Source organism: Roseateles sp. Mitsp63 (assembly GCF_059491535.1).
Window position 1 is genome coordinate 228,262 of the sequence record NZ_CP168509.1, and the last position, 55,815, is coordinate 284,076.

52 protein-coding genes and 1 tRNA gene (2 of these 53 cut by a window edge) are annotated in these 55,815 nt (G+C 71.1%); 21 read left to right on the plus strand and 32 right to left on the minus strand.

What is annotated here, in order from left to right; genetic code table 11:
* Positions 1-84, minus strand: partial view of a LysE family transporter gene (locus ACEN96_RS00950; protein WP_495586186.1) — the beginning only. The gene continues 546 nt to the left of window position 1, outside the view; 84 of the gene's 630 nt are visible here — the first part of the coding sequence; it begins with the start codon at positions 82-84; its stop codon lies beyond the left edge, outside the window.
* 132 nt (positions 85-216) lie between these two features.
* Here ACEN96_RS00950 and ACEN96_RS00955 point away from each other — a divergent pair, with 132 nt between their 5' ends.
* The 8 genes from ACEN96_RS00955 (at position 217) to ACEN96_RS00990 (ending at position 7,078) form a co-directional block, all read left to right on the plus strand.
* Positions 217-1,680 carry a sodium:solute symporter gene (locus ACEN96_RS00955; protein ID WP_495586187.1) on the plus strand — a complete coding sequence of 488 codons (1,464 nt, stop codon included), beginning with the start codon at positions 217-219 and terminating at the stop codon, positions 1,678-1,680.
* 154 nt (positions 1,681-1,834) lie between these two features.
* Positions 1,835-3,193 (plus strand): DNA repair protein RadA, encoded by a 1,359-nt coding sequence (gene radA, locus ACEN96_RS00960; protein ID WP_495586188.1) that lies wholly within the window; start codon positions 1,835-1,837, stop codon positions 3,191-3,193.
* Between the two features lie 103 nt (positions 3,194-3,296).
* Positions 3,297-3,704, plus strand: coding sequence for a hypothetical protein (locus ACEN96_RS00965; protein WP_495586189.1), 408 nt, complete (start codon positions 3,297-3,299; stop codon positions 3,702-3,704).
* Between the two features lie 61 nt (positions 3,705-3,765).
* A complete protein-coding gene (locus ACEN96_RS00970; RefSeq protein WP_495586190.1) occupies positions 3,766-4,689 on the plus strand; it encodes a branched-chain amino acid transaminase in 924 nt (307 codons plus the stop codon).
* 95 nt (positions 4,690-4,784) lie between these two features.
* Positions 4,785-5,003: a zinc-finger domain-containing protein gene (locus tag ACEN96_RS00975; protein ID WP_495586191.1), complete on the plus strand. Its 219-nt coding sequence runs from the start codon at positions 4,785-4,787 to the stop codon at positions 5,001-5,003.
* A 37-nt stretch (positions 5,004-5,040) separates the two neighbouring features.
* Positions 5,041-5,502 (plus strand): YybH family protein, encoded by a 462-nt coding sequence (locus tag ACEN96_RS00980; protein WP_343635559.1) that lies wholly within the window; start codon positions 5,041-5,043, stop codon positions 5,500-5,502.
* A gap of 11 nt (positions 5,503-5,513) precedes the next feature.
* Entirely contained in the window at positions 5,514-6,500 is a 987-nt protein-coding gene (locus ACEN96_RS00985) for a YheT family hydrolase (RefSeq protein WP_495586192.1), read from the plus strand.
* A 29-nt stretch (positions 6,501-6,529) separates the two neighbouring features.
* A complete protein-coding gene (locus ACEN96_RS00990) occupies positions 6,530-7,078 on the plus strand; it encodes a DUF2946 family protein (RefSeq protein WP_495586193.1) in 549 nt (182 codons plus the stop codon).
* A 79-nt stretch (positions 7,079-7,157) separates the two neighbouring features.
* On the opposite strand, the gene ACEN96_RS00995 is transcribed toward ACEN96_RS00990, so the two are convergent.
* Positions 7,158-7,745: a c-type cytochrome gene (locus ACEN96_RS00995; protein ID WP_495586194.1), complete on the minus strand. Its 588-nt coding sequence runs from the start codon at positions 7,743-7,745 to the stop codon at positions 7,158-7,160.
* Between the two features lie 239 nt (positions 7,746-7,984).
* On the opposite strand from ACEN96_RS00995, the gene ACEN96_RS01000 reads away from it, so the two are divergent.
* Positions 7,985-8,059 (plus strand) — tRNA-Arg (locus ACEN96_RS01000).
* An 82-nt stretch (positions 8,060-8,141) separates the two neighbouring features.
* On the opposite strand, the gene ACEN96_RS01005 is transcribed toward ACEN96_RS01000, so the two are convergent.
* The 10 genes from ACEN96_RS01005 to ACEN96_RS01050 all read right to left on the minus strand — a co-directional run bounded on the left by ACEN96_RS01005 (position 8,142) and on the right by ACEN96_RS01050 (position 21,052).
* Positions 8,142-8,660, minus strand: a complete 519-nt coding sequence (locus ACEN96_RS01005; protein WP_495586195.1) for an SgcJ/EcaC family oxidoreductase — start codon at positions 8,658-8,660, stop codon at positions 8,142-8,144.
* 168 nt (positions 8,661-8,828) lie between these two features.
* Positions 8,829-9,518, minus strand: a complete 690-nt coding sequence (locus ACEN96_RS01010; protein WP_495586196.1) for a response regulator transcription factor — start codon at positions 9,516-9,518, stop codon at positions 8,829-8,831.
* Between the two features lie 42 nt (positions 9,519-9,560).
* A complete protein-coding gene (locus ACEN96_RS01015) occupies positions 9,561-11,162 on the minus strand; it encodes a sensor histidine kinase (RefSeq protein ID WP_495586197.1) in 1,602 nt (533 codons plus the stop codon).
* A 109-nt stretch (positions 11,163-11,271) separates the two neighbouring features.
* Positions 11,272-12,825, minus strand: coding sequence for a methyl-accepting chemotaxis protein (locus ACEN96_RS01020; protein ID WP_495586198.1), 1,554 nt, complete (start codon positions 12,823-12,825; stop codon positions 11,272-11,274).
* 125 nt (positions 12,826-12,950) lie between these two features.
* Positions 12,951-14,513, minus strand: a complete 1,563-nt coding sequence (locus ACEN96_RS01025; protein WP_495586199.1) for a YXWGXW repeat-containing protein — start codon at positions 14,511-14,513, stop codon at positions 12,951-12,953.
* Between the two features lie 170 nt (positions 14,514-14,683).
* Positions 14,684-16,663, minus strand: coding sequence for a hypothetical protein (locus tag ACEN96_RS01030; RefSeq protein ID WP_495586200.1), 1,980 nt, complete (start codon positions 16,661-16,663; stop codon positions 14,684-14,686).
* 51 nt (positions 16,664-16,714) lie between these two features.
* The gene (locus ACEN96_RS01035) at positions 16,715-17,398 is read right to left on the minus strand and encodes an ABC transporter ATP-binding protein (protein WP_495586201.1); all 684 of its coding nucleotides are present in this window, start codon (positions 17,396-17,398) and stop codon (positions 16,715-16,717) included.
* The gene (gene modB / locus ACEN96_RS01040; RefSeq protein ID WP_495586202.1) at positions 17,395-18,063 is read right to left on the minus strand and encodes a molybdate ABC transporter permease subunit; all 669 of its coding nucleotides are present in this window, start codon (positions 18,061-18,063) and stop codon (positions 17,395-17,397) included. The genes ACEN96_RS01035 and modB overlap by 4 nt, the downstream gene beginning before the upstream one ends.
* Before the next feature lie 22 nt (positions 18,064-18,085).
* Entirely contained in the window at positions 18,086-18,838 is a 753-nt protein-coding gene (modA, locus tag ACEN96_RS01045; protein ID WP_495586203.1) for a molybdate ABC transporter substrate-binding protein, read from the minus strand.
* A gap of 75 nt (positions 18,839-18,913) precedes the next feature.
* Positions 18,914-21,052, minus strand: coding sequence for a diguanylate cyclase domain-containing protein (locus ACEN96_RS01050; protein WP_495586204.1), 2,139 nt, complete (start codon positions 21,050-21,052; stop codon positions 18,914-18,916).
* 236 nt (positions 21,053-21,288) lie between these two features.
* Here ACEN96_RS01050 and ACEN96_RS01055 point away from each other — a divergent pair, with 236 nt between their 5' ends.
* The 4 genes from ACEN96_RS01055 to ACEN96_RS01070 all read left to right on the plus strand — a co-directional run bounded on the left by ACEN96_RS01055 (position 21,289) and on the right by ACEN96_RS01070 (position 25,360).
* Positions 21,289-22,716: a circularly permuted type 2 ATP-grasp protein gene (locus tag ACEN96_RS01055; protein ID WP_495586205.1), complete on the plus strand. Its 1,428-nt coding sequence runs from the start codon at positions 21,289-21,291 to the stop codon at positions 22,714-22,716.
* Between the two features lie 3 nt (positions 22,717-22,719).
* The gene (locus ACEN96_RS01060; protein ID WP_495586206.1) at positions 22,720-23,688 is read left to right on the plus strand and encodes an alpha-E domain-containing protein; all 969 of its coding nucleotides are present in this window, start codon (positions 22,720-22,722) and stop codon (positions 23,686-23,688) included.
* 43 nt (positions 23,689-23,731) lie between these two features.
* Positions 23,732-24,574, plus strand: a complete 843-nt coding sequence (locus ACEN96_RS01065; protein ID WP_495586207.1) for a transglutaminase family protein — start codon at positions 23,732-23,734, stop codon at positions 24,572-24,574.
* 69 nt (positions 24,575-24,643) lie between these two features.
* Complete coding sequence (locus ACEN96_RS01070) at positions 24,644-25,360, plus strand: proteasome-type protease (RefSeq protein ID WP_495586208.1); 717 nt, start codon at positions 24,644-24,646, stop codon at positions 25,358-25,360.
* A gap of 16 nt (positions 25,361-25,376) precedes the next feature.
* Here the strand turns inward: ACEN96_RS01070 and ACEN96_RS01075 are convergent, their stop codons facing one another.
* The 9 genes from ACEN96_RS01075 to ACEN96_RS01115 form a co-directional block, all read right to left on the minus strand.
* Positions 25,377-25,856, minus strand: coding sequence for a YybH family protein (locus ACEN96_RS01075; RefSeq protein WP_495586209.1), 480 nt, complete (start codon positions 25,854-25,856; stop codon positions 25,377-25,379).
* A 55-nt stretch (positions 25,857-25,911) separates the two neighbouring features.
* On the minus strand, positions 25,912-26,697 hold the full coding sequence (locus ACEN96_RS01080; protein ID WP_495586210.1) for an amino acid ABC transporter ATP-binding protein: 786 nt from the start codon (positions 26,695-26,697) through the stop codon (positions 25,912-25,914).
* Positions 26,681-27,334, minus strand: a complete 654-nt coding sequence (locus ACEN96_RS01085; protein ID WP_495586211.1) for an amino acid ABC transporter permease — start codon at positions 27,332-27,334, stop codon at positions 26,681-26,683. The genes ACEN96_RS01080 and ACEN96_RS01085 overlap by 17 nt, the downstream gene beginning before the upstream one ends.
* Entirely contained in the window at positions 27,327-27,998 is a 672-nt protein-coding gene (locus ACEN96_RS01090) for an amino acid ABC transporter permease (RefSeq protein ID WP_495586212.1), read from the minus strand. Before ACEN96_RS01090 ends, ACEN96_RS01085 begins: the two co-directional genes overlap by 8 nt.
* A 7-nt stretch (positions 27,999-28,005) precedes the next feature.
* A complete protein-coding gene (locus tag ACEN96_RS01095) occupies positions 28,006-28,818 on the minus strand; it encodes a transporter substrate-binding domain-containing protein (RefSeq protein WP_495586213.1) in 813 nt (270 codons plus the stop codon).
* Positions 28,815-29,603 carry a GntR family transcriptional regulator gene (locus tag ACEN96_RS01100; RefSeq protein ID WP_495586214.1) on the minus strand — a complete coding sequence of 263 codons (789 nt, stop codon included), beginning with the start codon at positions 29,601-29,603 and terminating at the stop codon, positions 28,815-28,817. The genes ACEN96_RS01095 and ACEN96_RS01100 overlap by 4 nt, the downstream gene beginning before the upstream one ends.
* Before the next feature lie 163 nt (positions 29,604-29,766).
* On the minus strand, positions 29,767-30,519 hold the full coding sequence (locus tag ACEN96_RS01105) for a hypothetical protein (RefSeq protein WP_495586215.1): 753 nt from the start codon (positions 30,517-30,519) through the stop codon (positions 29,767-29,769).
* Between the two features lie 102 nt (positions 30,520-30,621).
* A complete protein-coding gene (nadC, locus tag ACEN96_RS01110) occupies positions 30,622-31,482 on the minus strand; it encodes a carboxylating nicotinate-nucleotide diphosphorylase (protein WP_495586216.1) in 861 nt (286 codons plus the stop codon).
* Positions 31,483-31,498: 16 nt separating this feature from the next.
* Positions 31,499-32,197 carry a fumarylacetoacetate hydrolase family protein gene (locus tag ACEN96_RS01115; RefSeq protein ID WP_495586217.1) on the minus strand — a complete coding sequence of 233 codons (699 nt, stop codon included), beginning with the start codon at positions 32,195-32,197 and terminating at the stop codon, positions 31,499-31,501.
* Between the two features lie 99 nt (positions 32,198-32,296).
* Between ACEN96_RS01115 and ACEN96_RS01120 the strand changes: the two genes are divergently transcribed.
* The 3 genes from ACEN96_RS01120 (at position 32,297) to ACEN96_RS01130 (ending at position 35,961) form a co-directional block, all read left to right on the plus strand.
* Positions 32,297-33,508 (plus strand): septal ring lytic transglycosylase RlpA family protein, encoded by a 1,212-nt coding sequence (locus ACEN96_RS01120; RefSeq protein WP_495586218.1) that lies wholly within the window; start codon positions 32,297-32,299, stop codon positions 33,506-33,508.
* 106 nt (positions 33,509-33,614) lie between these two features.
* Positions 33,615-34,769: a GGDEF domain-containing protein gene (locus tag ACEN96_RS01125; protein WP_495586219.1), complete on the plus strand. Its 1,155-nt coding sequence runs from the start codon at positions 33,615-33,617 to the stop codon at positions 34,767-34,769.
* A 13-nt stretch (positions 34,770-34,782) separates the two neighbouring features.
* Complete coding sequence (locus ACEN96_RS01130; protein WP_495586220.1) at positions 34,783-35,961, plus strand: GGDEF domain-containing protein; 1,179 nt, start codon at positions 34,783-34,785, stop codon at positions 35,959-35,961.
* A 1-nt stretch (position 35,962) separates the two neighbouring features.
* Here the strand turns inward: ACEN96_RS01130 and ACEN96_RS01135 are convergent, their stop codons facing one another.
* The 6 genes from ACEN96_RS01135 to ACEN96_RS01160 all read right to left on the minus strand — a co-directional run bounded on the left by ACEN96_RS01135 (position 35,963) and on the right by ACEN96_RS01160 (position 44,253).
* Entirely contained in the window at positions 35,963-36,316 is a 354-nt protein-coding gene (locus ACEN96_RS01135; RefSeq protein ID WP_495586221.1) for a DUF3325 domain-containing protein, read from the minus strand.
* Positions 36,313-37,953 (minus strand): PepSY-associated TM helix domain-containing protein, encoded by a 1,641-nt coding sequence (locus tag ACEN96_RS01140; RefSeq protein ID WP_495586222.1) that lies wholly within the window; start codon positions 37,951-37,953, stop codon positions 36,313-36,315. Before ACEN96_RS01140 ends, ACEN96_RS01135 begins: the two co-directional genes overlap by 4 nt.
* Positions 37,954-37,991: 38 nt before the next feature.
* Complete coding sequence (locus ACEN96_RS01145) at positions 37,992-38,330, minus strand: DUF3649 domain-containing protein (protein ID WP_495586223.1); 339 nt, start codon at positions 38,328-38,330, stop codon at positions 37,992-37,994.
* A gap of 2 nt (positions 38,331-38,332) precedes the next feature.
* Positions 38,333-40,456, minus strand: a complete 2,124-nt coding sequence (locus ACEN96_RS01150) for a TonB-dependent siderophore receptor (protein ID WP_495586224.1) — start codon at positions 40,454-40,456, stop codon at positions 38,333-38,335.
* A 268-nt stretch (positions 40,457-40,724) separates the two neighbouring features.
* Positions 40,725-42,371 (minus strand): diguanylate cyclase domain-containing protein, encoded by a 1,647-nt coding sequence (locus ACEN96_RS01155; RefSeq protein ID WP_495586225.1) that lies wholly within the window; start codon positions 42,369-42,371, stop codon positions 40,725-40,727.
* Between the two features lie 355 nt (positions 42,372-42,726).
* Entirely contained in the window at positions 42,727-44,253 is a 1,527-nt protein-coding gene (locus ACEN96_RS01160; protein ID WP_495586226.1) for a CoA-acylating methylmalonate-semialdehyde dehydrogenase, read from the minus strand.
* Between the two features lie 101 nt (positions 44,254-44,354).
* Between ACEN96_RS01160 and ACEN96_RS01165 the strand changes: the two genes are divergently transcribed.
* Complete coding sequence (locus ACEN96_RS01165) at positions 44,355-45,338, plus strand: LysR family transcriptional regulator (RefSeq protein ID WP_495586227.1); 984 nt, start codon at positions 44,355-44,357, stop codon at positions 45,336-45,338.
* Positions 45,339-45,341: 3 nt separating this feature from the next.
* Here the strand turns inward: ACEN96_RS01165 and ACEN96_RS01170 are convergent, their stop codons facing one another.
* Entirely contained in the window at positions 45,342-46,505 is a 1,164-nt protein-coding gene (locus ACEN96_RS01170; protein ID WP_495586228.1) for an MFS transporter, read from the minus strand.
* Complete coding sequence (locus tag ACEN96_RS01175; RefSeq protein WP_495586229.1) at positions 46,502-47,281, minus strand: DeoR/GlpR family DNA-binding transcription regulator; 780 nt, start codon at positions 47,279-47,281, stop codon at positions 46,502-46,504. The genes ACEN96_RS01170 and ACEN96_RS01175 overlap by 4 nt, the downstream gene beginning before the upstream one ends.
* 265 nt (positions 47,282-47,546) lie before the next feature.
* Here ACEN96_RS01175 and ACEN96_RS01180 point away from each other — a divergent pair, with 265 nt between their 5' ends.
* The 3 genes from ACEN96_RS01180 (at position 47,547) to ACEN96_RS01190 (ending at position 50,957) form a co-directional block, all read left to right on the plus strand.
* A complete protein-coding gene (locus tag ACEN96_RS01180; RefSeq protein ID WP_495586230.1) occupies positions 47,547-49,949 on the plus strand; it encodes a S8 family peptidase in 2,403 nt (800 codons plus the stop codon).
* Positions 49,946-50,368 (plus strand): hypothetical protein, encoded by a 423-nt coding sequence (locus tag ACEN96_RS01185; protein ID WP_495586231.1) that lies wholly within the window; start codon positions 49,946-49,948, stop codon positions 50,366-50,368. The genes ACEN96_RS01180 and ACEN96_RS01185 overlap by 4 nt, the downstream gene beginning before the upstream one ends.
* Positions 50,369-50,447: 79 nt before the next feature.
* Entirely contained in the window at positions 50,448-50,957 is a 510-nt protein-coding gene (locus tag ACEN96_RS01190) for a DinB family protein (RefSeq protein WP_495586232.1), read from the plus strand.
* Between the two features lie 10 nt (positions 50,958-50,967).
* On the opposite strand, the gene ACEN96_RS01195 is transcribed toward ACEN96_RS01190, so the two are convergent.
* The gene (locus tag ACEN96_RS01195) at positions 50,968-51,426 is read right to left on the minus strand and encodes a GNAT family N-acetyltransferase (protein ID WP_495588529.1); all 459 of its coding nucleotides are present in this window, start codon (positions 51,424-51,426) and stop codon (positions 50,968-50,970) included.
* A gap of 400 nt (positions 51,427-51,826) precedes the next feature.
* On the opposite strand from ACEN96_RS01195, the gene ACEN96_RS01200 reads away from it, so the two are divergent.
* Positions 51,827-52,600: a YecA/YgfB family protein gene (locus tag ACEN96_RS01200; protein WP_495586233.1), complete on the plus strand. Its 774-nt coding sequence runs from the start codon at positions 51,827-51,829 to the stop codon at positions 52,598-52,600.
* Positions 52,601-52,614: 14 nt separating this feature from the next.
* On the opposite strand, the gene ACEN96_RS01205 is transcribed toward ACEN96_RS01200, so the two are convergent.
* Positions 52,615-55,134: an alpha/beta hydrolase family protein gene (locus ACEN96_RS01205; RefSeq protein WP_495586234.1), complete on the minus strand. Its 2,520-nt coding sequence runs from the start codon at positions 55,132-55,134 to the stop codon at positions 52,615-52,617.
* Positions 55,135-55,236: 102 nt separating this feature from the next.
* Positions 55,237-55,815, minus strand: the 3' portion of a protein-coding gene (locus ACEN96_RS01210; protein ID WP_495586235.1) for an Hsp70 family protein. Its footprint extends 744 nt past the window's final position; only the last 579 of its 1,323 coding nucleotides appear in the window; its start codon lies beyond the right edge, outside the window — the gene reads right to left on this strand; the stop codon is at positions 55,237-55,239.

The window sequence follows — 55,815 nt, forward strand, 5'->3', positions numbered from 1 at the left end:
CATCGCCGCGATGGCGCCCGCGCCCGGGGACAGGCTGATGGCCCAGGAGGCCGCGAAGAACCCCAGCCAGACTGACAACTCCATGATCGACTCCTTGAAGGAGCCGGGTTTGTAGCACGCCGCCCCGGCGCCGTCGAAGGTCAGGGTTAACGCGGTTATGTCCTGCGCCGCATTCGGAATGCGGCCGCCCCGGCGGCGCTTCAATAATCGCGCGCCATGTCCGCCACCGTCCTGCTCGCCGTCGTCGCCGCCTATTTCTCGCTGCTGCTCGCGGTGGCCTGGCGGACCTCGCGCCGCGCCGACAACGACAGCTTCTTCATCGGCAACCGCAACAGCCACTGGGGCCTGGTGGCCTTCGGGATGATCGGCACCTCGCTCTCCGGAGTGACCTTCATCAGCGTGCCGGGCTCGGTCGGCGCCGGCGCGTTCAGCTACTTCCAGATCATGCTGGGCCAGTTCGCCGGCTACGCGGTCGTCGCCTTCGTGCTGCTGCCGCTGTACTACCGGCTCCAGCTCAGCTCGATCTACCGCTACCTCGGCTCGCGCCTGGGCCTGGCCGCGCACCGCACCGGCGCGGGCTTCTTCATCCTGTCGCGCACCCTCGGCGCCACGGCCCGCCTCTACCTGGTCGTGCGCATCCTGCAGGACCTGGTGCTGGCGCAGTTCGGCATGCCCTTCTGGCTCAGCGCCTGCCTCGTGCTGACGATGATCCTGCTCTACACCCTGGAGGGGGGCGTCAAGACCATCGTCTGGACCGACACCCTGCAGACCACCGGCATGCTCGGCGGCCTGCTGATCTGCGTGGCCTTCCTGCTCCACGCGCTGGGCCTGGACCTGGCCGGCGGCTGGCAGGCGATGCGCGCGGCCGGCCTGGCCGAGGTCTTCGTCACCGACCCGATGAGCGCGTCCCACTGGGCCAAGCAGCTGCTCGCCGGCGCCGCGATCGCCGTCGCGATGACCGGCCTGGACCAGGAGATGATGCAGAAGAACATCTCGGTCCGGCGCCTGGCCGACGCCCAGAAGAACATGATGGTGATGGCCGCCATCATGACCGCCGTCGTGCTGCTGTTCCTGTTCCTGGGCGGCCTGCTGACGATGTATGCCCGCCAGCACGGCATCGCCGCGCAGGGCGACCGGCTCTTCCCCGCCGTCGTGATGGATCACCTCCCCGCCTGGGTGCAGCTGATCTTCGTCGTGGCGCTGATCTCGGCGCTCTTCCCCAGCGCCGACGGCGCCATCACCGCGCTGACCTCCAGTACCTGCATAGACCTGATCGGCCTGCAGGAGCGCCGCTGGGACGAGGCGCGCCAGCGCCGCGTCCGCAAGGCGGTCCACCTGGGCTACGCCGCGCTCTTCCTGCTGCTGACGCTGGGCTTCCGCTGGCTCGACGACCCGAGCATGGTCAACCTCATCCTCAAGCTCGCCGGCTACACCTATGGCCCGCTGCTGGGGCTGTTCGCCTTCGGCATCCTGACCTCGCGCGCGCTGCGCCCCGGCGTGCTGCCCGGGGTCGCGCTGGCCGCGCCCGCGCTGTGCTGGATCGCCGACACCCATCAGGCCGCCCTCTTCGGCGGGTACCGGATAGGCCTGGAACTGCTGCTGGTGAACGCCGCGCTCACCTTCGCCGGCTTGTGGGCAGGGTCCCGGCCCGCGGCTTACCCCCAGGCGCGGGCCGCTTGATCACAGGCTGACCCCAGCCTGTCCACAGCCCGTCCCCAGGCCGGGGGACCGGTTTCCCACTGACGGGCCACAGCTCCCTCACAGCTGGCGCACAGCGAATTCACAGGCTTCTCAACAGGCTTGTCCACAGCGCGGGCGGCGACAATCCCGCCCCATGGCTGCTCCCAAATCCCATTACGTCTGCTCCGAATGCGGCGCCACCAGCGCCAAGTGGCTGGGCCGCTGCCCCTCCTGCGGCGCCTGGAACACGCTCGTCGAGACCGCCGCCGAGCCCACCGGCGGCAAGAACCGCTACCAGGCGCTGGCCCGCAGCCAGCCCGTGGCGACGCTGTCCGAGATCGAGGCCCGCGACTTCGACCGCACGCCCACCTCGCTCGAGGAACTGGACCGCGTGCTGGGCGGCGGCATCGTCACCGGCGGCGTGGTGCTGATCGGCGGCGATCCGGGCATCGGCAAGTCGACGCTGCTGCTGCAGGCGATCGAGGCGCTGTCCAGGCAGATGAAGGTGCTCTACGTCACCGGCGAGGAGTCCGGCGCCCAGGTCGCCATGCGCGCGCGCCGGCTGGGCCTGGACGGCTCGCAGGTGCGCGTGCTCGCCGAGATCGGCCTGGAGAAGATCCTCGCCACCCTGGAGACCGAGCGGCCCGACTTCTGCGTCATCGACTCGATCCAGACGCTGTACTCCGAGCAGCTGTCCTCGGCGCCCGGCTCGGTCGCGCAGGTGCGCGAATGCGCCGCGCAGCTGACCCGCACCGCCAAGGCCAGCGGCTGCGCGATGGTGCTGGTCGGCCACGTGACCAAGGAAGGCGCGCTGGCCGGCCCGCGCGTGCTGGAGCACATCGTCGACACGGTCCTGTACTTCGAGGGCGACACCCACAGCAGCTACCGCCTGGTGCGCGCGATCAAGAACCGCTTCGGCGCGGTCAACGAGATCGGCGTCTTCGCGATGACCGAGAAGGGCCTGAAGGGCGTCACCAACCCGAGCGCGATCTTCCTGTCCACGCACGGCGAGCCGGTGCCCGGCTCCTGCGTGCTGGTGACGCTGGAGGGCACGCGCCCGCTGCTGGTGGAGCTGCAGGCGCTGGTCGACGGCGGCGGGCCCAGCCCGCGCCGGCTCTCGGTCGGCCTGGAGCGCGACCGCCTGGCGATGCTGCTGGCCGTGCTGCACCGCCATGCCGGCGTCGCGACGATGGACCAGGACGTGTTCGTCAACGCCGTCGGCGGCGTGCGCATCAGCGAGCCGGCCGCCGACCTGGCGGTGCTGCTGGCGATCCAGAGCTCGCTGCGCGGCAAGCCGCTGCCCAAGGGCTTCATCGCTTTCGGCGAGGTCGGCCTGGCCGGTGAGGTGCGGCCCGCGCCGCGCGGCCAGGAGCGGCTCAAGGAGGCGGCCAAGCTGGGCTTCTCCGTGGCGGTGGTGCCGCAGGCCAACGCGCCGAAGAAGCCCATCGAGGGCCTGAAGGTCCATTCGGTGGCGCGCATCGAGGACGCCATCGAGATCCTGCGCGGGATGTGAGGACAATCGCTCCCTCGGGCAGCGCCAATCCCGCCGCGCCGGGCCGCCCCGCCATCCCATCCCCCTTCATTCCCTCTTCATTCCCCCTTCGGAGTTCCCCCGCATGAACCGCCTCGCCGGCATCGTCCTCGCCCTCGCCGCCATCGCCGCCGGGACCTTCTTCTTCGGCTGGAAGGGCGCGATCCTGGGCCTGTCCTGCGTCGTCTTCTTCCTGCTGCTGCAGTTCTCGCAGCTGATGCGCGTGATGCGCACCGCGCAGAACGCGCCGCTGGGCCATGTCGCCAGCGCGGTGATGCTGCAGTCCAAGCTGCAGCCGGGCATGAAGCTGATCGACCTGATCCGCATGTGCCGCTCGCTGGGCGTCAAGGTCGGCACCGACACCTACCGCTGGACCGATGCCGGCGGCGACGCGGTCGACGTCGTCATGGCGCGCGGCGTGGTCGCGGGGTGGACGCTGATCCGCGCCCAGGCGGCGCAGGCGCCCGCCCCCGCCGACACCCCGGCCGCATAAAATCCACGACTTTGCAGCACGGGGCGCCTCCGCGACCCGCCAAGGCCTCAAAGGAAGACCCATGTCTCTGGACGATCGCGACGGCAAGATCTGGATGGACGGCGAGCTGGTGGACTGGCGCGACGCCAAGATCCACGTCCTGACCCACACGCTGCACTACGGCTGCGGCGCCTTCGAGGGCGTGCGCGCCTACCAGACGCCCGCCGGCACGGCCATCTTCCGGCTGCGCGAGCACACCGAGCGCCTGTTCAACAGCGCCAAGATCCTGCGCATGAAGCTGCCGTTCTCGATCGAGCAGGTCGAGGAGGCGCAGAAGGCCGTCGTGCGCGAGAACCAGCTCGCCAGCTGCTACCTGCGTCCGCTGACCTGGATCGGCAGCGAGAAGCTGGGCGTCAGCCCCAAGGGCAACAAGGTCCACCTGATGGTCGCCGCCTGGGCCTGGGGCGCCTACCTCGGCGAGGAAGGCCTCAAGCGCGGCATCCGCGTCAAGACCTCGAGCTACACGCGCCACCACGTCAACATCACGATGACGCAGGCCAAGACGGTGTCCAACTACACCAACTCGATCCTGGCCAACATGGAGGCCACCGAGGACGGCTACGACGAGGCGCTGCTGCTGGACGCGTCGGGCTTCGTCTCCGAGGGCGCGGGCGAGAACCTCTTCATCATCAAGAACGGCGTCGTGTACACGCCGGACCTGTCGGCGGGCGCGCTCAACGGCATCACCCGCAACACCATCTTCGCGATCTGCCAGGACCTGGGCCTGAAGCTGGTCGAGAAGCGCATCACCCGCGACGAGGTCTACATCGCCGACGAGGCCTTCTTCACCGGCACCGCCGCCGAGGTCACGCCGATCCGCGAACTCGACCGCCTGGAGATCGGCATCGGCAGCCGCGGGCCGATCACCGAGAAGATCCAGTCGGCCTTCTTCGACATCGTGGGCGGCCGCAATCCCAAGTACGCCCACTGGCTGACGCCGGTCTGAGCGGCCCACGCCCGGCCGCCTTCCCAGCCGCCTTCCCAGCCGCCTTTCCGCCCGCCTTTCCGCCAGCTTTCCCGCAAGCCTTCAAGAACAAGATCATGAGCGCCAACACCCCCACGCCCAAGGCCACCGTCGAAGTCACCGCCCAGGACCTGCAAGGTCCCGGCGTCGTGTTCTGCCCCAACCCCAAGATGCCGCTGTGGAGCACCCACCCGCGCGTCTACATCGACCTGAGCCACGCCGGCGAGGGCGCCTGCCCCTACTGCGGCACGCTGTACAGGCTCAAGGCCGGCGAGGTCCTGCCCTCCGGCCACTGAGCGCCGGCGCCGCGGCCCGCTGAACAAGGAACGACCCATGGTGCGCAAGCCTCAGACCGCCCTGTTGCTGGCCTCTCCGGAGGACACCGAAGCGCAGTTCTACGAGGCCCTGCAGGCCGGCGACCTGGAACGGCTGATGGCCGTCTGGGGCGACGAGGACGAGGTCTGCTGCGTGCACCCGGGCGGACCGCGCGTGGTCGGCGCGGCGGCGATACGGGCGAGTTTCGAGGAGATCTTCGCCCGCGGTTCGGTGCCGGTGCATCCGGAGTGCCAGCGCAAGCTGGTCGCCGGCGAGACCGCGATCCACCAGGTGCTGGAACGCGTCGAGTTCACCGACGAGGACGGCACGCAGAGCGCCTGGGTAGTCGCGACCAATGTCTACCTGAAGACGGCGCTGGGCTGGCGCCTGGTGGCCCACCACGCGAGCCCGGGCACGTCGCAGGACGTGAAGCAGGAACTGTCGATCGTGTCCGTGGGCGCGCCGACCACCCTGCACTGAGAGGTCCGTTCATGCAGTACCAGGCGCCTCCCTGGTTGCCCGGAGGCCATGCCCAGACGATCTGGCCCGCGCTGTTCGCGCGGCGCTTCGAGGGCCCGCCCCCGCGGTTCCGCCGCGAGCGCTGGCAGACGCCGGATGGCGACTTCGTCGACGTCGAGCATCTGGTCGATCCCGCCACCGCCGCGCCGGGCGAGGCCGCCGAGCGGCCGCTGCTGGTGCTGTTCCACGGCCTGGAGGGCTCGGCCCAGAGCCAGTACGTGCAGGCCTTCGCCGCGGTCGCGCGGCAACGCGGCTGGGCCTTCGCGATGCCCTACTTCCGGGGCTGCTCGGGCGAGCTCAACCTGGCGCCGCGCGCGTACCACTCGGGCGACTACGTGGAGATCGGCTGGATGCTCGAGCAGCTGCGCGCCTCGCATCGCGGGCCCATCGTGGCGGCGGGGGTCTCGCTGGGCGGCAACGCGCTGCTGCGCTGGGCCCAGGAGGCCGGCGAGGAGGCCGGGAAGACGGTGAAGGCGGTCTGCTCGATCTGCTCGCCGGTGGACCTCACCGCCGCCGGCCATGCGATCGGCAAGGGCTTCAACGGGCTGGTCTACACGCGCATGTTCCTGCGCACGATGATCCCCAAGGCAATGAGCAAGCTGGCGCAGCATCCGGGCCTGTTCGACGGCGAACGGATGCGCCGGGTGCGCAATCTTTATGAGTTCGACAACCTCTTCACCGGTCCGCTGCATGGCTTCCGGGACGTCGACGACTACTGGCTGCGGGCCTCGGCCAAGCCGCACCTGGCGCGGATCCGCGTGCCGGCGCTGGTGCTGAACGCGCGCAACGACCCGTTCGTGCCGGCACGCAGCCTGCCGGAGCAGGGCCATGTCGGCGCGCACGTCACGCTGTGGCAGCCGCGCGAGGGCGGGCATGTCGGCTTCCCGTCGGGCCGGCCGCCGGCCCACGTGCGCACCATGCCGCAGCGCGTGACCGACTGGCTGGCGAAGCGGCTCTGAACCGCGCGGACACGAGAACGGGAGACGCGATGGATGCGATCGTCGAGGCGGCGCTGAAGAAGTGGCCCAACGTGCCGCACTGCTACGGCTGGCTGGCGCTGGACGCGCGCGGCGACTGGTACATGCGCGACGAGCGCATCCAGGCCGCCGGCCCGTTTCCGGCCGTCAAGGGCAGCCGCATCGTGCACGACAAGCTGATCGGCTTCATCGACCGCAACTACGGCGCCGACGGCCAGGGCGCCTGGTTCTTCCAGAACGGGCCCCAGCGGGTCTACGTGCAGCTCGAGGCGGCGCCCTGGATCTGGCGCCTGCAGCCGGACGGCCGCGTGCTGAGCCACACCGGCCGCGAGGCGCGCGTCGACGGCGCGGTGCTGGACGAAGGGGACCGGCTGTTCCTCGAGACCGACCTGGGACTGGGCCTGGTGCACACGCAGGACATGGGGCCGGCGGCGGACGCGATCGAGGCCGGACGCTGGACGATGTCGAATGCGACGCACGCCGAGCTGATCGCCCGCCATGGCGTGGTGCTGACGCCACTCGATCCGAAGGGGGATCACGGCGGCGCCGGCAAGCCCTGACCCCGCGCCGGCGCTCGACACCGAGCGCCCATGAAAAAGCCGACCCTTGGGTCGGCTTTCGTCATTCGGAGCGTCCCGTTTACTGGGAGGCGGCCGAGGCGCCGGCTTCGGCGCCGGAGGCCGCGGCGGCGGGCGCCTTCGGCTCGTCGAACTTGGCGCCGCCCTGGTTGGCCATGTACACGACGGCGCGGGAGATCTCGAAATCGGAGAAATCGCCGCCGCCCTGCGGCCCCATGTTGCCCTTGCCCTTCAGCGCCGAATGCACCAGCGCATCGAAGCCGCTCTTCACGCGCGGACCCCAGGCGTCGTGGTCGCCGATCTTGGGCGCCCCGGCCGCGCCGGTGGCGTGGCAGGCCGAGCATTGGGCCTGGAAGACCTGCTCGCCGGTCTTCATCGACGCGGGGTTGGACAGGTCCTTGAGCTCGATGGCGCCGACGCGCTGGATGCGGGCGGCGACGGCCTCCTCGTCCAGGCCGGTGGAGCCGGCGGCGGGCTTGATCTCGCTGGAGACGTAGTTCGCGAGCATCACGATGATCACGATCGGGATCACGAACGCGAAGAAGACCGCGGCGATCAGTTGCTTGGGGGTCTTGATCGGGCCCTCGTGGGCGTCATGACCGTCGGCGTGCGTGTCCTGGGCGTTGGCGTGGTCCTGGGTTCCGCTCATGAATTCCTCGTGGATCGAATCGACTACGGCAGAAGCGAGTCCGTGTCTCCAAGGCCGCCGCGTGGCGCCGGGCCCTCCGGAAACCGGACCGGGGAACAGCAAATCGGCGCAGTATAGCCAGCCCCCTGCCGCCCCACCCTGGGGCTTTCGTCAAGGTCGAGACCTGTCCCCGCCGCGGCTGGCCGCGAGGTGTTTTCGCAAGCCGCGTCAGAACGAGGCTAGAATGCGCGCTTCCCATGGCGACCGTGGTGAAGTGGATATCATTGGGCCCTCCGAAGGCCTAGTCGCAAGTTCGATTCTTGCCGGTCGCACCAAGAACACCGAGAAGCCGGTTGTCACACGCGTGGCAACCGGCTTCTGTCTTTACGGCCTCAGCGGGCCGTCACTGGCGGGACATCACTTCGATTCCGGCATCGCCGACGAATGGTGATGGGCGATCAGCCACTGGCCGTTGTTCCACTCGTACACGTAGGTGTAGCGCGCCTTGACCGCGCTGCCGTCGCCGAAGCGGAAGGTGTAGGTGCCGACGTCCTGCGCGATGTTGCAGCCCAGCTTGATCGTGCGCTTGTCGATGGTGCCCTGCGGGCTGTTCTTCAGGAACTTGACGAAGTAATCGCGGATCTCGGCCGGCGAGGTGCGCGGCTCGTTGGTCACCGTGGGCAGCAGCACCGCGTCGGCCGCGTAGTTGGCGACGACCTTGTCCGGATCCTTGGTCGCGAGCGACGCGTTCCAGCGGTCGAAGAGCGCGGCGATCTGCGCCTTGTCCGTGGCGGCGCACTGCGCGGAGCCCGCGGCGACGCGGTCCTGCGCGAAGGCCGGCGCGGCGGCGGCAAGGGCGATCGCGGCCAGCGCGCCGCCGAGGGCGCGGCGGCCGATGGCGGTGGAGAGTTGGCCGGAGCGGGCGGAGACAGTCATGGTCGGGTTCCAGTTCAATCGTTGACGGAGACGCCGGGAGGCGCCGCACCGCGGGGCCGTTCCCGGGGTGCGTCATCGATTCTGGAAATCGCGGATGAACCGGCGCGTCGAACGCGATGAACCGGCGATGAGCGTCGGATGAACCGCGGATGAACAGCGCCGCCGGCCTCAGACCGGACCGTCGTCGAGCCGGTAGCCCAGGCCGCGCACCGTCTTGAGCAGGGGCAGGCCGTGCCCCTCGTCGATCTTGGCGCGCAGCCGGCGCACGTAGACGTCGACGATGTTGGTGAGCGGATCGACGTTCACGCCCCAGACGTTGGACAGGATGCGCTCGCGGCTGAAGAGCCGGCCGGGCGCGCTCATCAGCAGCTCCAGGAAGGCGAGTTCCTTGGCGGTCAGCGCGAGCGGCCGGCCGGCACGGCTGGCCTGCATCCGTTCGCGGTCCAGCACCAGGTCGGCGACCTGCAGCGTGGCGGCCTCGACGCGCTGCTCGCGGCCGCGCCGCTGCAGCGCGACGATGCGGGCCAGCAGCTCCTCGAAGTCGAAGGGCTTGGTCAGGTAGTCATCGGCGCCCAGGCGCAGGCCGCGGACCTTGTCGCCGGTGCTGTCCATCGCGGTCAGCATCAGGATGGGCACGTGATGGCCCTCGGCGCGCACCGTCTGGCAGAGGTCCAGCCCGCTGAGGCCGGGCAGCATCAGGTCGAGGATGACCAGCCCGTGATCACCGGACCTGACGCGCGCGAGGCCGTCCGGGCCGGTCGCGGCGACCTCCACCGTGAAGCCCTCGGCGGCCAGGCCGCGCGAGAGGAAGTCGGCGATGCGGGGATCGTCCTCGATGACGAGCAGGTGTCGGTTCATTGGATGGGGGCTCGAAAGGACGCGAAGATCGGGGGCGGGGAACTAGGCCGGCTGGGAGAACGGCAGCAGCAGGCGAACGGTGGTGCCGGCATCGACGCGGCTCTCGATCTCGATGTGGCCGCCATGCGCGTCCAGGATCGCCTTGGCGATCGACAGGCCGATGCCGGTGCCGTCGGCGCGGTGCCGGCGGGCCCGCTCGCCGCGGACGAAGCGCTCGAAGATCTGGCTGATCTCCTCGGGCGCGATGCCGATGCCTTCGTCGCGCACGCTCAGCGCGATGTCGTCGCCGCGCAGCGCCCAGGCCACGCGCACGGTGCCGTGGGGCCGGGAATAGCGGATCGCGTTGTCGATGACGATGAGCAGCGCCTGACGCAGGCGGATCGGATCCGCGTGGACCTCGAGGCCGCCGGGGACGGCGTCCGCCTCGATGCGCTGCCGGTGCGTGGCGGCCAAGGTCTGGGCCTGCGCGATCGCATCGTCCATCAGCGCGGCGAGCGCGATGCGCTGCGGCGCGATGTCGAGCTCGTCGGCCTCGGCGCGCGCGACCAGCATCAGGTCGTCGACCAGGCCGGTGAGCTGCTTGACCGCCGAGACGATGCGGCCCAGCGCGAGGCGGTAGTCCTGCGCCGGCAGCGCGGCGGCGCGCAGCGCGATGTCGGCCTCGCCGCGGATCACGGTGGCCGGCGTGCGCAGCTCGTGGCCGAGGTCCGCGAAGAGCTGGCGGCGGCGCTGGTCCAGGCGCTGCAGCCGCTGATGCGCGTCCTCGAGTTCATGGGTGCGCGCGCGCACCTGGTCCTCGAGGTGGCGGCGCACCGCCTCGGCGGCCTCGCGATGCAGCTGGAGCTCATGCGCCATCGCGTTGAAATGCGCGGCGACGCGGCCGAACTCGTCGCTGGAGCGGACCGGGATGCGGTGCTCGAGCCGTCCGGCCTGCAGCGCCTGCGTGCCTTCGAGCAGCGCGTCGAGCGGCCGCTTGAGCCGCCGGCTCAGGTGCAGGTACAGGCCGGTGGCCAGCACGAAGGTCAGGCCCACCATCACCACCGCTCTCAGACGCAGGCTGCGGATGCCGTCCTCGGTGGCCGCGCGGGCGATCGGCACGGCGCGGCGCTGGCCCTCGATGGCGCCGTTGAGCAGGTCGCGCAGGTCGCGGCCATGGGCCATGTCGAAGACCTGGTTGAGCTCGCGCCAGACGGCGTCGAAGCCGGTGCCGTCCGCATGGGGCTCGAGCTGGCGCAGCTGGCTGCGCAGCTGCGCGATGTGGGCGCCGAGCAGGTCGCTGATGTCGACCAGGCGCGCGACCCCGTCGGGGATGGCGCCGCCATCGCGCGCGGAGATCTCCTGCCAGGACTCGAGGTGGCGCCGCGACATCTGCGCCAGCCGCCGGGCGCTGGCGTCCATGGCGTCGAGCAGGCGCTCGCGCGTGGCGTCCTGGGCGCCGGCGCCCATGACCTGCTGGGCGGCCCAGTTGCGCAGCCGCTGCTTGTTGGCGGACAGGTCGAGCAGCTCGGAGAGCAGGTCGCTGGTGAGGCGGCTGTGGGCGGCATAGCTGTCCACGCGGATGGCGCCCCAATGGACGAAGGCCGCCTGCGCGCAGACCAGCGCCAGCATGGCGGCCAGGGCCAGCGTCAGGCGGAGTCGGTACATGCGGCGCGATTCTAGAAAACCCGGCCGCGGAACCGGCGCTGTTCATCTGCGGTTCATGTCGGCGGGCGTCTCCCGCATCGCCCGCGCGATCCGTGGCCGGCAATGGAATTCACGCCAGCCTGAACACCGCGATCGCCGCCGACAGCCGCTGCGACTGGTCCTTGAGGCTCTCCGCCGCCGAGGCCGCCTCCTCGACCAGCGCGGCGTTCTGCTGCGTCATCTGGTCCAGGTGGCCCACCGCCGCGTTGACCTGGTTGATGCCGTCGCTCTGCTCCTGCGACGCGGCGCGGATCTCCGCGATGATGTCCGTCACCCGCTGCACGCTGGTCACGATGTCCGTCATCGTCGTGCCCGCATCGCTCACCAGCCGCGAACCCGACTCCACCCGGTCCACGCTCGTGGCGATCAGCCCCTTGATCTCCTTGGCCGCCGCCGCGCTGCGCTGCGCCAGCGAGCGCACCTCGCCCGCCACCACCGCGAAGCCGCGTCCCTGCTCGCCCGCCCGCGCGGCCTCGACCGCCGCGTTCAGCGCCAGGATGTTGGTCTGGAAGGCGATCCCGTCGATCACCCCGATGATGTCCGCGATGCGCCGCGAGCTGTCGCTGATCTCGCCCATCGTCGTCACCACCTGGCTCATCACCGTGCCGCCGCGCTGCGCGGTCTCGGCCGCCGAGCTCGCCAGCTGGTTCGCCGTCAGCGCCGCGTCCGCCGTCTGGCGCACCGTCCCCGTGAGCTGCGTCAGCGAGGCCGCGGCCTGCTGCAGGTTGGACGCCGTCTGCTCGGTCCGGGCCGACAGGTCCATGTTGCCGCTGGCGATCTCCGCGCTGGCCGTGCCGATGCTGTCGGTGGAACCCCGCACCTCGCCGATGAGCTGCAGCAGCGCGCCCTGCATCGTGTCCAGCGAGCGCAGCAACTGCCCCGTCTCGTCATTGCCGCCGCCCTGGACGCGCGCCGTCAGGTCGAAGCGCGCGATCGCGTCGGCGACCTTCGCGGCCTGGCCCAGCGGCCCGGTGATCGAGCGCGTCAGCCACAGCGCCAGCGCGCCGCCCGCCACCAGCGCCACCAGACCGAAGACCACCAGCGCGACGCGCGCGCGCTGGTTGGTCTCCGCGAGCGACTTCATCACGGCGTCCAGCTGGTCGCGCTGCTGCTGCACGACCTGGCGGATGCTTTCCTTGTACTCCTGCGCCGCGCCCTGGAAGCGCTCGTCGAAAATCTGCCTGGCGCGCGCCGCGTCACCCTGCTTCTTCGCTTCGGCGATGCTGTCGCGCAGCGTCAGGTAGTTCTTGCGCAGCACCGCGATCCGGTCGAACTGGGCGCGCTCCTCGGGCGTCGTCAGCAGCTTGTCGAGCTTGTCCTGCAGCTCGGTGGAGATCTTGGTCGACTCGGCCGCGGCCGGCGCGAAGAAGGTCGCGAGCGCCGGGTCGGCGCTGACGGCGATGGCGGTCGTGCGGGTGACGCCGTTGAACACATTGCGGAACCAGTCGGAGGCGACGCGCTCGGTGACGATCGCGTCGTCGTACATCGCGGCCGTGCGCGACGCCACGCGGCTCAGGCCCCAATACCCCAGCCCCGATCCGATCAGCGCGATCACCAGCACCCCGGCCTGCACAAACGCCAGGCGCCGTCCGATGGACCCTCGGGCGGACAAGTTGGACTTCATGGTCGTGTCTCCTCGGGCGCGGGCCCGAAGGGAGATCGGGCCCCAGCGCGTCCGGGAATGTTGTCACGGCCTCCGGCTCGCCGCCAGCACCGCCCCCTCAGAGGCGGTGTCCGCGGCTGCCCGCCTCACTGCTGCGGCTGGCGGGCGCGCTCCCGCTCCTTCTCTTCCTCCCGGCGCTCGTCGGGACGGTGGGCGGGGTGGGCCTGGGCGGCGCTCGCGGCGGGACGGCGCGGCGGCGCGGCGCCCTCGCGGCCTTGCTGGGCCTGGCGCTGCTCGCGCTCGCGCTGCACCTCCCGGTCGTCGCGCGGATCGCGGCCATGCGGATGCTCGGCCGCCGCGGCGCGAGCCCGATCCTGCGCCGCCTGGTCGTGAGCCTGCTGGTCACGCGCGTGCTGCTCCCGGAACTGTTGCTGGCGGGCCTGCTCACGCGCCTGCTGGTCGTGCGCCTGCTGGTCGCGCATCTGCTGCTCGCGCGCCTGCTGGTCGTGCATCTGCCGATCGCGTGCTTGCTGCTCATGCGCCTGCTGATCGCGGAGCTGCTGCTCACGCGCCTGCTGCTCGTGCATCTGCTGCTCGCGTGCCTGCTGCTCATGCACCTGCTGGTCGCGCATCTGTTGCTCGTGAGCCTGCTGCTCTCGCGCCTGTTCCCGCGCCACGTCCGGCGCCGGCCGCTGCTGCGGCGCCAGGGCGGGCGCGGGCTGCGGCGGGCCGCCCTGGACACGGGTCATCTGCGGCGCCGGCAAGGCGGCGGGATGCCCCGGCGTGTAGGCGGGGATCGGGGTCGTGCTCACCGGCACGGGCGCCTGGGCATGGACGACGGCCGGCATCGCCGCGGCCAGGTGGGCCGCCGCCGGCACATTGCCCTGGAAGGCCTTGCCGTTCGCGGTCGCGCCGGCGGGCGCCACGATCGTCACGTTGGTGATGTTCGTGACGTTGTTGGTCACGTTGTTGGTGACGTTGTGGACGTTGGCGACGTTCGTCGTGTTGTGCACGTCGACGTTGTTGATCGTGGTGTTGTGCGAATCGACGTTGTTGATCGTCGTGTTGTTGTGCTGGATGCGCATGCCGATGTTGGTGACCGGCGGCGCGCTGACGACCACCGCCGGCGGCGTGCCGATCGGCGCCGGCACGATCAGGCCCGCGCGGGATCCGGGCGGCGGCGGCACGAACACGCCCATCGGACCGACCGGCCGGACGCCGCCGCCGATGGCGATCTCGACCGACAGGTGCAGGCTAGGCGGCGGCGGCACGAAGGCCACGCCATGTGCGGCCCAGAAGCCGGACACGAACACGACCGCGCCGTCGCGATGCTCGTAGTAGGGCTGGACCCAGACGTAGTCCGGCCGCGGCGGCGAGCTCCAGCGGCCCGCGCACCAGACCCAGCGGCCTTGCCAGCCCCAGTAGCCACCGGTCCAGATGGCACCCGGGTAGGGCTGCGGCGGCGGAACCTCCACCAGCATCGGCGGCGGCGCGACGTCGACGAACACGGGCTCGGGCTGGACCAGCGGCGGCTCGACGTAGACGCTGACGACCGGCGCTGGCGGCGGCGGCGGTGGCGGCACCCAGACCGGCGCGCTGCGGTACTCGACATCGGCGTTGACGACGGTGCGGTGCGGCTGGGCGCATCCGGTGAGCAGCGCGGCAACGGCAGCCGCGGCGAACGCGGTGAGGCGGAGGGTGTGAGGCATGGGCTTCATGGGGGAGGTGGCCATGTTCAGCCAACGGTCCCGCGGCGCCCTCGTTGACCCGTTTTCCGGCCCACCCGTATCGGGCTGTAAGGCGAATCAAGAACGGGTGAAAGGCCGATGAAATCGGCGTTCCCGCCTGTCGCCACGCTCACGCGGCCGTCACGCCGTCTTCAGATCCGGGGCACAAAGCGCAGCTCGGGAATCGGCTTCAGCGAGCCCACATCCAGCGTCCGCGCCTGCCCCGTCTGCTTCAGCGGCGTGGCCGCGCCGATGGCGAAGAGCCCGGTCAGGAAGCGCGTCGCCTCGTCCCGCATCGCCGACGAGCGCTCGTAGCGCGTGTCGTCGTCGAGCAGCACCAGCCAGTCGGCGGCGCTGCCGGTCGCCGGCGCCAATGCCGCCGTCGCCGGCTGCATCACGCCCAGGAAGGTCGTGAGCCGCGCGCGGCGGTGGCTCTCCCAGCCCGCGCCCGCTTCCACTCCTGCCGGATGGAAGCGCGCGATCAGGCGCTGCGCCGCCATCGCGCCGGCGTCGGCGAGCGTCGAGATCGTGTCCGCCGCCATCGACAGGTTCAATCCGCCCTCGTCCGGCTTCTGACTGATCTGCACGATGCGGTCGCGGAAGGCGGGGGTGGGGAACTGGATCTCGTCGCGCCAGTTCTGCATCGTGCCGACGATGTTGCGCAGGAAGCCGGCCAGGCCGGCCAGCGGCGTCTTCTCGCTGGCGGCGGCGCCGCGCTGCTCCCAGCCGGCGACGAGGTCCGGCTCGGGCCAGTAGCGCAGGCGGCCGCCGCGATCGTCTTCGGCCAGATAGATCCGGCCGCCGTCGTTGCCGGAGGCCTCGGGCCGGATGACATGGTCGGGATGCGGCGGCTTGAGGTTGACCGCGAAGGTCGGGTGGCGCGGCAGCATCGCATCGAACATGTGCAGCGGCATGTTGCTGCCGATGCCGCCATCGGAGAACCAGATCCGCGTCGCGCGCAGGCTCGGCGCGCGGCGCTGGCCGGCCGTTGCGGCGGCGCGGAAAGCGGCCTGGACGGCCTGGTTCTCCGTGCGCGACCAGTCCACCGCGTACAGCGGCACCGCCGACAGCAGGATCGGGAAGCTGAGGCTCATCCGGATCGCGACGACCACCGGCAGCTCGCCATGACGCGGCAGCGGCCGCAGCGCCCGGCCTTGCGCGCTGACGATCGCCGGGCCTTCGCCCTCGCCCTGGAACGGCGCCGCGAGCGCCTTCATCACGGCGGGCGGGAAGAGCGCCGCCCATTCGATCGGGTCGTAATAGAACATCGGCGTCCCGGGCCGGAACGGGATGCTGTAGACCATCTGCTGGCTGACGGCGCTGGTCATCACCTCGAGGTTGATGCGGCGGGTCGTCGGATCGGGGCCCCACAGGTCGCCGAAGCTCAGCGGCGGGCCGTCGATGCTCTTGCCCGCCAGCGCGTTGAAGTAGCCATGCAGCCAGTCGGTGAGCGCGGTCTGGCCGCCCTGCCCTGCCGGCCCGGTCTGGGTGAGACCGCTGCACAGGCCGTAGCCGTTGTCCTTGAGGCCTCTGAGCAGCCCGCGCGCGAAGAGCACGGCCGCCGTCACGACCGCCGCCGCCGCGACGAGCGCGGCCGTCACCGCCATGCCGGCGACGATGGCCACGGCCTGCCAGGGCGCCAGGCCGGCTTCCGGCGTCAACAGCCGCGCGGATGGCAGCAACAGCAGCACGCCGATCGCGGCGATCGCGAGACCGGCCGGCCAGTGCATTGCCGCCATGCCGCCGATGACGGCCGTCACCGCTTCGCGCGGGGGCTTGCCCAGCGCGCGCGCGAGCACCTCGAAATGCCGCCGCAGCGCGGGCACCGGCTGGAACAGCGTGAGCAGCCGGCTGCGGCCCGAAGGCCGCTTGCCGCGCGGGACATCGGCGCCGAGTTCTTCCGGCAGCTTCGCCAGCATGTCGAAGGCGCCGGCATGACCGCGCTGGCGCCCGTGCTCCGCGGCGGCGCTGGCGCCCGCGGCGATCGCGCCGGCCGAGGTGCCGCCGATGTTCTTGAACTCGTAGCGCGCGGAGAGTCCGGCCACCAGCCTCGGATAGATCACGCCGCTGGTGACGCCGCCCTTCATGACGAGGTCGCAATGGCTGACCTGTTCCGCGCTGCCGTCCCGCATGTCGTCGCCCTCCTTGACGCCCCATTCTCGGGGTGCTGGCGACAACGGGTGTCAGGAAGATCCTGGCCCGCCGTCCCTCACCGCCCCATCGCGCAGCAGGATCCGCCGATCCCCGAATCGCGCCACGTCCTCGGGATCGTGGGAAATCATCAGCATCGGAATGCCCACCCGCTCGAGCAGTGTGTCGAGCTCGGCCCGCATGCGGCCGCGCAACTCGGGATCGAGCGCCGAGAACGGCTCGTCGAGCAGCAGCGCGCGCGGCTCGTTGACCAGCGCGCGGGCCAGCGCGGTGCGCTGGCGCTGGCCGCCCGACAGCTGGTGCGGCCGCTGTTGCGCCACGCGCTCCAGCTCGAAAGCCTGGAGCCACCGGTCGACCGCCTCGCCGCCGCCGTGGCGCGACGGATTCAGCCATCCCCGCTTGAGCGCGAACGCGATGTTCTGCCGCACCGTCAGCTGCGGGAACAGCGCGTAGTCCTGGAAGAGATAGCCCAGCCGCCGCTCCCGCGCCGGCACGTCGATGCGCGACGCGCTGTCGAAGACCGGCTTGCCATCGATGTGGATCGTGCCCTCGTCCGGCTTCAGCAATCCGGCGATCGCCTGCAGCGTCAGGCTCTTGCCCGCGCCCGACGGCCCATGCACCACCGTGCGCCGCGCGTCCGTGGCGAAGGCGACCGAGAGCTCGAAGCGGCGCCCGCCGCCCTCGACATGCTTGCGGATGCGGACCTCGAAGCTCATCGCACCGACCTCGGCCCCGCCAGCCGGCCCGCGGCCAGCAGCACCACGATGCAGGCCGCCGAGACGATCAGCACCAGCAGGTTGGCGGTGTCGTCCTGGCCGGCTTGCACCGCCTCATAGACCGCGACGGACAGCGTCTGCGTCTTGCCGGGAATGCTGCCCGCCACCATCAGCGTCGCGCCGAACTCGCCCAGCGCGCGCGCGAAGGCCAGCAGCACGCCCGCCAGCACGCCGCGCCAGGCCATCGGCAGCGTGACACGGAAGAACAGCGCCCATTCGCCCAGGCCCAGCACGCGGGCCGCGCGCTCGAGCTGCGGATCGACGCCCTCGAAAGCCGCGCGGGCCGACTTCATCACCAGCGGAAACGCGACGATGGTCGCCGCGATCACCGCGCCCTGCCACGTGAAGATCAGGTTGATGCCGAAGCGGTCCCACAGCCACGCGCCAAGCCAGCCGCGCTTGCCGATCACGACCAGCAGGTAGTACCCGAGCACCGTCGGCGGCAGCACCATCGGCAGCGTCAGCACCGCGTCCAGCAGCTCCCGCCCCGGGAAGCGCAGACGCGCCAGCGCGAAGCCGGCGGCCACGCCCAGCACCAGGTTGAGCGCCGTCGCCCAGCCCGCGACCTTCAGCGACAGCGACAGCGCGACCCAGGCCGGTTCCACGTGCGGCGCCGCTCCCTTGGACTCAGGGCTTCTGGAAGCCGTGCTTCGCCAGCACCGCCTGGCCCGCCGCCGACGCGACGAAGTCCAGGAACTGCCGGCCGCCGTCGGCATTCGGTCCGCCGCTGGTGACGGCGATCGGATAGGAGATCGGCGCCTCGGTCGGCACGCTGAACAGCACGCGGACCTTGTCCCTCATGACATGGGCATCGGTCGCGTAGACGAAGCCGGCCTCGGTCTCGCCGCGCGCGACGTAGTCCAGCGCCTGGCGCACGTTCTGCGCGAACACCGCCTTGGGCTCGACCGCCTGCCACAGCCTGGCCTTCTCGAGCGCCGCCTTGGCATAACGCCCGGCGGGCACGCCCTCCGGCTTGCCGAGGGCGATGCGCTTGACGGCGGGCTGCTGCAGATCGCTCAGCGACTTCAGCGCGACGCCCTGCTCCGCCGGCGTGATGACGACCAGCGCGTTGCCGGCGAAATTGCGCCGCGTGCCGTCGACCAGCAGCTTCTGCTGCTGGGCCTTGTCCATGGTCTCCTGGTCCGCCGACGCGAACACATCGACCGGCGCGCCCTTGGCGATCTGCGCCAGCAGCGCGTCCGAGGCGGCGAAGTTGAACAGCAGCCTGCTGCCCGGGTGCGCGGCCTCGAAGGCCGGCGCCAACTCCTTGAAGGCGTTGGTCAGGCTCGCCGCGGCCGAGACGGTCACGTCCGCGGCCTGCGCCAGACCCGCGGCCATCAGCGCGAGCGTCAGCGCCGCGGCGCGGCAGGCGAGGGTCATCGGACGAGTGCAAGGCATACGGATCCCTCTCTCATGCGCCGGAGTGGCAAAGGAAGGGTCGCAATATATCCGCCCTCAATCCGCCAGCTTCCAGACGCCGCGCCCCGCCGCCTTGGCGGCGTAGAGCGCCTCGTCGGCGCGGCCCAGCAGCGCGACCTCGCCCTCGAGTCCGCCGTCATGGCAGGCGATGCCGATGCTGGTGGACATGCGCAGCTCCTGGCCCTGCAGCGCCAGCGGCGCCTTCACCGCCTCGAGCACCTTGCGCGCGACGCCGCCCGCCTCCTGCGGCGCATTCAGGTTCTCCAGGATCAGCACGAACTCATCGCCCGCGAGGCGGCAGAGCTGGTCGGTCTCCCGGATCGCGCCGCGCACCCGGTCGGCGAAGGCCCGCAGCACCGCGTCGCCGGCCGCGTGACCCAGCGCGTCGTTGATCTGCTTGAAATGGTCCAGGTCCAGGAACATCAGCGCCATCGTCTTCTGGCTGCGCCGCGCGCGGGCCAGTGACTCCGACAGGCGCGACTCGAACTGGCGCCGGTTCGGCAGCCCGGTCAGCGGATCCACGCGGCTGAGCTGGTCCAGCTCGCGCTCGACCTGCTTGAACGCGGTGATGTCGGTCGCCAGCGTGTAGACGCCGGCCACGCTGCCATCGGGCTGCAGGTCGGGCACGTACTCGGTCAGCATGTCGCGCGTCACGCCGTTGGCCTCGGAGCGCGTCTCGAAGCGCTGCCGCACGCCCGCCAGCGCGCCCTTCAGGTAGGGCAGCCGCTGTGCGTGCAGCACCGGCCCGATCACCTCGATCAGCGGCCGGCCCAGCGCCTCCTCGGGCGCCATGCCCATCCAGCTGCGGAAGGTCGCGTTGAGGAAGCGCAGACGCTCCTGCGCGTCGATGTAGGAAATCAGCACCGGCAGGTTGTCCGCGATCATGCGCAGGCGCTGCTCGCTCGCCTCCTGACGCAGCATCGCGTCGTGCAGCTCCAGCGTGCGCGCCTGCACCCGCAGCTCCAGCGACGCATTGAGCTGCGCCAGCGAGCGGTCCTGCTCGGCCTGGCGGCGGGCCAGGTCGCTCAGCGCGTGCGACAGCACCGCCGCTTCGCGGTAGCCGCCGACGTCGGGCAGCGCGTCCTCGGTGAGGTGGCGGCGATGCGCGATGGCCTCGGACAACGCGTTCAGCGGCCGGCTCATGCGCCGTGCCAGCCCCCAGCTGACCGGCACCGCCGCCGCCAGCAGCAGCACCGCGCACAGGATGATCTGGCGGCGCAGCTCGAAATAGTCCGCCAGCGCCACCTCGACCGGCTGCCGGACCAGCACCGTCCAGCCCAGGCCCGGATAGACGCCGTAGCCATGGCTGGGGACGCTGACGGCGAAGTAGTCCACGCCGTCTCGCACGTGATGCCGCAGGCCTTCACCGCTCTCCGCGCCGAGCGTCATCGTCTTGCCTTCGAGTTCCGTGGGGCCCAGGATCACCGCGCCATCCTTGCCCAGCACCAGCGCGTCGGCCCTGTGCGAGGCCATCGTCGCGTCGATCAGCTCGCTCTTGATCTGCCGCGCCCAGCTCCAGCTCAGGTGCGCGCCGAAGACGCCACGCAGCTGGCCGGCGTCGTCCAGCAGCGGCACCGCGAAATCGACGAAGCGCCAGGGCTCGCTGCGGCGCGGCAGCAGCTTCTCCAGCAGCAGCGCCGCATGGACGTCGCCGACGAAGGGCTGGCCGGTCTTCGCGCCCTGCCACCAGGGCCGCTTGGACACGTCCACGCCGGCCAGCAGCCCGCCAGCCGAGGCCAGCACCTGGCCCTTCGCATCGGTCACGCCCAGCCAGGCGAAGTGGTCGAAGCCGATCTGCACCTGGTCCAGCGCGCGGCGCATCGACTCCGGATCGCTGAAGTCGCGGAACGGCGCCAGCTGGGCCAGCACGCGCACCTCCTTGAACTGCTGGGCCATGCCGCGGTCCAGCGCGTCACGGAAGTCCACCGCGACCTGGCGCAGCGACTCGATCGCGCGGCGCTCGGCATGGGCGCGGGCGAAGTTCTCGATCAACAGCGCCGAGATCGCCAGCGCCACCGCCACCGCGCCGAACACCAGCGCGGTGAGCCAGCGTCCCAGCGAGGCCCGGGAGCCGCGGGGCAGGACGAGGTCGTCGCCCGCGGCGGTGCCCGGAGCGGGCGAGGAGGCGCCGGCGGGCGAGGAGGAGGATGGAGGAACGGGGGCGTCGTGTGGCATTGGCGGCAGTTGTAGCGAGAGCCGGGCGCGCCCGCAACGCGGGATAGTGCCACTGCACCAGCAGCGGGCAATGGCGGAGCCTGTGGGCGCACCGCGCCGGGGCGACCTTTGCAGGCGCACCAAAAGCGGTCAAGCTGGCGTCCATGCCGGCCCGCGCGCCGCGCCGGGCTGGGCACGGGCCTTGCAACCTGCCCCGCCGGGCCGCCGCCCGGAGGCGGTCCGTCCCTGGAGATCCCATGCATGCGCTGACCCTGCCGCCCGCCGGCCACTACGACGAGATGCTGCTGCAAAGCGGCGCGATCCGGCCCAGCTACCAGGCCTTCGCGGACTGGCTCCACGCGCGCACGCCCGAGGCGCTGGCCAAGAAGCGGGCCGAGGCCGACCTGCTGTTCCACAAGGTCGGCATCACCTTCGCCGTCTACGGCGACGAGGCCGGCGCCGAGCGGCTGATCCCGTTCGACACCGTGCCCCGCATCGTCCCCGCCGACGACTGGCGGATGCTCGAGCGCGGGCTGCGCCAGCGCGTCACCGCGCTCAACCGCTTCCTGTGGGACATCTACCACGGCCACGAGATCGTCAAGGCCGGGCTGATCCCGGCCGAGCAGGTCTTCGCCAACGCGCAGTACCAGCCCGCGATGCAGGGGCTGGACCTGCCGCTGGGCGTCTACGCCCACATCACCGGCGTGGACCTGATCCGCCACGCCGACGGCGGCTATTACGTGCTGGAGGACAACCTGCGCGTGCCTTCCGGCGTGAGCTACATGCTGGAGAACCGCAAGATGATGATGCGGCTCTTCCCGGAGCTGTTCGCGACCTACGCGATCGCGCCGGTCGCGCATTACCCGGCGCTGCTGCTGAACACGCTGCGCCAGGCCAGCCTCGCGGACAACCCCACGGTGGTCGTGCTGACGCCGGGGCCGTTCAACTCGGCCTACTTCGAGCATGCCTTCCTCGCGCAGCAGATGGGCGTGGAGCTGGTCGAGGGGCAGGACCTGTTCGTCAAGGACGGCTTCGTCTTCATGCGCACCACCGTCGGGCCCAAGCGCGTGGACGTCATCTACCGCCGCATCGACGACGCCTTCCTCGATCCCCTGGCCTTCCGCGCCGATTCCATGCTGGGCGTGCCGGGGCTGCTGTCGGTCTACAAGCAGGGTCACGTGGTGCTGGCCAACGCGATCGGCACCGGCGTGGCGGACGACAAGTCCATCTATCCGTACGTGCCGGACATGATCCGCTTCTACCTCGGCGAGGAGCCCATCCTGCACAACGTGCCGACCTGGCAGTGCCGCAAGCCGCAGGACCTCGACCACGTGCTGAACCACATGGCGGACCTGGTGGTGAAGGAGGTCCACGGCGCGGGCGGCTACGGGATGCTGGTCGGGCCGGCGTCGACGGCGGCGGAGATCGACGACTTCAAGGACCGCGTCAAGGCCAACCCGGCCAACTACATCGCGCAGCCGACGCTGTGCCTGTCGAGCTGCCCGACCTTCGTCGAGCGCGGCATCGCGCCGCGCCACATCGACCTGCGGCCCTTCGTGCTCTCGGGGCGCGAAGTCAACATGGTGGCCGGCGGCCTGACGCGCGTGGCGCTGAAGGCGGGCTCGCTGGTGGTGAATTCGTCGCAGGGCGGCGGCACCAAGGACACCTGGATCCTGGAGAACTGAACCATGCTCAGCCGCACTGCTTCCCAGCTCTACTGGATGAGCCGCTACCTGGAGCGCGCCGAGAACCTCGTGCGCATGCTCGACGTGACGCATTCGCTGTCGCTGCTGCCGCAGTCGCGCGGCGCCGCGACGGAACTGGCCGCGCCGCTCGCGGTCACCGGCACGCTCGAGGCCTACCAGGCGCGCCATCCGCGCCTGAGCGCCGAGCAGCTGTTCCGCTTCATGGGCACCGACCTGGAGAACCCGGCCTCGGTGCTGTCGTGCATCCGGCAGGCGCGCGAGAACGCGCATGCGGTGCGCGGCCAGATCACCGCCGAGATGTGGGAGGCCATCAACACCAGCTGGCTGGAGGCGCGCGCGCTGGCGCGCAAGGGCGTGGCCGAGCCCTCGTCCTTCTTCGACTGGGTGAAGGAGCGGTCGCACCTGTTCCGCGGCGCGACCTACGGCACGCTGCAGCGCAACGACGCCTACTGCTTCATCCGGCTGGGCACCTTCGTCGAGCGCGCCGACAACACCGCGCGGCTGCTGGACGTGAAGTCGCAGCTGATCGCGCCGGCGGTGGACACGCTGGCGCCGGTGGACGCGCCGAGCGAGAGCGCGCCCGACTTCTACGCGTGGAACGCGCTGCTGCGCTCGCTGTCGGCCTTCGAGGCGTATCACGCGGCCTATCGCGACAGCCTGAACGGCCGGCGCGTGACGGAGCTGCTGATCCTTCGGCCCGACGTGCCGCGCTCGCTGCGCGCCTGCTGCGACGAGATTCGTGCGATCCTGCCGCAGATCGAGGCGCGCGGCGGCGCCGAGGATGCCGGCCGCACCGCCAAGCAGAGCGCGGGGCGGCTGGCGCTGCGCCTGGAGTACGCCGCGGTGGATGAGATCCTCGAGCAGGGGCTGCATCCATGGCTGACGGGCTTCTTGCAGGACTCGGCGCGGCTGAGCCTGGACATCCAGCAAGCCTACTTCGAGGCGCAATGAACGCGGCGTCCGACCGCGCCATCAAGATCCAGGAGACCGGGCCATGCATTTGCACATTTCGCACGAAACCGTGTACGACTACGACGCGCCGGTGTCGCGCAGCACCCAGTACCTGCGGCTGACGCCGCGGCCTGGGCGCGGGTTCCAGCTGCTGCAATGGCGGCTGGAGCTGCCGGCGCCGGCCAGCGCCTGCAAGGACGCGTTCGGCAACACCATGCACGTGCTGAGCCTGGACGGGCCGCGCCGGGAGATCGTGCTGCGCGCGATCGGCGAGGTGGACACCGGCAGCGCGCCGCCGTCGCCCGACCCGGAGGACGAGCTGCCCGCGCCGCTGTTCCTGCGCGACAGCGCGCTGACGCGGGCGGACGAGCCGCTGCGGCAGTTCGCCGCCGGCTTCGCGGACGCGGCCAAGGCCGACGCGCATGACGCGCTGCTGTCGCTGATGGCGGCGATCGGCGTGCGCATGCCCTACCTGAAGGGCTACACCGACGCGGCGACGCCGGCGGCCGAGGCCTTCCAGACCGGCCGCGGCGTGTGCCAGGACCACGCGCAGGTCTTCGTCTGCTGCGCGCGGCTGCTGGGCCTGCCGGCGCGCTATGTGTCGGGCTACCTGGCCACCGACTTCGAGCATGTGGCCAGCCATGCGTGGGCGGAGGTCCGGCTGCCCGATGCCGCCGAGGGCCGGATGCCTTCGCACGGCATGGCGGGCGGCTGGCTGGGCTACGACATCAGCAACCAGTGCCTGGCCGACGGCCGGCACGTGAAGCTGGCCATTGGCGCGGACTACCTGGACGCCTGTCCGGTGCGCGGCGTCAGAACGGGCGGCGGCCTGGAAACGATGCGGGCGGAGGTGCTCGTGAAACCCGGCACGGCCGATCAACAGTGAGAAGGCGCCGCGTCTGATCGCGGCGCGCGCGATGCGCTAACCTCCCGCCCCATGACTTACTGTGTTGCCATGCGGCTGCGTGCCGGCCTGCTGTTCGCGTCGGATTCCCGCACCAACGCGGGCGTGGATCACATCGCCACCTTCCGCAAGATGAATGTCTTCGAGCGGCGGGACGAACGCCTGATCACGCTGCTCAACGCGGGCAACCTGGCGACGACGCAGAGCGTGGTGAGCCTGCTGCGCCAGCGCTCGGCGGGCGAGGGCCGGCACCTGATGAACCTGACGTCGATGTACGACGTCGCGGAGCTGCTGGGCCGCACGCTGAAGGAAGTGGTGTCGCGGGACAGCGAGGGCAACGACCAGCTGAACCAGGGTGTGGACTTCGGCGCCAACTTCATCGTCGGCGGGCAGATCCGTGGCGAGCCGCCGCGGATCTTCCATGTCTATCCGCAGGGCAACTTCATCGAGGCGACGGAAGACACGCCCTACCTGCAGATCGGCGAATCGAAGTACGGCAAGCCCATCATCGACCGCGTCATCGACTTCGACAGCTCGCTGGCCGAGGCGACGAAATGCGCGCTGATCTCGTTCGACTCGACGATCCGCAGCAACCTGTCGGTGGGGCTGCCGATCGACATGCTGCTCTACAAGACGGACAGTTTCGCGCCGGCGCAGCCGCACCGGATCACGAAGGACGATCCCTACTTCACGACGATCAGCCAGGGCTGGGGCGCGGGCTTGAAGCGGGTGTTCGAGCAGTTGCCGGACGAAGACTGGTTCGCGTGATCCGCGGGGGCTGGCGTCACGCCAGGTCCTTGCACTCGCAGACGTCGCTGCCGTTGTCGAAGACAACCCGCCAGCGCCCATCGGGATCGCGGCGCCATGTCGACGCGAAGCGCGCGACGAGCTTGCCCTTCACGTGGACCGGGCCGGTGCTGTAGCCGAGCTGGCCGTTGGGCAGCACCTCGACGAGATCCGGCGCCCAGGAGAACGGCGCCTCCGGGCCGTCGAAGAATCGCTTCCAGCTGGCGAGCACCGCCGCGCGGCCGCGCTGCGGCTTGCCGCCGCCGATGAAGACGGCGTCCTCGGCCACGAATTCCGCGAAGGCCTTGAAGTCGCGCCGCGCGAGCGTGGCGGCGAAGGCGATCTCGGCATCGCGGACCGGGTTGGCCTCGCCGGCGGCGGGAGGCGGATCGCCGGCAGGCGCCGCGACGGCGGAGGCCGTCAATGCGCCCGAGGAGAGCGCGAGCGTGGATCGAAGGATCGTGCGGCGATTCGGCATGGCGGGGCTCCCCGTGAAGTGCGCGGGAGTCTAAGCCGCTGCACGCCCCGCGCCATCAGTCATCCAGCGACTTCAGGAACTGCCTCAGCTCCGCCGTCTTCGGCGACCCGAAGATCTCCGCCGGCGCGCCCATCTCGTGCACGCGCCCCTGATGCATGAAGATCACCCGGTCCGCGACCTTGCGCGCGAAGTTCATCTCGTGCGTGACCATCAGCAGCGTCATGCCTTCCTCCGCCAGCGACTCGACGACGCGCAGCACCTCCCCGACCAGCTCCGGATCGAGCGCCGACGTGATCTCGTCGCACAGCAGCACCTGCGGCTCCATCGCCAGCGCCCGCGCGATCGCCACGCGCTGCTGCTGGCCGCCGCTCAGCTGATCGGGCATCGCATCGAACTTCTCCGCCAGCCCGACCCGCGCCAGCAGCGCCCTCGCCTGCTCGGCGGCCTCCTTGCCGGCGCGCTTCTTCACCAGCGTCGGCGCCAGCATCACGTTGCGGCCCACGCTCAGGTGCGGGAACAGGTTGAAGCCCTGGAAGATCATCCCGACCTGCTGCCGCAGCGCGCGCATCGCCATCGCGCTCTCGTACAGCAGCGGCTTGCCAGCGACCGTCAGCGAACCGTCCTGGAACTGCTCCAACCCGTTGATGCAGCGCAGCAAGGTGCTCTTGCCCGAGCCGCTCTTGCCGATCAGCGCGATCACCTCGCCGCGGATCACGTCCAGGTCGATGCCCTTGAGCACCTCGTTGTCGCCGTAGGACTTGCGCAGCGCGGTGATGCGCACGATCGGCACGCCAGGGACGGCCGGGGTCCGCGAAGGGGCGATATCAGGCAGCGCGGCCATGCGGCTTCCTTTCCAGATGTTGGGCGATCAGGCTCACGGGGAAGCACAGCGCGAAATAGAACAGCGCCACGCAGCCGAAGACCAGGAAAGGCTTGAAGCTTGCGTTGGCGATCATGCCGCCGGCCTTGGTCAGCTCGACGAAGCCGATCACCGAGGCCAGCGCCGTCCCCTTGATGACCTGCACCAGGAAACCGACCGTCGGCGCGATCGCCAGACGCATGGCCTGCGGCAGGATGACGTGGCGAAGCTGCTCGCCGAAGCTCATCGCCAGGCTGCGCGCGGCCTCCCACTGACCGCGCGGGACGGCCTCGACGCAGCCGCGCCAGATCTCGACCAGGTAGGCGCTCGTGTAGAGCGTCAGCGCCAGCGCCGCCGCCGTCCAGGCCGACACCTCGATGCCCAGCAACGCCAGCCCGAAGTACGCCAGGAACAGCTGCATCAGCAGCGGCGTGCCCTGGAAGAGGCCCACGTAGGTGGCGACCAGGCGTCCGGTCTTGCGGCCGAATGCGAGCCGCAGGCACAGCAGCGCGCCGCCGACCAGCCCGCCGCCGATGAACGCGATCAGCGACAGCGCCACCGTCCAGCGCAGCGCGAGCGCGAGGTTGCGCAGGATGTCCCAGAGGGTGAACTCAACCACGCGGCGCTCCTCCGAAGAACCACCTGGGGCCGGCCCAGAGCAGGAAGCGCCGCAGCACCAGCGTCAGCGCGAGGTAGATCGCCAGCGCGACGAAGGTCGCCTCGAAGGCGCGGAAGTTGCGGCTGTGGATCAGGTTGGCGGCGTAGCTGAGCTCCTCGGTGGAGATCTGCCCGCACACCGCGGAGCCCAGCATCACGATCACGATCTGGCTGGTCATCGCGGGCCACACGCGCTTGAACGCGGGCGGCAGGATCACGCGGGTGAAGACCTGCACCGGACCGAGCGCCAGGCTCTGCGCCGCCTCCCACTGGCCGCGCGGCGCGGCCTGGATGCCGGCGCGCAGGATCTCGGTGCCGTAGGCGCCGAGGTTGAGCGTCATCGCGATCATCGAGGCGGTCACCGGCGAGAGCTTCACGCCCAGCGACGGCAGGCCGAAGAAGACGAAGAACAGCTGCACGATGAAGGGCGTGTTGCGCAGCAGCTCGACGTAGACGCCGACCGCGCGGCGCAGCGCCGCCGGCCCGCAGGCGCGCGCCCACGCGCCGAGCGTCGCGATCAGCAGCCCCAGCGGCACCGCCACCAGCGTCAGCCCGGCGGTCCATCCCAGGCCACGCAACAGCAGCGGCCATTCAGCGAGGACGGCGCCGAAGTCGAACTCGATCATCGCGGGCTCACAGCGGCAGCTCGCCGGCGCCGCGGCCGAGCCACTTCTTCGAGAGCGCCTCGAGCTCGCCGGCCTGCTTGGCCGCCGCGATGATCGCGTTCACCTTGGCCAGCAGCGCGTCCTCGCCCTTGGCGACGCCGACGAAGCAAGGGCTGTCCTTGAGCAGCAGCTTGTACTCGACGTTCAGCCCGGGCTGGCGCTGCATCAGGTTGCCGGCCACCGCCGCGCTGGTCGCGAGCACCTGCGTCTGGCCGGCGGCGAACGCGGCGATGGTGGCGTTGTTGTCCTCGAAGCGCTTGAACTCCAGCGACGGCGGCGCGACCTTGGCGAGTTCCTGGTCCTCCATCGCGCCGCGGGTCACCGCGACCGACTTGCCGGCCAGGTCGGCGAAGCTCTTGATCGACAGGCTCTTCGGCGCGAAGACCGCCTGGTAGAACGGCGCGTAGGCGGCGCTGAAGGCGATGACCTTCTCGCGCTCCGGATTCTTGCCCAGCGTCGAGATGACCAGGTCCGCCTTCTTCGTCTGCAGATACGGAATGCGGTTGGCGCTGGTGACCGGCACCAGCTCGACCTTCACGCCGAGCTTGGCCGCGATCAGCTCGGCCATCGCGACGTCCAGGCCCTGCGGCTTCATGTCCGGACCGACGAAGCCGTAGGGCGGGTAGTCGGTGGGGATGGCGATCTTGATGGTCTTGGACTTGGTGATCGTGTCGAGCGCGGTCTGCGCCTGGGCGCCCAGCGCGAGCAGGCCGAGACCGGCGGCGAGCAGCAGGCGGCGCGGCAGGAGCGCGCGGACGGAGGAACGGACGGCATGGCTCATAGCAAGGCTCCAAGGTAGGCGGCAGGGGGGGATTCGGTGGTGTCCGCGTCGCGGGCGCGCGCGGCGCGGCTGCGCCGCGGGGAGGCCGCCGATGCGGGCGGCGTGACCGGCGGCGTGACGGGCGTCAGCGCCTGGCGCAGGTGATGCAGCGGGTCGCCGGCGGGTGTCTCGAGCTGAAGCCCGGACTGCACGCTGGCGAGGTGCCCGGCCATCAGCGCCTCGGCGCCCGCGGCATCGCCGCGCTCGAGCGCCGCGACGATGGCGACGTGCTCCTGGCAGGACTGCGCGGCCTCGTGCGACGACTGGTAGAGCATCGCGATCAGCGTGGTGCGCGCGGTGTAGTCGCGCAGCGTGTCGGCGAGCAGGCTGTTGCCCAGGCATTCGGCCAGGCAGACATGGAAATCGCCGAGCAGGAAGCTGCGCGCGCCCACGTCGTCGCCGCGCAGCGCGGCCTTCTCCTGGGCGAGGTGCTTCTTCAGGCGGGTGATCGCCGGCTTGTCGAGCGGCCGCCGGCCGCGGATCAGGCCGAGCTCGATGACGCGGCGGGCCTCGAAGGCCTCGCGCGCCTCGTCGAGCGAGGGCTCGATCAGATACCAGCCGCGGCGCGCGCTGACCGTCACGATGCCGCGCGCGGCCAGCCGCGTCAGCGCCTCCCGGACGATGGTGCGGCTGCAGTCGAAGAGCATGGCGAGTTGCTGCTCTCCCAGCCGCGTGCCGGGAGCCAGCTTCTGCGCCAGCACCGCTTCGATGATGCGTTGGCTGATGTCGGTGGCGGTCGATCCCATGCACGGGGCTTTGCAGCTTCCGTGCCAGCGAAAGCCCAAGGGCGCGTCACAGGTGCACCCATCTTGTATGCAAGCCTGGCGAGCGTCGGCGCACCAGACTTGCGCACAAGACTGGCGTGGTGGGCACCGTCCCGGTGCCCGCGCGCGCCCGCTCCGCACGGCATCACGCCGCCTCGGCCACTTCGACGTCAAACGGCCACGGCGCCACGTGCGACTCTCGCTCTCCAAGAAACGGCGGGTCCTTGATGTCCTTGTACAGATTGAGCAGTCGCCCCTCCGCCCTCGTCAGGAGGGTGGCATACAGCATGGGTCGGATCCTGATCGTGGGGCTGTACACGGTGAACCGGTTCTCGCCCTGCGCGATCTTGCTGCCGAGGATGTAGCCATCCACACGCGTATTCGCCTTGAGGTGGCCGGACTGCTCCAGCTCCTTGATGTAGTTCCAGACCTGCTCGCGGTCCCGGCCATCAACCGTGCGCCCCGTGGTCTTGAGTTCAATCACCACCACGTGGTCAATGCCATCCGCCTCGTACGTGTCGTCAAAGGATGAACAGCTATAGAAACCCAGGCTGCTGTCGGGAAGCACCACCAAGTCGGGCCGGCGGCGGGATCCCTGTCCTTCGGGGCAACCGAGCAAGTCCCGGATCACGCTTGTCATTCCGCTGTTGGCGGTGAACTGGACCGATTCGAACTGTGGCCCGAGCATCCAAAGCCCACGCTCAAAAAGCGGCTGAAGCTCCTGGACCTCCTTGACGCCCACGACGCGGAGCTTGTCCCGCAGTTCGGCCATGAGTCGGAGCCGGCTTTCGACCTCATTCAGGATTCGCATGGCCTTACCGGCCGTCCATCGGATCAGGATGTCTCGAATGGCTTTGGCATTCCCGTCCGGCGCCCGATCGTCATTGCTTGCTTCCATCTCTGCTGACTCCTTCGAAGAAAGAAGGACGTCAGTGTCAGAAAGAAGTTCGGCGCCAGATATGGCGCCGAATTGCAGGAATCGTCGAGGAAGAAGTCAGCGTCAGCCGTCGACCCGCATCGAGTAGTCAACCGCCTTGGCGTCCTTGGTCAGGCGCCCGACGGAGATGCGGTCCACGCCCGTCGCCGCGATCCAGCGCAGCTGGTCGAGCGCCACGCCGCCCGAGACCTCCAGCAGCGCCTTCCCGCCGGCGATCGCCACCGCCTCGCGCATCATCGGCTCGCTGAAGTTGTCCAGCAGCACGCTCACCGCACCCGCCGCGAGCGCCTCGCGCAGTTGCTCGATGGTCTCGACCTCCACCTGGATCCCCACCCCGGCGTCCAGCGCCTGCGCCTGCTTCAGCGCCTGCGTGACCCCGCCCGCCGCCGCGATGTGGTTCTCCTTGATCAGGATCCCGTCGTACAGCGCCAGCCGCTGGTTCGCCCCGCCACCCACGCGCACCGCGTACTTCTGCGCCAGCCGCAGCCCCGGCAGCGTCTTGCGCGTGTCCAGCACCGCGCAGCCGCGCGGGTTCGGGCTCGCGCCCTCGATCGCCCGCGCATGCGCGCGCGTCGCCGTCGCCGTGCCCGACAGCAGCTGCAGGAAGTTCAGCGCCGGCCGCTCCGCCGACAGCAGCGCGCGGCCGTCGGCCTCGATCCGGCACACCAGCGTGTCCGGCGCCATGTCGGCGCCCTCGTCGTACAGCCAGTCGATCCGCGCCGAGCCGTCCAGCGCCAGGAACACGCCCTCGAACCAGTCCCGCCCGCACAGCACTGCGGCCTCGCGCACGCGCACATGCGCCCGCACGCGCCGGTCCGCCGGCACCAGCCGCGCGGTCCAGTCGCTGATGCCGATGTCCTCGAACAGCGCGTCGCGGATGTTGCGCGCGCGGGCCTCGTCCAGGGTCTCGTTGTGATCGAACATGCCGGCGCCGCCCTGCTTACTCGGCCTCGCCGATCGTGACCGTCAGCTCGCCCAAGCCTTCGATCACGCCCAGCAACTTGTCGCCCGGCTTCACCGGGCCCACGCCCTCCGGCGTGCCCGTGTAGATCAGGTCGCCCGGCTCGAGGTGGTAGTACTGCGACAGGTTGGCCACCAGCTCCGGAATGCTCCAGATCATGTCCGACAGGTCGCCGCGCTGCTTCTCGACGCCATTCACCGACAGCGTGATCGCGCCCTTGGCCAGCTCGCCCAGCGCCGAGCGCGGCACCAGCTCGGTGATCACCGCCGAGTGCTCGAAGCCCTTGCCCAGGTCCCACGGCCGGCCGATCGCCTTGGCCTCGTTCTGCAGGTCGCGGCGCGTCATGTCCAGGCCGGCGGCGTAGCCCCAGACCGCGTCGGCGGCCTGCTCCGGCGTGGCCTTGAACACCGGCTTGCCGATCGCCACCACCAGCTCCATCTCGTAATGCAGGTTCTTCGTGCCCGGCGCGTAGGGGATGGTGCCGCCCGACGGCGCCAGCGCGCTGGCCGGCTTGGTGAAGTAGAACGGCGGCTCGCGGTCCGGATCGCTGCCCATCTCGCGCGCATGCGCGGCGTAGTTGCGGCCGACGCAGAAGATGCGGCTGACGGCATAGCGGGCGTCGGTGCCGCGCACGGCCACGGCGGCCTGCGGCGCGGGAGGGAAGAGGTAGGTGCTCATGACGGCGCGGACGTAACGATCGCAACGATCGTGAAAGGAAGGAGGGGAGCGCGGAGCATAACCTTGGCAAAACCGCGGCGCATTGCTAGGGTTGCGCCCATGTTTGAAGCCCGCCCCGCCGGCCAGCGCCTGGCCGTCCTGACGTGTGCCCTGATCCTGGCCGCCTGCGCCAGCCGCGGTCCCACCCCCAGCCGGAATCCCTCCGGCGGCCCCAAGGTCTCCTCCTGGCCCGACAGGGACGGCCCCGATGCCGTCGTCCCTCCCGACCTGAAGAAGGTCCCCGACGCCGTCCCGCGCCTCGAATCCATCCGCAAGGGCGGCCCCAACAAGCCCTATGAAGTCCTGGGCGAGCGCTACGAACCGCTGGCCGACGACAAGCCGCTGATCCAGAAGGGCATGGCGTCCTGGTACGGCCGCAAGTTCCACGGCAAGCCGACTTCCAGCGGCGAGGTCTACAACATGTACGCGATGACGGCGGCGCACGCGACGATGCCGATCCCGAGCTACGCGCGCGTGCGCAACCCGAAGAACGGCCGCGAGGTCATCGTCCGCATCAACGACCGCGGCCCCTTCCACAAGGGCCGCATCATCGACCTGAGCTACACCGCCGCGCTCAAGCTGGACGTGCTCAACGGCATCGCCCCGGTCGAGATCGAGCGCATCACCTACGAGGACATCCGCACCGGCGCCTGGACCCGCGACCGCGACACGCTGTCGCCCGATCCCAAGGTGCCGGCCGAGACCCCCGTCTACGCCGCCGCCACGCCCAGCGGCGCGCCCGACGTGACGACCACGGCCCAGCTGCGTCCGCCGGCCACGCCCGTCCCGCCGGTGGCCGCGCAAGTGCCGGTGCCCGTCCCGGTGACCGTGGCCGCCGCGCCCCCGCCGGCCTCCACGGTCGCTGCCGCCACCGCCGACGCCAGCCTGAAGCCCATCCCCATCACCGCGCTGCCGCCCGGCAGCGACCTGCCGCCCCCCGGTCAGTCCAAGGCCGATGCGATGGCGGCCGCCACCGCCGGCGCGATCGCCGCGGCCGATCCGGCCGCCCCGGTGCCGGCGCTGAAGATCGCCGCCGCGCAAGGCTTCTGGCTGCAGTTCGGCGCGTTCTCGCGCCTGGAGGGCGCCGAGCAGCTGCGCGAGCAGTTCACGCGCGGCATGGAGGAGATCGCGCCGATGCTGACGATCTTCAAGGACAAGAACCTGCATCGCCTGCAGGCCGGCCCATTCACCAGCCGCGAGGACGCCCGCGCCGCCGCCGACCGCGTGCGCTCCGCGATGGCGCTGACGCCGATCCTGGTCGAGCGCCGCTGAGGTCCCGCACGGGGATTGCCCCCGGGAAAGGGGGCGGCGCCAGGGGGCGCGGCCATGCCCGCGGGCACGATGATGTGCCGCTGACCGCTTGGGGAAGAGGCTCCGCATGCCGCCGCTCGACGCCGCCACCTTGCTGATGGTGATCGCCGTGATCGATGCCATCGCCTGCGTCGTCTGGCTCGCGCTGGGCCAGGCGCTGCGCATCGCGCCGCGCGCGGCGCGCCGCATCTCGGCCTATCACGGCCTGCTCGCGCTGGCCTGGTGGCCGGCGCTGCCCGGCACGATGGAGCGGCTCGTCGCGCTGCCGCTGGACGTGCTCTCCGCGGCGCTGCTGGCGGCCGGCGTCCGCGCGCTGATGCGGGTCCGCTACAGCGCCTGGGACATCGCCGCCGTGGCCGCGGCCGGGCTGCTCGCCACCGCGGCCACCGCCGGCGATCCCGACCTGTCCATGGCCCGCGCCGTCTCCAACATCGCCGGCGGCGTGCTCGCGCTGATGGCCGCCTGGGACGTGGCCGCCGGCGCCGGATTCCGCGCCGGCCTCACCAGCGTGCTGGTGCTGCCCTACCTCGTGCTGGCCGGCGGCTGCTTCTGGCGCGCCGGCGGCCTGCTCGGCTGGATGCCGGCCGGCTTCGCCCTCGCCGGCCTGGGCGCCAACGCGCCGCTGGCGCTGCTGCGGCTGGTCGTCGACCTCACGATCGCCACCGGCCTGGTCGCGCTGGTGATGCAGCGCCTGATCGCCCGCGTGCGCCATCTCACGCGCCGCGACGCGCTGACCGGGCTGCTCAACCGGCGCGCGTTCGAGGAACACCTGGCCCGGCTGCAGGCGCAGGCCGAGCGCGGCCGCGGCCACGCGGTGCTGGTGCTGGACGTCGACCACTTCAAGCGCATCAACGACGAGCTCGGCCATGCCGGCGGCGATGCCGCGCTGCAGCACCTGGCCCGCGTGCTCGGCGAGACGCTGCGCGACACCGACTGCTTCGGCCGGCTCGGCGGCGAGGAGTTCGCGGTGCTGCTGCCCGACACCGATCCGGACGGCGCCGTGCAGGTCGCCGAGCGCCTGCGCCAGCTGCTGCAGGCCCAGCCTCTGGCCTGGGGGGACAAGCTCTGGCCGATCAGCGCGAGCTTCGGCGTCGCGACGATGCGTCCCGGCGACGCCCATGGCCGCGGCGCGCTGGCCCGCGCCGACGCGGCGATGTACGCGGCCAAGGCGCATGGCCGCAACCGCGTGCTGCGCGCCGCCGGCGAGACGGAGTACGCGTGATGGAGCGCCGTTGATGCTGCCCGCCGCCGATCCGGTCTCGCTGATCGCCGCGCTGGTGGCGCTGTTCGGCATCGCCACGCTGGTGTGGCTGATGATCGCCGCCGGTCTGCGCGAGTCGCCCTGGGCCTGCGCCAGCGTCGCCGGCGCGAACGCGATGCTGGGCGCCTCCTTCCTGCTGCATGACGCGCTGGGCCTGACGCTGCCGATGGATTACTGGTGGTCGGACCTGCTGTCGCTGGCGGGCTTCGGCCTGATCCGGCTGGCGGTGCCGCTGGTCGGCGAGCGGCCGGCGCCCTGGCGCCTGGTGCTGGCGATCATCGTCGCCATCGGGGTCCTGAGCGCGCGCTTCACGGGCGGACCCGAGACGCTGCCGCACAAGCTGCTGCTCTACGGCGCGATGAGCGCGCTGGCGATGCGCTCGACGCTCGATGCCTGGCGGCTGCTGCGCGCGCGCGGCTTGAACGCGCGGGCGGCCCTGGTGCTGGCCTCGCCGCTGGCGGTGGTCGGCCTGCTGCTGCTCGCGCGGCCGGCCGAGGCGCTGCTCGCGCCCGGCAGCACCGCCGACATCGACGTCACCACCGCCTTCAACATTGCCTGGCTGTGGGCTTCGCTGGTGCTGGCGCTGCTGATCAACGGCTGGATCGCGTTCCTGCTGCTGATGAAGCTGGTGCTGGAGATCCGCCGGCTGACCGAGCGTGATCCGCTCACCGACGCGCTGAACCGGCGCGCGCTGTCCGAGGCCATCGATGCCGAGCACTCGCGCCAGATGCGCGGTCATGGCTACGCGCTGGTGCTGCTGGACATGGACCGCTTCAAGCAGCTCAACGACACGCTCGGCCACGCGGCCGGCGACGCGGCGCTCAAGGCGCTGGTCACGGTGGTGCGCCCCTGCCTGCGCGAGGTGGACCGGCTCGCGCGCCTGGGCGGCGAGGAGTTCTGCGTGCTGCTGCCCCACACCGGCATCGCCGGCGCGGCGCTGGTGGCGGAGCGGATGCGCGCGCTGCTGGCGGCATTTCCGTTCGCCTGGGATGGACGGGACTGGCCGCTGACGGCGAGCTTCGGCATCGCGGTGTCCTCGCGTCAGGACGAGAGCGCCACCGAGGTGATGCGCCGCGCGGACCAGGCGCTCTACCGCGCGAAGGCGCAGGGACGCAACGTCGTGCAGGCGGTGGAGCTGGAGCCGGTGCGCTGAATCAGCCGGCCGGCCCGCCGGACCACGGCAGGAGCGGCATCAGCATCAAGGCCGCCGCGCCGGCGGCGATCGCCGCGGCGGGAAGGCGCTTCGGCCACCACGTGGCCAGCGCGACGACGGCGATCGCGCCGGCCGTCAATTGCGCCGTCCACATGGCCCAGGCGATGCCGTGATCCGGACGCGGCAGGATGGTCCACCACGACGCGAGGAAGGCCGCGGCCGCCGCGGCGCGCAGACGCTTCACGCGACGCGGACTGGGCGCGTGATCGAGCGCCTCCTCATGGTGGCGCTCCATCGCGAGGCACAGCGCGGCGAACGCCGTGAAGCCGCACAGCATCGGATGCAGCAGCGTCATGGCGCGCCCTCCGCGCCGGCCGTGGCCAGGGCTTCGGACGGCACCGCGGCTTTCTTCTTCAGCGACAGCGGCGGCGCACCGGGCTTGCACTTCCAGGCCAGCGCCGCGAGCAGCAGCGCCACCGCGGCGAAGCCCGCGTTGACCGCCTGCACCACCGGCCCGGCCTGCCAGAACGGCCAGCCGCCGAGGACGTCCATCACCGGCAGCGCCGCCCAGGCCAGCGCGCCGGCCACGAACGCATGCCGCCAGCGCGCGCCCAGCGCCGCGGCAAGGAAGCCCAGCGCCAGCACGCCGTAGAAGACCTTGATCTCGGCGTCGGGCCGCTCGGCCATCTCCAGCGGCAGCCAGCGCGTCGCATGGCAGAAGGCCGCCATCGCAAGCGGCAGACCCGCGATCGCGCCGATGTTGAGCGCGTCCACCAGCTTGTGGCCGGCGCCGATCGCGGCCTTGCGGCGCTCCGCGTCGGCGCGGCGCTTGACGCTCCACAGCACCAGCCCGGTCGCGATCATCGCGGTGCCCAGCAGCCCCAGGCCCACGAGCACAAGACGCAGCGGCAGGTCCGCGAAGCGCGCCACGTGCAGGCCATACAGCACGCCATAGGTCTTCGCCGCCGGCCGCCCGTTGTCCGCGCGGCGGATCAGTTGAAGCGTCGCCGCGTCGTAGAACAGCCGCGGTCCCCGGTACTGCAGGCGGCCGCCATCGTGGGGCACGACCTCGACCACGGCGCGCGCGCCCTCGCGCTGCAGGCTGATTGCCTCGATGCGGCCGCCGGGCAGATGCTGGCGCGCGTCGCGCAACAGTGCCGTCCAGCCGGCCTCGCCGAGCACCGGCAGCGGCGTCGCCGCCTCGGCCTCGCGCCCGCGCGACCGCGGCACGCCGTCACCGCTCAGCTCGCCGAAGTACTCCCCGGTCTTCGCGCCATAGGCCGCCGCGATGCCGGCCGGCAGGTACTGGCTGTGCAGGGTCATCAGCCCGCTGAAGGTGATGACCAGATAGAACGGCAGCGCCAGCACGCCGCAGACGTTGTGCGCATCCAGCCAGGCGCGCTGCGCCGCCTTGGCCTTCGGCCGGAAGACGAAGAAGTCCTTGAAGATCCGCCGGTGCGTGACGATGCCGGTCAGCAGCGCGACCAGCATCAGCAGCGTCGCCAGGCCGACCGCCCAGCGGCCTTCCAGGATCCACCGGCTCTGCTGCGCGGAGCGCAGCTCGAAGTGGAAGCGGTAGAAGAACTCGCCCGCGCCGAAAGTGCTGCGCGTCGCCACCGCCTCGCCGGTGGCGGGATCGAACCAGCGCTGCACGAAGCGCGCGCGTTCGCCCGGCTTGGCCGGCGGCTCGCGGTAGAAGGCCGACGCCTGCGGGCGGCGCTCGTCCTGCGCGGTGAAGCGCCAGCTGGCCGCCGCCGGCGCGAGCTCGTTCAAGCGGCGCTCCGCCTGCGCCAACTGCGCGGCGGTCAACGGGCCGGCCGGCGGCAGCGCGTGCAGCTCGGGCCGGCTCCACAGATTCAGCTCCTGCTTGAAGAACGCGAAGGTCCCCGCCAGGAAGATCGCGAACAGCATCCACCCGAGCACCAGCCCGGTCCAGGTGTGGAGCCAGGCCATCGCCTGCCGGAAGCCTTCGCGTGCGCCGTCGGTTCTCATGGGATGTCGTGGAAGTTGAAAGCGATCGGTGGGTGGGCTCAACCGGGCCAGCGAGGCAGCAGCACGCTGGCGCCGAGCAGCAGCGCCGGCCCGAGCACCCAGGCCCAGGCGCGCCATGCGCTGCGCGCGGCGAAAGCCGTCATGAAGGCGGCGGCATAGGCGATGAAGCCCAGCATCGCGCCGGCGATCGCGGCCTCGGCGCGGTGGCCGGACAGCAGCGGCTGCCCATGCACCGCGACCGCGGCCGCCAACGCCGAAGCCAGCGCGTAGCCGCCGCCAAGCGCGGCCAGCGCGCGCGAAGCCACCGCGGCGCGGTAGCGCCAGGAGACACCGGCTTTCGCGGATCCGGCCTTCGCCGTGGCGGTTTTCCCGGCCATCGTCAGAAGCGGCCGCGCACGCTGAGCATCACGCTGCGCGGGTCGCCGTAGTTGGGATAGTCGAGGTTGGCCCAATAGGTCTTGTCCAGCGCGTTGCGGACCGACAGGCCGAGGCTGAAGCGGTCGTTGAGCTGGTAGTTCGCGTGCAGGTTCAGCAGCACGAAGCCGCCTTGCGTCACCGTCGTCGTGCCCAGCGTCGGATGCGCGATGCCAAAACCGCTCACCGTGCTCTGATAGTTCAGGCCGCCGCCCAGCGTCAGCTGCTCCCACGCGCCTGGCAACCGGTAGCTGGTGCTGAGCTGCACCGTGTGGCGCGGCAGGTTGGCGTAGATCAGGTCCGCGGCGTTGCGCGTGATGCGCGTGTTGGCATAGCCGGCGTTCACCGTCCAGCCGCGCGCGATCTGACCCGACACGTCGAGCTCGAAGCCCTTGGTCTTGGTGCCATCCACGCCGATGTACGGATAGCTGCCGTCGGGCAGCCGGAAATCGTCGGGCATGGACAGGTCGCGCACCGCGTAGTTGTCCTGCTTCGCCTCGAAGACCGCCGCCGACACCGCCAGCTTCTTGTCGAAGAACTCGCCCTTGAGGCCGAACTCGGTGTTGCTGCCGCGGACCGGCGCGAGCAGGTTGTCGTTCCTGTCCTTGTTGCTCTGCGGCTTGAACAGGTCGGTGTAGCTCGCGTAGAGCGAGACCGAGTCGCTGAGGTCGTAGACGACGCCGAAGTACGGCGACACCTCGCCGGTGACCTTGTAGGCGCCGCTGGTGCCGGTGAACCTGCCCGTGGTGTCGAAGTTGTCGGTGCCTGTCTTCCACTCGCTCAGCCGCGCGCCGGTGATCACGGACAGCGCGTCCAGCAGCTTCCAGCGGCCCATCGCGAAGACGCCGCTCTGCTCGGTGATGGCGACGCGCTTCGCGCCCGTGGCGCGGAAGGTCGGCGCCGGCGCGTTGCCGTCCCAGCTGCGGATGTCCGGGATGGCGTAGCTCCAGCTGGCGATCGAGCTCAGCGTCGGCGTCGTCGTGGTGGTCCTCACGCCGTTGGCGCCGATGACGACGTCATGCCGGCGCCCGAGGAACTCGACCGTGCCCGATGCGTAGAGGTCCAGGCTGTCGCGCTTCTCCCAGCTGCGGCCGACCGCCGCGAGCAGCTTCAGGCCCGCGCCGGTGACCGGATCGGGATAGCCGCTGCCGTAGGTGCGCAGGCTGAAGGTGTTGCCCTCGCTGTGATTGGCGATGGCCTTGAGCGTCCAGTCCTCGCCGAGCTTGTGCTCGAGCAGCCCGTAGAAGGTCTCGTTGTAGCGCGACCAGCGCGTCCACGGCGGCGAGAAGCTGGTCTCGCGCGGCAGGCCGGCCAGCGAGCCGTCCGACGCGAAGCGCGGGATCGTGCCCCAGATCGGCCCCTTGGGCACGTTGTTCTGGTTCTGGTAGCCCAGCGTCAGCGTGGTGCTGGCGCCCAGGTCGGCCTCGATCGCGGCCATGACGGCGGTCTTCGATTCGCTGTGGCGCTTGCGGAAGCCGTCCTTTTCCTGCGCCGACGCGATCAGGCGGGCGCGCACGCGGCCATCGCGGGTCAGCGGCGTGTTGACGTCGGCCTCGATGCGATGGAAATCCTCCGAGCCCATCACCACGCCGCCGTAGGCGGAGAAGGCCTTCTCCGGCCGCTTGCGGATCATGTTCACCGTCGCCGAGGGGATGCCCGCGCCGGTGGTCAGGCCGTTGGCGCCACGCACGACGTCGATGCGCGAATAGAAGAGGGTGTCGAACTCCTGCTGCGTGCTGCCGCTGTAGGTGGGCACGCCGTCGATCTGGAAGTCGGTGATCTGGAATCCGCGCGCGAAGTACAGCGGACGCTGGGTGTCGTAGAACGACACGTTCACGCCGGTGATGTGCTGCATCACGTCGTTGATGCTGATCAGGGTCTCGTTCTCCAGCCGGCTCGCGTCGAGCGAGCTCATCGATTGCGGCGTCTCGCGGGCGGTCAGCGGCAGGCGCGTGCTCGCGCCTTCGAGCTTCTTGCGGGCGGCGCTGATGGTGACGGGATCGAGTGCGGTTTGCGCGGCGGCCGCGCCGGACGAGATCAGCAACGCGACCGCGGCCGCGAGAGGAGTGGGAGAGGAGCAGCGGGACATGACTGGGCAGCAGCGAGCGGGCAGGACCCCGCGTACCGGCGAGCGCAAGCGCACCGGCCCCGAAGGGAGGTGAAGGAGGAAGGGGCTTGCGGATCCGGCTCCGGCGTCGCGCGACGCGCGCGACCAAGGTCGCGGGGCGCGAAGGAGCATGGGAATCAGGCTGGCGCGAGGCTCAACGGCGCGGGTTTACCGGCCAGATGAGAACTCTTCTCATTGTAGAAACAGACGCGGGCAGGCCGCGGGCAAAACCTGTCCCCGTGTGCGGTCTTCAGGCCAGCGCGACGCGGTTGCGGCCCAGATGCTTGGCGCGCTCGACGGCGGCATTGGCGCGCGCGATGAGCAGGTCGGTCGCGTATGGCGGAGCGCTGGCCAGGCCCATGCTCAGCGTCACGTCCAGGCCCGCGGCCAGCTCGCTCCAGGGATGCACGGAGACGCTGGCGCGGATGCGCTCGCAGACCTCGAAGGCGCGGTCCGCGATGGTGTCGGGGAAGACGACCAGGAACTCCTCGCCGCTCCAGCGCAGCAGCAGGTCCGAGCCACGCGTGTTCTCGCGCAGCAGCTGGGCCAGCTCCTGCAGCACGCGATCGCCGATCTCGTGGCCATGACGCTCGTTGATGTTGCGAAGGCCGTCGGCATCGATCAGCGCCACGGTGAGCGGCGTGGCGTCCTGCTCGGCCGCGCGCAGCAGCGGCGGCAGGCGCGTCTCGAGGCAGCGGCGATTGCCCAGGCCGGTCAGCGGGTCCTTGAACTCGGCCGCGTCGCGCGTGGCGGCGTTGGCTGGATCGGCGGCGAATTCCGCTTCCATCCGCGAGACGAAGTACTGCGATTGCGCCATCAGCTGCGAGACCGCCCGGCGGCGCTCGAGCGTGCGGGCCTGCTCGAGGTGGTACAGCGAGGGACCGAGCAGCGCGAGCGCCTTCGCCGCGCGGTAGCTGGCCTGGTGAAGGCGAACGCGCAGGAACAGCGGCGGCTGGTCCGGGGCGTCGGCGTCGCGCTCGGTCTCGGCCTGGAGCGACTGGAGCTGCTGCCACGCCGCGCTGGCCTGGCCGCGCGCGAGCTGCAGCTCCGCGAGCATGCAGCGCAACCGCCAGTCGAGCAGCCGGAAACCGGCGCGCTCGCTCTCCTGGCGGGCTTCGAGGAGCAGCGGCTCGGCCTCGTCCAGGCGGCCCATCAGCAGCAGCACCTCGCCGAAGTTGGATGCGGTCAGCGCGATGCCGTAGCGGTCGCCCAGCGTCAGCGAATGCGGCCGCGCCTCGCGCGCGAGTTCGAGCGCGCGCTCCAGCGTCCGCGCCGCCTGCTGCGGCGCGGCGCCGTCGCGCTGCAGGTGATAGGCGCCAAGCGCGACGGTGCACAGGTTGGTCAGCGTGACGACGCGCTCGTAGGCCGAGGCGTTCGTGCGCAGCAGGCCGGCGGCCTCGGTCATCAGGCGCTCGGCCTGCCAGGGATCGCCCATGCGCTCGAAGCAGGCGCCCAGGCCGTTCAGCGCGATCGCGTGCAGGCGCAGGTCGCCGAGCTCGCCGGCGAGCTGCAGCGCCTCGTGCGCGCAGGCCAGGCCTTGCTCGTAGGCGCCGAGCTCGCAGGCGGCGAGGCTCATCCAGCGCAGCAGCTCGCAGGTCGCGGCACTGGTGCCGAGCGGACGCATCAGTCGCAGCGCGCGCTCGCCGGCGTCGAGCATGCCGGACAGGTCGCCGCGGCGCAGGCGGAAGAAACTGCGCAGGCGACCGGCCTCGGCCTGCTCGTTGATGTAGCCCTCGGCATCGGCGCGATGCCAGATCGCATCGGCCAGCGCCAGGCCGTCGTCGAGCCGCGCTTCCTGCTGCGCCAGACGGGCGCGCTCGAGCAGCTCGCCCAGGGGCACGCCGTCGAAGGACTCGGGGGGGATCGGTTCGGGGGAAGGGGCGCCGCTCGGAAACATCCGGCTAGGTTAGCCGATCGGGCGAGGGTGTAAGAAGCGCGCCGCCCGGTATTACCCCCTCGCCCCAGCGGGGAGAGGGAGGGGAGAGGGGGCTCGTGCCACAGCGCTGCTGCCCTTCGAAGCACCCCCTCTCCCCTGCCCTCTCCCCCCTCGCGGGGGGCGAGGGAGTTCTTGCGCAAGGCAAGTGCGGGCAACCCTGTCTTACCCCCTCGCCCCAGCGGGGAGAGGGAGGGGAGAGGGGGCTCGTGCCACAGCGCTGCTGCCCTTCCAAGCACCCCCTCTCCCCTGCCCTCTCCCCCCTCGCGGGGGGCGAGGGAGTTCTTGCGCAAGGTAGGTGCGGGCAGTCCTGAAGCGCTTACTTGCTGGTGGGCATCACGAACTCGGCGCCCTTGGCGATGCTGGCCGGCCAGCGCTGCATGACGCTCTTCTGCTTCGTGTAGAAGCGCACGCCCTCCTCGCCGTACGCATGCATGTCCCCGAAGAGGCTCTTCTTCCATCCGCCGAAGCCATGCCAGGCCATCGGCACCGGGATCGGCACGTTGATGCCCACCATCCCGACCTGCACGCGCCGCGCGAACTCGCGCGCGACATGCCCATCGCTGGTGAAGCAGGCCACGCCGTTGCCGAACTCATGCGCGTTGACCAGGTCCAGCGCCTCGCCGAAGTCCTTGACCCGCACGCAGGCCAGCACCGGGCCGAAGATCTCCTCCTTGTACAGCCGCATCGACGGCTGCACGTGGTCGAACAGCGTGCCGCCGGTGAAGAAGCCATCCGGCAGTCCCTCCACCCGATGACCGCGCCCGTCTACGACCAGCGTCGCGCCCTCCTCGACGCCGGTGGCGATCGCCCCCTCGATGCGATCGCGCGCCTCGCGCGTGACGATCGGTCCCATCTCGGCGTCGAGCGCCATGCCGTTCTTGATCTTGAGCGCCTTCGCGCGCTCGGCCAGCCGGGGCACGATCCGGTCGGCGATGTCGCCCACCAGCACGGCCACCGAGATCGCCATGCAGCGCTCCCCCGCCGAGCCATACGCCGCGCCGATCAGCGCGTCGACGGCCTGGTCGATGTCCGCATCCGGCATGACGACCATGTGGTTCTTCGCACCGCCCAGCGCCTGCACACGCTTGCCCTGCCTCGCGCCGGTCTCGTAGATGTACTGCGCGATCGGCGTGGAGCCGACGAAGCTCAGCGCCCGCACGTCCGGGTGATGCAGCAGCGCGTCCACGACCTGCTTGTCGCCCTGCACCACCTGGAAGATGCCGTCCGGCAGCCCCGCCTGCTGGAGCAGCTCGGCGATGAGGAGGCTGGGCGACGGATCGCGCTCGCTGGGCTTGAGGATGAAGGCATTGCCGGTGGCGATGGCGATCGGCGCCATCCACATCGGGACCATGAAGGGGAAGTTGAACGGCGTGATGCCGGCCACCACGCCCAGCGGCTGGCGCGTGGTCCAGTTGTCGATGCCGGTGGAGACCTGCTCGGTGAAGTCGCCCTTGAGCAGCTGCGGCACGCCGCAGGCGAACTCGACGACGTCGATGCCCCGAGCCACCTCGCCCTGCGCGTCCGTGAAGACCTTGCCGTGCTCGGCGGTGATCATCGCGGCGAGGCGGTCGCGATGCTGGTTCAGCAGTTCCAGGAACTTGAACATCACCCGCGCCCGTCGCAGCGGCGGCGCATCGGCCCAGGCCGGGAAGGCCGCGCGCGCCGCGGCGACGGCGGCCTCGACATCCGCCGCGTTGCCCAGCTGGAGCTGTCGGGCCACGTCGCCGGTGGCCGGATTGAAGACCGCCTGGCTGCGTCCCGACGTGGCCGCGCGGCGCTCGCCGGCGATGAAGTGAGGGATGTCGGCGCGGTCGGTGAAGGCGGCGGGGGTGGATTGGGTCACGGCGGTCTCCTGCTTTTGTGGGATGCGGACGAGTCTAGGCATCCCCCTTCCTGCTGCCTAGACCAGATCGGCAATCACATTGTTCGATAGACTGAACAATCATGGCCTCCCGACGCCCTTCCCTCCCATCGCCAGCGCCCTCCCCTTCCCCCTTGAAGGCCGAGGCGCGCGATGAACTCCTCTGGTCGCAACTGCAGGCGCTGATCGCGGTCGCGCGGCTGGGCAGCTTCACGAAAGCGGCGCAACGGCTGTGGCTGTCCAAGGCCGCCGTCAGTCAGCGGGTGGCGGACCTGGAGCGCCACCTCGACCAGCAACTGGTCCAGCGCACGACGCGGTCGGTGCGGCTGAGCGAGGCGGGATTGCGCCTCGTCGAGCAGGCCGAGCCCGGCCTGGTCCTGCTCAATCGCAGCCTGAGCGAGGCCCGCGAGGCAGCCGGCGCGCCGCGCGGCCTGCTGCGCGTGACGGCGCCGGTGGCGCTCGGCCGGCAGCACGTGGCGCCGGCGCTGCCCGCGTTCTTCGAGCGCTATCCGGAACTACGCATCGAGCTCGACCTGTCCGACCGGCTCGTGCCGCTCGCGCAGGAGGGGTTCGACCTCGCGATCCGGCACACCAGCGCGCCGCCGGAGACCCACGTGGCGTTCAAGCTCTGCGCGTCGCGCGCGTTGCTGACGGCCAGTCCCGCCTACCTGGCCCGGGCCGGCGTGCCGCGGCATCCGGCGGAGCTCGCGCAGCACCGCTGCCTGCCCTATCTGCGGCCCGGGCCGGCGCAATGGTTCTTCGAGCGCGGCGCCGGCGATGCCGCGCCCGAGCGGATCCGCGTGCCGGTGCAGGGCCTCTTCCGCGCCAGCAACAGCGAGGTGCTGCGGGACGCCGCGCTGTCGGGCGTCGGCATCGCGCTGCTGCCGGACTTCAGCGCCGGCGAGGCGGTCCGCGAAGGCCGTCTGGTCGAGGTGCTGCCGGACTGGCGCCCGGTGGGCTTCTTCGGCGATGCGATCTATGCGATCCATCCCTGGAGCAGCCACACCCCGCAGGGGGTCCGGCTGCTGATGGAGCACCTCAAGGGGGTGATGGACGGCGGCTACTGAGGCTCAGCGCGTCACCCTCGCCGCGCTCAAGGGCACCAGCGCGAGCAGCGCGGCCAGCAGCCAGAACGCCGTCGACAGTCCGACGCCCGCCGCGAGAAAGCCGATCAGCGCCGGCCCGAGCAGCACGCCGGCGTAGCCCGCCGTCGTCACCGCCGACACGGCGAACGCGGCCGGCATCACCGCCTGCTGGCCGGCGCGCCGGAACAGCACCGGCACGAGGTTCGACGCGCCCAGGCCGATCAGCACGAAGCCCGCGAAGGCCACCGCGCGCACCGGCGCGAGCAGCAGCGCCGCCACGCCGATCACGGCAACCACGCCGCCAACGACCAGCGTCCGGCGATCACCCAGGCGCGCGACGACCGCGTCGCCGGTGAGCCGGCCCGCCGTCATCGCGATCGAGAACAGCATGAAGCCGATGCCGCCCTGCGCCGGCGCGACCAGCGCCGACTCGGTCAGCAGCAGCGCGCTCCAGTCCAGCACCGCCCCCTCCGCGAGGAAGGTCACCGCGGCGAGCAGCGCCATCAGCCACACCAGGCCGCGCGGCATCACGAACAGCGGACCGCTGGACGAGCGCGCCGTCTCCAGCACGTAGGGCCAGGCGACCACGATCGCCAGCGCCATCAGCGCGGCGCCGAGCAGCGTCGCGTGCAGCGGCTCGAAATCCATCGACAACAGCAGCGTCATGAAGGCCGCGCCGATGAAGCCGCCCACGCTGTAGAGCCCATGGAATCCGGACATCAGCGGCTTGCCCGCCGCGCGCTCGACCTCCAGCGCGTTGATGTTCATCGCGACGTCGAGCGAGCCGAGACACGCGCCGAACGCCGCCAGCGCCAGGCCCAGGCTCCAGGGCGAGTCCGCCACCGCCAGCAGCGGCAGCAGCGCCGCCATGCCGAATCCGCTGCTGACGATCACCGGCCGCGTGCCGAAGCGGGTGCTCAGCATGCCGGCCGCGACCATCGCCACGACCGAGCCCAATCCCAGGCACAGCAGCAGCACGCCCAGCGCGCCCTCGTCGACGCCCAGCCGCTGCCGCGCGAAAGGCACCAGCGGCGCCCAGCACGCGACGCCGAAGCCCGCCACCAGGAAGGCCAGCCGGACGGCGAGGCGGTTCTCGGGTTTCTCGATCACGGACTCGGCGCCCGCCAGGCTCTGCGGCGCGGCGCTCATTGCGCGGTCTCCACGGCGATCACCTCGACGCCCGCCTCGCGCAGGCCGCGCGCCACGCTGGCATCGAGGTCCTGCTCGATCACCGCCGTCTTCAGCATCGCGAAGTCGGCGATGCGGTGCGGCGCCAAGGCCCGCGCCTTGTCGCTGGTCAGCAGCGCCACGACCTCGCGGCTGTTGTGGATCAGCGTGCGCTTGAAAGCGGCCTCGCTGAACTGCGTCGTCATGACGCCGTCCGCCACCGACAGCGAGCAGACGCCGATGAAGCAGCGATCGATGCGCATGCGGGACAGGGCGTCGACCGCGGCCGCGTCGACGCAGCCGCCGAGGTGGCGGTCGACTTCGCCGCCCAGCATCAGCAGCCGCAGGTCCTGCCGGCGCAGCACCGCCGCGGCGACATCGACCGCGTTGGTCGCGATGGTCAGGCCGGCATCCTCCGGCAGGAACTCGACCAGCGCGAGATTGGTGCTGCCGGTATCGATGAACACCAGTTCGCCGGGCCGGACCGTGGCCGCGCCCGCCCGCGCGAGCGCCGACTTGCGCCCTGGCGCCTCGCGCAGCCGCGCCGCCAGCGGACGGTCGCCGTCTTGCACCGGCACCGCGCCGCCATAGACGCGGCGGCACAGGCCATCGGCCGCGAGCGCGCGCAGGTCGCGGCGGATCGCGTCCTCGGACAGCTTGAACTCGGCGGCGAGATCCGCCGCCACGACGGCCTGCCCCGCGGAGAGGCGCTCCGCGATGAGCTGGCGGCGGGCTTGGGGAAGGTCGGGTTGCGTCATGTCGCCCTCGATGGAAGCGACGGAGTATGCATGGTTGATCTCGTTCTTGCACGTTTATGCACGATTCAACAATTGCCCCTCGCACGGATGCCGCGCCCGTTCGAACCCCTTTCTGCCTCCCCCGCAGTGGGGAAACATCCCTTAACCACGGGGCCTCCGCCTCCTTCCCAAGGGGGAAGGCATCCCTAGAGCAGCGGTTTTTCCGAGCGGCTTGGCCGCCGAAAGTGCCCCCCAGGCGGTCGCTGTTGGCCGTCGGGAGACAGGTATGACATCGTTGAAAGTGATGCGCCGCGTGGCCGCCCTGGCGGTTCTGGGCGGCGCGAGCGCCGTGTGGCTGGGCCTGACGCCCGCCGCGGCACAAACCCCGAGCCGGGACCCGGATATGGTGCCCGGCGTGCAGCTGCACACCGGCGAGGCGCTGCGGGTGGGCGGCTACGCGGCGCTGAAGGCCAAGGCGCTGCAGTCGCCGCGCAAGGTGCGCGTGATCGCGCGGCTGTCGGCATTCGCGGCCGGCACCGGACCGGCCGCCGAGCCGCTGCGCGCGCTGGGCGAGACACCGGCCATCCGCGGAGCCCGCGACCAACTGGCGCTGCGGCTGAAGGCGCGCGGCGCCGAGGCCGTCGAGGCGCTGCCCGACACCGCGCTCGTCGTCATGGAAGTGGACGCGGCGCAGCTCGACGCGCTCGTCGCCAACGGCGAGGTGGCCGAGCTCACCGAGGACGTGCCGGTACCGCCGACGCTGGCGGATTCCGGGCCGCTGGTGCATGCGCCGCAGGCCCAGACGCTGGGCGCGCGCGGCGCCGGCACCGCCGTGGCCATCCTCGACACCGGCGTGCAGGGCAACCATCCGTTCCTGAACGGCCGTGTCGTCGAGGAGGCCTGCTTCTCGACCACCTCGGCCTCGAGCAACGCGACCTCGGTCTGCCCGGGCGGCGCCTCGAGCAGCACCGCGGTGGGCTCCGGCGCGGCCTGCGCCATGAGCGGCTGCGACCACGGCACGCACGTGGCCGGCATCGCCGCGGGCCGCGCCTTCGGCGCCGTCACCTTCAACGGCATGGCGCCCGACGCCAACATCATGGCCGTGCAGGTGTTCTCGCGCTTCACCGACACGCCGGGGAACACGCCCTGCGCGAACGTCGGCGCCGCGTCGCCCTGCGCGCTGAGCTTCACCTCGGACCAGATCCGCGGCCTGCAGCGCGTGCTGGACCGGCGCGCCGCGCGCAACGTCGTCGCGGTGAACATGAGCCTGGGTGGCGGCGTCAACGCGGCCGCCTGCGACGGCGATGCCCGCAAGGACGTCATTGACGACCTGCTGGCCGCCCGCGTCGCCACGGTGATCGCCTCGGGCAACAACGGCTCGTCGACCGGCGTCAGCGCGCCGGGCTGCATCTCGACCGCGGTGACCGTCGGCTCCACCACCAAGGCCGATGTCGTCTCGAGCTTCTCCAACAGCGCGGCGCTGGTCGACATCCTCGCCCCCGGCTCCAGCATCAACTCGTCGGTGACGGGCGGCGGCTTCGGCATCAAGAGCGGGACATCGATGGCGACGCCACACGTGACCGGTGCCTTCGCGGCGATCCGCTCCGTCGTGCCCGGCGCCAACGTGGGCGACATCCTGGGCGCGTTGCAATCGACCGGCGTGGCGATCACCGACGCGCGCAACAACCTGACGCGGCGGCGCATCAACATCGAGGCGGCCGTGCGGCAACTGGCGCCGCAGCCCTTCGCGCTGTCCAGCGGCATGCTGTTCCAGCTGCACGGCGACGGCCGCATCTGGGCCCACACCGGCGTGGCCTGCAGCGGCAACGCGTGCCCGGGCTGGGTGATGCTCGACAACAACCCGGCCACCCGGGCGATCGCCGCAGGCGGCAACGCGCTGTACCAGCTGCACGCGGACGGCAAGGTCTGGCGCTACACCGGCATCCGCTGCGGCGCCAACACCTGCCCCGGCTGGCAGATGCTCGACAACAACCCGGCCACCAAGCAGATCGCGGCGGGCGGCACCTCGCTGTACCAGCGCCATGCCGACGGCAAGATCTGGCGTTCGACCGGCGCGGCCTGCTCGGGCAACAGCTGCCCCGGCTGGACGATGCTGGACAACAATCCCGCCACGGTCGACATCGTCGCGGACGGCACGCGGCTCTACCAGCGGCACAGCACCGGCCGCATCTGGCGCTCGACGGGCGTGGCCTGCTCCGGCAACAGCTGCCCGGGCTGGACGATGCTGGACAACAACCCGCACGCCACGGCGTTCGCGGCCGCGGGCGGGCAGCTGTTCCAGCTGCATGACACCGGCGCGATCTGGCGCTCGACGGGCGTGGCCTGCTCGGGCAACAGCTGCCCGGGCTGGACCATGCTCGACAACAACCCGGCTGCCCGCGAGATCGCGGCCAACGTGGGCGGGCTGTTCCAGCGCCATGTGGACGGGAAGATCTGGCGCTTCACCGGTACCGTCTGCACCGGCAACAGCTGCCCCGGCTGGCAGATGCTGGACAACAACGGCGCCACGGTGCAGATCGAGGCCTCGGCCACCGGCCTCTTCCAGCGTCACAACACCGGCCGCATCTGGCGCTCGACGGGCGCGGCCTGCTCGGGCAACAGCTGCCCGGGCTGGGTGATGCTGGACAACAATCCGGCCACCAGCACCATCGTGACGGCCCAGCCATGACGTCCCGGTCACCGCGCCTGTCGCGTCTGCGCATGCCGGCGTGCATCGCCGCCGCCCTGATGGGCACGGCCTGCGCGCTGATGGGCGGCGACGGCGCGGTGGCCGGCTCGCCGGGCGCGCCGCTGTCTTCTTCCACCGTGGAGTGTCCTGCCATGGATGCCATCGACGGCGCCGCGGCGCTGCTTGCGGCGCTGGACCGCAGCCCGGACCGCGCGGCCCGGGTGCTGCTGCGGCTCAAGCCGGGACCGGCCGCGCTGGCCGGCGCGCGGCGCGCGCTCGACGCGGCGAAGGCCACGGGCGAGCCGGTCGGCGGCCGGCCGCTGCTGGTCGCCGAGCTCACGGCCGCGCAATTGCGGACGGTGCTGGCGAGCTGCGAGGTGATCGCCGTCCAGCCGGACGAGCCGGTGCCGCCGGGCTGACCTTCGGCCCGGCTGCGGCGGCGCTGTCATGATGTCGCCCAGCCGAGGCCCAACCCGGGCCCACTGCCAAGGAGCGCCCATGAGCACCGCATCGATGCTGTCGACCCTGTTCCGCTACCAGGCCTGGGCCCATGACGGGTTCCTGCGGGCGATCGAGGACCTCGATGCCGAGCGGTTCGGGGAAGAGCGCCACCTGGCGCTGCGGGTGCTGAACCACGTGTACGTGGTCAACCAGATCTTCACCGGCCACCTGACCGGCCAGCCGCACGGCTACGAGGCCAACAACACCGTCGACACGCCGACGCCGCAGGCGCTGCGCGCGGCGCATGCGGCGTCGGACCGATGGCTGCTGGAGTACGTCGCGTCGATCACGCCCGAGCAACTGGCCGAGCGCGTCGCATTCACCTTCACCGACGGTGACCGTGGCGCGATGACGCGCGAGGAAATGCTGTTCCACGTCGTGACCCACGACGGGTACCACCGCGGCGAGGTGGGACGGATCCTCAAGCAGATCCAGTCACCGCTGCCGTGGGACACCTTCGCGGTGTTCCTGCATCAGGATCAGCCGGAGCGGCGCGGTCAGGGTTGAGGGGCCGGCGTCAGTCCGCGGGCCTCACGTAGTAGAGATCGAATTCGCCCTCTTCCACCAACTCGAAGCCATGCCGCTGGTAGAAGCGGTTGGAGTCGCTCTGCTTCAGCGCGCCGACACGCACCGGCAGGCCGAGTGCTCGCGCTTCGCCGAAGACCTCGGCGAGAACGCCTGCGCCGATGCCACGCCCCTGCCAGGCCGGATCGATGTAGAGGTGATCGAGCGCCAGCCAGCCGACCTGCGGCGTCGTGACGACGAAGCCGACGCGCTGCCCGCCGACGGCGATGTGCCGTGTGCGCGCGGGATCGAAGCTGGAGAGGAAGCGCTCGCGCGCCCGCTGGGGGTCGAAGCGGCCGATGCGTTCGAGGCTCTCGCGCATCGCGGCGATGCGTAGCGCGACGAGAGCTTCGGCGTCCTCCACGTTGACGGCATCGAATCGGAGATCGGCGGAGCTTGGCGACGTCGGCATGGCGCGCATCGTAAGAGCACCGTCAACCGATTCCCGACCCACAAAAAAGGACGCCCGACCAGCGAGCTGACCGGGCGTTGCAAGTCCTAGAAAGGACGTCGTTGGGATCGGTGCCTGCCGTCGGGGCCTGCGGCCTCGCCGTCGGAAGGCGTGAGATGGACTCTAGGGCGAACCCTGACCGGCAGGCATCCCCTCTAGGTGGGATACGCCGTGAAAATGGTCAGCAGGTGTAAACGCCACTCCGCAATACGGAAAACTTCGCGCGATCGCCGATTTTCTCCATGACTTTCGTACGATGGATCACACAAGGCACCCCGCCTCGCATGCCCAGGCACGCGTTCCGTCGCCCATTGAATGGACATCACGGCTCTCGATGGGCCCGCCGGGATAATCGCGCCCCATGACCGCGTCCAAGCCTCCCCAGAAGTCCGCGCCTCGCGCGCCCGCCGCCAAGACCGGCGCCCCCGCGCGCGGTCCGCGCCCTCAGCATGGCCGCGCGCCGACGGCCGCGATGGCCGCCCCGAGCGCCCCGCCCGAGGCCTGGAGCGACGACGACCTCGATGAGCTGCAGTCGCTGCTGGACGAAGTCCCCGCGCCGCTGGAACCGCTGGACGCCTCGATGCTCGACGGCTTCCTCGCCGCGCTGATCCTGCAGCCCAAGCCGGTGCCGCTGTCCGACTGGTGGCGCTGGGTGCTCGACGCCGAGCAGGGCCGCCCCGCTCCCCCGAGCTACGACCCGCAGCCGCTGCTGCAGCTCGTGCAGCGCCGCGAGCGCGAGCTCAAGCAGGCGATCGCCGATCGCCAGTGGTTCGATCCCTGGGTCTTCGAGCTCGACGAGGACGCCTCCCCGTCCGAGACCGTGCTGCCGTGGGTGGCCGGCTTCGCGCTCGCCGCGGACCTGTTCCCGGCACTGATGAACCTCGACGCGTCGCAGCTCACCGAGCCGCTCGCGCAGCTCTACATGCACCTGGATCCCGAGGACCTCGAGGACGCCGACGCGCTGCTCGAGGAGATCGAGAGCCTGGAGCCGCCCGAGGAACTGGACGAGGCCGTCGAGTGCCTGGTGCGCGCGACGCTGCTGCTGGCCGACGTCTCACGGCCCCGTCCCGTGGCGAAGCCGGGCGGCCCCGGCGGTCCGCGCCGCGGCGGTCCGCCGCCCCGCCATCAGCGCTGAGGTCAGCGCTGAGGTCAGCGCTGAGGAATCGCGGCGCCAAGTCCGACCTGGCGCTTCATCCACTCGCTCATTTCCCACAGCGTGTGGCCGATGGACTCGCGCGCCGTGTAGCCGTGCGACTCGAACGGCAGCGTGACGTAGCGCACCGTGCCGCCCGTGCCCGCCAGCGCCTGGTACAGCCGCGCGCTCTGGATCGGGAAAGTGCCGGAGTTGTTGTCCGCCTCCCCATGGATCAGCAGCAGCGGCTCCTTCAGGCGGTCCGCGTAGTTGAACGGCGAGAGCTTCTGGTACACGTCCTGCGCCTCCCAGTAGGTGCGGCGCTCGCTCTGGAAGCCGAACGGCGTCAGGCTGCGGTTGTAGGCGCCGCTGCGCGCGATGCCGGCCTTGAACAGGTGGGTGTGGGCCAGCAGGTTGGCCGTCATGAACGCGCCGTAGCTGTGGCCGCCCACCACCATGTGATCGCGGTCGCTGACGCCCAGTTCCACCGCCTTGTCGATGATCGCCTGCGCGTTGGCCGTGATCTGCGCGATGAAGCTGTCGTTCACCGTCTTGGGATCGCCGACCACCGGCATCGTCGCGTCCATCAGCACCACGTAGCCATCAAGCAGCAGCATCTGCGGGCTGGTGGCCGGGAAGCTCGCGAAGCGGTTGCTGGAGCCGCTCACCTGGCTCGCCGTCGACGCGTCGGTGTACTCCAGCGGATAAGCCCAGACGAAGGTCGGGCGGCGCTCGCCGTCCTTGTAGCCCGGCGGCTTGTACAGCCAGAACGACAGCTCCACGCCGTCCGCGCGCTTGAAGCGCACGAACTCGCGCTGGATCTCGCGCAGCTGCGGCGTCGGGTCCTTGGCGTCGGTCAACGGCTTCATGTCGGCCAGCGAGGCGCCGCCGCGCAGCATCACGTTGCCGGGCTCGGTGACGCTCTCGCGCACCGTCAGCACCCGCGCGCCGGCCGCGTCGAGCACCGCCAGCGGACGCTCGAAGTGCGCCGCGTCGCCGCCCTGGCTGGCGACGCCGGACTGGAAGACGCGCGTCTTCCTGTTGTCCGCCAGCATGAGCCGGTCGATGAAGGGCTTGTCGCCTTCGGGGCTCGCGCCCAGGCCGAAGCTCCAGATCGCGCCGTCGTCCACGCGGACCACCGAGCGCCCCGTGACCTGCATGCGGCCGATCGGCGTGCCCGGGTCGCGATAACGGTCGCGCATCGAGCGCTCGATCAGGCGCTGCGCGGGCGCGGTGCCGGCCATCGTCACCAGCTCGGTGGCGGTGCGCATCGTCGCCCGGTCGAAGTCGATCACCAGCGCCTGCTCGCCGCCCTCGAGGAAATCGAGCTTGGCCAGCCGCTGCGCGACACGATGCACTTCGCGCGCCTCGCCGGTGTACGGCGCGTCCAGGCGCATCAAGCGGTCGCGATGCCCGGCCGGCGCGCGCGTGTCGCCGCCGTCCAGCGCCTCGACCCAGTAGACCGCGCCCTCCGCGCCCGGCGACGCGAAGAACTGGCGCGGTCCGGTGATGACTCCCTCGACCGGCACGCCTTCCTTGAGCTTCGTGCGTCCGACCGGCACGACCTTGCCGTCGACGCCGCGCACCTCGGCCTGCGTCGCGAAATCGTCCCAGCCGACCTGGTAGCTGAACGGCTCGAGCAGGCGCGCCGTCAAGACCTGGCCCGAGGTGCCGAGCGCCTCGAGGTGGCTGAACATCGCCGGCTCGCCCACCGGCTTGACCGCGCCGGAGTTCAGGTCCACGCGCGCCAGCTGCGAGGTCGCGTGATGCGCGAAGACGGCCGCGTCCTGCGCGTTGGTCAGCAGGTCCTGCTGCGTGCGCTCCGGCGAGTTGCGGCCGATGGATTCCTGGATCGACGGGCCCGACGGCGCCGCGAAGACCGGCGCCGGGCCACGCCCCGCGGGCACCGTCAGCGTCAGCAGTTCATGGTCGTTGAGCCACACGACCTCGTTCTCGAGCATCGTGTGCAGCCGCAGCTTGGGCACCGGCTTGAGCTTGCCGCTCGCGACGTCGCCGACCCACAGCTCGACCGCGGTGGCGGTGCGGCGGTTCAGCAGGAAGCGCTTGCCGTCCGGCGAGAAGCGCAGCAGATGGAAGGCGCCGCCGGCCGGCAGCGCGACCTGGCGTTCGGCGGCGTTGTCCGCGCCGGCACCCGCGCCGGGCAGCGCGCGCAGCGTCAGCGATTCGATCTCCGACATCAGCTGCGGGCTGTCGGTGGCCGGGTCGTAGCGCAGGCCGGCCTGGCGCAGCACCGGGCGCGCGAGCTCGGCGATGGTGCGGAAGCGGCGATGTCCGACGATCGCCAGCGTGCGCTGGTCCGGCGACACCTGGTAGACCGGCAGGCCCTGGGTGTCGAGCACCGCGCGGATCGCCGCCGACGGCTGCTGGTAGACCTGCGCGAGCGAGGCGGCGGCGCTCAAGGGCGTCGTGGCGGCCGCCTCATCGGCCGCTGGCGCGGCCATCGCGGCGGAGACGGACAGAGCCAGCGGCAGGAGCGAGAGCAGCGGGCGCGGCGACGGAGCGCGGGACATGGACATGTGTCGGCCTGGAAACATGGGGAAGGCGGCAATCTATCAGCGCCCTCCTCCCGGGTCCGGCCTCGGACCTCGGGGTGAACCCGAGGTTGCCGCCCGCTCGGATCACGCCGCGAACAGACGCGCGGCGTGCAGCCCGAGACCGGTCGCCACCGACGCGAAGCGGTCGCCGCGAACGCCGCGCGCATCGGGGTAGTCCGACGCGATGCGGTCCGCCAGCACGCGCAGTCCCGTCGAGCCGCCGGTGAAGTACAGCGCGTCGATGTCCGACGGCTTCAGCCCCGCGCGCTCGACCGTCTCGCGGCCCGCCTGCGCGATGCGCTCGATGTCGCCGCGCAGCGCGTCCATCGCCGCCGTCTCGGACAGCTCGACCGACAGGCCGGACTCGATCAGCCCGAGGTCGATCGTGCAGCCGCCACCGCCGGCGACCTCGATCTTGGCGTCCTCGGCGCGGTTCGCGAGCTCATGGCCGAGCCGCTCCTCCAGCACCGTCATCAGGCGCTGATGGTGGCGCGGGTCGCCGTAGAAGCCCTTCATGTTGCGCAGCTCCATGACGCGCTGCGGGCTGTAGCAGGTGTTGATCAGGTGCCAGGTGGCGAGGTCGAAGTAGACGCCGCTGGGCACCTCGCGCGGCGTCTGGCCCGGCTTGGCCGGGCCGAGGGCGCGGTAGCCGAATTCGCGCAG

Bases quoted from the DNA above. Each gene is read 5' to 3' on its own strand.
- ACEN96_RS01035 (WP_495586201.1), bottom strand. From the start codon at position 17,398: ATGAGCTTCGAGGTCCGCATCCGCAAGCATGTCGAGGGCGGCGGGCGC.
- ACEN96_RS01180 (WP_495586230.1), top strand. From the start codon at position 47,547: ATGACATCGTTGAAAGTGATGCGCCGCGTGGCCGCCCTGGCGGTTCTG.
- ACEN96_RS01055 (WP_495586205.1), top strand. From the start codon at position 21,289: ATGCATGCGCTGACCCTGCCGCCCGCCGGCCACTACGACGAGATGCTG.
- radA (WP_495586188.1), top strand. From the start codon at position 1,835: ATGGCTGCTCCCAAATCCCATTACGTCTGCTCCGAATGCGGCGCCACC.
- ACEN96_RS01190 (WP_495586232.1), top strand. From the start codon at position 50,448: ATGAGCACCGCATCGATGCTGTCGACCCTGTTCCGCTACCAGGCCTGG.
- ACEN96_RS01100 (WP_495586214.1), bottom strand. From the start codon at position 29,603: ATGGGATCGACCGCCACCGACATCAGCCAACGCATCATCGAAGCGGTG.
- ACEN96_RS00970 (WP_495586190.1), top strand. From the start codon at position 3,766: ATGTCTCTGGACGATCGCGACGGCAAGATCTGGATGGACGGCGAGCTG.
- ACEN96_RS01125 (WP_495586219.1), top strand. From the start codon at position 33,615: ATGCCGCCGCTCGACGCCGCCACCTTGCTGATGGTGATCGCCGTGATC.
- ACEN96_RS00995 (WP_495586194.1), bottom strand. From the start codon at position 7,745: ATGAGCGGAACCCAGGACCACGCCAACGCCCAGGACACGCACGCCGAC.
- ACEN96_RS01200 (WP_495586233.1), top strand. From the start codon at position 51,827: ATGACCGCGTCCAAGCCTCCCCAGAAGTCCGCGCCTCGCGCGCCCGCC.
- ACEN96_RS01005 (WP_495586195.1), bottom strand. From the start codon at position 8,660: ATGACTGTCTCCGCCCGCTCCGGCCAACTCTCCACCGCCATCGGCCGC.
- ACEN96_RS01060 (WP_495586206.1), top strand. From the start codon at position 22,720: ATGCTCAGCCGCACTGCTTCCCAGCTCTACTGGATGAGCCGCTACCTG.
- ACEN96_RS01065 (WP_495586207.1), top strand. From the start codon at position 23,732: ATGCATTTGCACATTTCGCACGAAACCGTGTACGACTACGACGCGCCG.
- ACEN96_RS01050 (WP_495586204.1), bottom strand. From the start codon at position 21,052: ATGCCACACGACGCCCCCGTTCCTCCATCCTCCTCCTCGCCCGCCGGC.
- ACEN96_RS01155 (WP_495586225.1), bottom strand. From the start codon at position 42,371: ATGTTTCCGAGCGGCGCCCCTTCCCCCGAACCGATCCCCCCCGAGTCC.
- ACEN96_RS00990 (WP_495586193.1), top strand. From the start codon at position 6,530: ATGGATGCGATCGTCGAGGCGGCGCTGAAGAAGTGGCCCAACGTGCCG.
- ACEN96_RS01010 (WP_495586196.1), bottom strand. From the start codon at position 9,518: ATGAACCGACACCTGCTCGTCATCGAGGACGATCCCCGCATCGCCGAC.
- ACEN96_RS00975 (WP_495586191.1), top strand. From the start codon at position 4,785: ATGAGCGCCAACACCCCCACGCCCAAGGCCACCGTCGAAGTCACCGCC.
- ACEN96_RS01145 (WP_495586223.1), bottom strand. From the start codon at position 38,330: ATGGCCGGGAAAACCGCCACGGCGAAGGCCGGATCCGCGAAAGCCGGT.
- ACEN96_RS01130 (WP_495586220.1), top strand. From the start codon at position 34,783: ATGCTGCCCGCCGCCGATCCGGTCTCGCTGATCGCCGCGCTGGTGGCG.
- ACEN96_RS01120 (WP_495586218.1), top strand. From the start codon at position 32,297: ATGTTTGAAGCCCGCCCCGCCGGCCAGCGCCTGGCCGTCCTGACGTGT.
- ACEN96_RS01185 (WP_495586231.1), top strand. From the start codon at position 49,946: ATGACGTCCCGGTCACCGCGCCTGTCGCGTCTGCGCATGCCGGCGTGC.
- ACEN96_RS01165 (WP_495586227.1), top strand. From the start codon at position 44,355: ATGGCCTCCCGACGCCCTTCCCTCCCATCGCCAGCGCCCTCCCCTTCC.
- ACEN96_RS01080 (WP_495586210.1), bottom strand. From the start codon at position 26,697: ATGGCCGCGCTGCCTGATATCGCCCCTTCGCGGACCCCGGCCGTCCCT.
- ACEN96_RS00985 (WP_495586192.1), top strand. From the start codon at position 5,514: ATGCAGTACCAGGCGCCTCCCTGGTTGCCCGGAGGCCATGCCCAGACG.
- ACEN96_RS01020 (WP_495586198.1), bottom strand. From the start codon at position 12,825: ATGAAGTCCAACTTGTCCGCCCGAGGGTCCATCGGACGGCGCCTGGCG.
- ACEN96_RS01115 (WP_495586217.1), bottom strand. From the start codon at position 32,197: ATGAGCACCTACCTCTTCCCTCCCGCGCCGCAGGCCGCCGTGGCCGTG.
- ACEN96_RS01170 (WP_495586228.1), bottom strand. From the start codon at position 46,505: ATGAGCGCCGCGCCGCAGAGCCTGGCGGGCGCCGAGTCCGTGATCGAG.
- ACEN96_RS01195 (WP_495588529.1), bottom strand. From the start codon at position 51,426: ATGCCGACGTCGCCAAGCTCCGCCGATCTCCGATTCGATGCCGTCAAC.
- ACEN96_RS01015 (WP_495586197.1), bottom strand. From the start codon at position 11,162: ATGTACCGACTCCGCCTGACGCTGGCCCTGGCCGCCATGCTGGCGCTG.
- ACEN96_RS01095 (WP_495586213.1), bottom strand. From the start codon at position 28,818: ATGAGCCATGCCGTCCGTTCCTCCGTCCGCGCGCTCCTGCCGCGCCGC.
- ACEN96_RS01090 (WP_495586212.1), bottom strand. From the start codon at position 27,998: ATGATCGAGTTCGACTTCGGCGCCGTCCTCGCTGAATGGCCGCTGCTG.
- ACEN96_RS01025 (WP_495586199.1), bottom strand. From the start codon at position 14,513: ATGCCTCACACCCTCCGCCTCACCGCGTTCGCCGCGGCTGCCGTTGCC.
- ACEN96_RS01150 (WP_495586224.1), bottom strand. From the start codon at position 40,456: ATGTCCCGCTGCTCCTCTCCCACTCCTCTCGCGGCCGCGGTCGCGTTG.
- nadC (WP_495586216.1), bottom strand. From the start codon at position 31,482: ATGTTCGATCACAACGAGACCCTGGACGAGGCCCGCGCGCGCAACATC.
- ACEN96_RS00965 (WP_495586189.1), top strand. From the start codon at position 3,297: ATGAACCGCCTCGCCGGCATCGTCCTCGCCCTCGCCGCCATCGCCGCC.
- ACEN96_RS01105 (WP_495586215.1), bottom strand. From the start codon at position 30,519: ATGGAAGCAAGCAATGACGATCGGGCGCCGGACGGGAATGCCAAAGCC.
- ACEN96_RS01075 (WP_495586209.1), bottom strand. From the start codon at position 25,856: ATGCCGAATCGCCGCACGATCCTTCGATCCACGCTCGCGCTCTCCTCG.
- ACEN96_RS00955 (WP_495586187.1), top strand. From the start codon at position 217: ATGTCCGCCACCGTCCTGCTCGCCGTCGTCGCCGCCTATTTCTCGCTG.
- ACEN96_RS01205 (WP_495586234.1), bottom strand. From the start codon at position 55,134: ATGTCCATGTCCCGCGCTCCGTCGCCGCGCCCGCTGCTCTCGCTCCTG.
- ACEN96_RS01030 (WP_495586200.1), bottom strand. From the start codon at position 16,663: ATGCGGGACGGCAGCGCGGAACAGGTCAGCCATTGCGACCTCGTCATG.
- modA (WP_495586203.1), bottom strand. From the start codon at position 18,838: ATGACCCTCGCCTGCCGCGCCGCGGCGCTGACGCTCGCGCTGATGGCC.
- ACEN96_RS00980 (WP_343635559.1), top strand. From the start codon at position 5,041: ATGGTGCGCAAGCCTCAGACCGCCCTGTTGCTGGCCTCTCCGGAGGAC.
- ACEN96_RS01135 (WP_495586221.1), bottom strand. From the start codon at position 36,316: ATGACGCTGCTGCATCCGATGCTGTGCGGCTTCACGGCGTTCGCCGCG.
- ACEN96_RS01070 (WP_495586208.1), top strand. From the start codon at position 24,644: ATGCGGCTGCGTGCCGGCCTGCTGTTCGCGTCGGATTCCCGCACCAAC.
- ACEN96_RS01175 (WP_495586229.1), bottom strand. From the start codon at position 47,281: ATGACGCAACCCGACCTTCCCCAAGCCCGCCGCCAGCTCATCGCGGAG.
- ACEN96_RS01140 (WP_495586222.1), bottom strand. From the start codon at position 37,953: ATGAGAACCGACGGCGCACGCGAAGGCTTCCGGCAGGCGATGGCCTGG.